Origin of the sequence: Pseudomonas sp. QS1027 (assembly GCF_002814235.1) — a bacterium.
GTDB lineage: Bacteria > Pseudomonadota > Gammaproteobacteria > Pseudomonadales > Pseudomonadaceae > Aquipseudomonas.
On sequence record NZ_PHSU01000031.1, the window covers coordinates 171,144 to 222,039 of the forward strand.

Consider the following 50,896-nt stretch of genomic DNA (forward strand, 5'->3'; position numbering starts at 1 on the left):
CCGGCCCGCGATAGACCCGGTCGAAGTCGTTCTTGTCCAAGTACGCCAGAAGGCCTTTGTCCCATGCCAGGACTTGCTCTCTGGGGAAGTGATTCCTGATCACCAGACAGCCCCGGCGCTTGATCCCCGCCAGTTGTGCCTCGGTCACCGCACCCGCGGCGATGGCCTCGAACTCGAGGACCGGCCACCCGGAACCGGTCAGCGCCTCCTGTTCCTTGATCGAGGCGATCTCGGCCACAATGAACGCGCTGACTTCGGCAAACAAGGACTCCACATCGCCTATCTGTGCGCGCAACGTCTTTTTCATTTTGACGACGCTGTCCTTGTAGTTTTCCGGGAGAGTCGCGCTTTCGAATGCTTGATACTGATTCATGAAACACCTGCGTCTTATTGTTCGTACAGGCATGAAAACATTGGGGGGTGCCTGGCGGCAGTCTCATTTCAAGCGTTGAGTAATACGATTCTGGCTTCTTTCCTCGTGCCTATGGAGCCATTCGATTAACGACCTGATGGGGCGCCACGGGCAGGCTTATTGGAAATGGTGCCCGTGCTGGCGTCGAAACTCCGAAGGGGTCATGCCCTTTTGCGCCTTGAACTGCCGGTTGAAGAGCGCTTGGGACGAGTACCCCACCTGCTCGGCAATCATCGAAACGGCCACATTGCCCTGCATCAACAACGCGCAGGCGTGTCCGACGCGCAGCCGGACGATGTAGTCCAGCACCGTACACCGCGTGTGCTTCCTGAACATGCGATGGAAAGCTGAAACACTGACGCAGGCCATCTCCGCCAACACTGAAAGACTCAGCGCGCTCGCGTAGTGGCCGTGAATGTAATCGAGGGCCCGATGGATACGAGCATCTTCGGTGACGGGATTGAAGGCCTGAGTGCTGCTGGCGGGGGCAATTGTCTCGGCATTCACATCCCGGGCAAGCCGGTTCAGCACCGTCAGCAGTGAGACCAGGCGTTGCGAAGCGTCCTGATCCACCATCGCCTCGATGATCGGGCGCAATTCGCCAGAAGCCGCGTCACTGAAACGCAGGGCATTCTGAGCGGCGGCCAACAAGGCGCGAATCGCCGCCATCTCCGGACACAGCGTGACCAGAGCCTGCGCCCAAGCCTCGGAAAACCAGATGACCAAGGCAATATGCGGTTCCGCCGGATCAATACGCTCGGCGGAAGACCAGCTATGCGGGACGTTAGGACCGATCAGGACCAGATCGCCATCGTCGTACAGCGCGACATCATTGCTGATATAGCGGTGACCTCGGCTGTTCAGCGTGAGGGTCAGTTCGTACTCCGGATGGTGATGCCACTCAAACGGTATCGCCTGCGCAAGGCGCCTGTTCAGCAAGGTCCAGGAAGTATCCGCTGCGCTGGGCACCTTCTCGAAGCTGGGTTTCATGAACCGATACTGCCTTGCAGGGAAGTGAGCACGCCACAATCGTACCATCGAGCGTCATGAGTCACACTTCCCGCAGGCGTTGCGGCTTACGACGACCTGACAGGTGCCTGAACGAGGGCGGGGTATTCATCGACACTGTCGGGCCAAGGCGTCAACACCTGGAAGCCGTCGTCGGTGACTGCCACCATATGCTCCCACTGGGCCGAGAGGGTTTGATCCTTGGTCACCACGGTCCAGCCATCGCTCAAGGTTTTCACATGGCGTTTGCCGGCATTGAGCATGGGTTCGATGGTGAAAATCATCCCGGCTTTGAGTGCCAGGCCCTGACCCGGATAGCCGTAATGCAGGACCTGTGGCTCGTCGTGGTAGATCTTGCCGATACCATGGCCGCAGTACTCGCGGACCACGCTGAAGCCGTCGCGCTCGGCAACGCTCTGAATCGCGTGACCAATGTCCCCCAGCGTCGCGCCGGGACGAACCACGCGAATACCGGCGCACATGGCCTCATACGTGGTCTTGACCAGACGTCGAGCCTGCGGGCTCGGCTCGCCGACGAAGTACATGCGGCTGGTGTCGCCGTACCAGCCATCCTTGACCACGGCGATGTCGATATTGACGATATCGCCATCCTTCAGCGCCTTGGCCGAAGGAATGCCATGGCAGACCACCTCGTTGACGGAGGCGCACACGGTTTTCGGGAAGCCGTGATAACCGACATTACCGGGAATGGCCTTCTGCACATTGACGATGTAGTCGTGGCAAAGCTGATCCAGCTCGTCAGTGGTGACCCCGGCCTTGACGTGGGGCGTGATCATGGCCAGCACCTCGGCGGCCAGTTTGCCCGCCGTGCCGGACAGGGCTATTTCCGCCTGGGTATTGATCTTGACGTTGGTTTTCATTGCTGGGCTCCTGGTGCCGCGTGAACCTGAGAGCCCCGGGAAAGATCCGCAAGCGCGCACAGCTGTTTCAAATCGAGGCCACCTGCCAGTTCGGCACGAATCAACAGGCGGCTGATATCGCGGTGATCCAGATCGGGATACAACTCGGCAAGCATGCCGATGCGCATCCAATGCTCGGCCTGGGCATTGATCGAACGACTCAAGGCGTCGCTGGCGACGCGCAGATGCTCATGCATACCCTCTGAAATTTTTACAATGCCCATCGACTCGTCCAATATGAAATATATATGAATCGTATACTAGTCGATAACGGCGCAAGATCGCAATTTCATTGCACTAGACGCGGACAAGGCAGCCGGACAACTTGAACGGCAGTTCACTCCTACAGGCACACCCACCGGGGTTGCCGGCGGGGAAACCCAAGCGACCTAGAAGCGTGCCTCATCAAGATCGGCGATCAGCAGCGGGCCCGTCGGATGCCAACCCAGGCGTGCTTGTGTCTGGGCGCTGGAAGCCGGCATATCCAGGCCGACGAATATCTGCAGCCAGCCAAAATGCCCCGCCGCTTCCTGAGCGGTGATCGAAACGACCGGCAACTTTAGCCCTCGACCAATGGCTTCGGCTATTTCGCGGCTGCTGATCCCTTCTTCACCGACGGCGTGATAACGCGCGCCCGGCTCGCCTTTCTCCAAGGCCAGGCGGTACAGACGTGCGGCATCGAAGAGATGGCCCGCCGGCCAACGGTTACGGCCTTCACCCACATACGCCGAGACGCCCTTTTCACGAGCGACGGCCACAAGCGGTGTGATAAGGCCCTGTTTGAGTGGGTTGTGGACTTGGGGTAATCGCACCACCGACACGTTGACGCCGGCTTCCAACAAGACATTTCCCGCCAGTTCGGACGCGACGCGTGGATTGGGATGGTTGGTATTGCAAACATCTTCGGTCGCCAGCACCCCGTCTGCGGAGCTGCCCAACCCGGTCCCGGAGGTAATGATCAGCGGGCGGTCGGAACCGACGAGCGCAGAGCCGAGGGCCTCGATCGCACGCCTGTCCTTCTCGCAGTTGGCGACAAACCTCGAGAAATCATGGTCGAAAGCCGTATGGATAACACCGTCGGCCTTCGCCGCACCGGCGCGTAGGCTCTCGGGGTCCTCCAAATGGCCGCGATGCACTTCAGCCCCTGCGTCAAGCAGAGCTTGTGCGCCCGCATCCGAACGGGCCATGCCAATCACCTCGTGCCCGGCCTTGAGCAGTTCAGGAACAATGGCCGAACCGATAAAACCGGTCGCGCCTGTCAGAAATATTCGCATAGCAGAGTCTCCTGGATGGTTTCCCATTCACTATCGGAGCATTCTCTATCCCGTTAAAGTAGTGACGTTATCCTATTAAGATGACTAACAGGACTTCTCATGTCAGCCAATACGGGCAGCTCTCTCGGGGATTTTCTAAGAAGCCGCCGGGCGCGTCTCGATCCTGCAAGCCTGGGGTATTCCGGACGCAGGCGCACACCCGGCCTGCGCCGGGAAGAAGTGGCCCAGCGGGCCAATATCAGCCCGACCTGGTACACGTGGCTGGAACAAGGACGTGGCGGCGCGCCGTCAGCCACGGTGTTGAATCGACTGGCCAGCGCCTTGATGCTCACGGAATCCGAGCGCGAGCACCTGTTCATGCTGGCGCTGGGACGGCCGCCCGAAGTCCGCTACAGGCCTGTTGAGGGCATCAATCCCCGGCTTCAGCGCCTGCTCGATTCGCTTCATGCCTGCCCGGCCATCATCAAGAGTGCCACCTGGGACATCATTGCCTGGAACCGGGCCGCCGCTGTCGTGCTGACGGACTACAGCACGCTGCCGGTTGGACAACGCAATATCCTGCGGTTCCTGTTCTGTGATCCGGCGGTCCGCGCCAAACAGCATGATTGGGAGAGTGTGGCGCGTTTTGTGGTCGGTGCGTTCAGAGCGGATGTGGCCCGCGCCGGGTTGGCATCCGAAGTCAGCGAACTGGTGGACGAGCTTTGCACCGTCAGCGCGGAATTCGCAGCGTTATGGCGCCATCATGAAGTGCACGGTTACGCGGAGGGGGAAAGTGTAAAGCGCTTGCTGCACCCTGAACTGGGGCACATCGAACTGGAGCACTCGGCGTTTTCCATCGATGGTCGACCGGATCTGGGGATGATCGTCTATACCCCGATCGATGACAGCATGGCCGAAAAAATCAAGGCCCTGGTCGAGCGTGTCTAACGATTACCCATAACCTCCCGAATCACTTCGGCGAGAATACGAATGCCTTCATGAATCTCCTGCGGCGTGAGGCCTGCATACCCCAAAATGAGCCCTGCGGGGCGCTCATACGCTGCCGACGCGGAAACGGCAAAGAGCGGCGAAAGCGGATAGACGCCGACCCCACGTTCGAGCGAGGCCGCCTGCAACCTGAGCTCATCCTGAGCGCAAAGTGCCGGCATCAGCAACACCCCATGTAGTCCCGCAGCCATGCCGACCAGTTGCCCGTGACCCGCCAGATGCTGTTCAACGGCCTCCAGCAGCGCTCTTCGGCGCCGTTCATTCTCCCGGCGCAGGCGGCGAACGTGGCGCTCGTAAGTACCACTTTCGATCAACGAGGCGAGCACGTTCTGCTCCCAGCGCGCAGAGTGACGATCCGTCAGCCGTTTGGCCTCCCGGAAAACCTGAACCAGCTCGCGCGGAAGTACCAGGTACCCCAGCCGGAGCTGCGGTGAGAGTGCCTTGGAGAAGGTTCCGACATAAATGACGCGGGCATCCGTGTCCATGGATTGCAACGCATCGATGGGACGCTGGCCGTAACGGAACTCACCGCCGTAATCATCTTCGATAATCCAGGCGCGCTGTCGACTCGCCCACCTCAGCAGTTCCAGGCGACGTGCGATGGAAATCACCGCCCCCATGGGGAATTGGTGCGACGGCGTCACATAGGCCAAGCGCACCCGATCATCTTCGGGCAGGTCGCTGGTATCCAGTCCAGAACCGTCGACAGGCGTGGGCAACGCTGTCGCACCCGTGGCCTCGAAGCAATATCTGGCCATGCGGTAGCCCGGCTCTTCGAAGACGAATGTATCGCCTGGGTTCAGCAGAAGCCGGGCGCACAGGTCAAGTCCTTGCTGCGAGCCATGCACAACGAGAATCTGCTGCGCATCGCAATCCAGACCTCGTGCGCGTCGCAGATACCCTTGCAACGCGCTGCGCAAGCGCTCCTCCCCTTCGGGCTGGCCGTAATAGAGGTTTGGCTGACGCTTGAGCAGTTCGGCGCGGTAGGCGCGTTGCCAACCCAGGGCTGGAAAATCGCTCGAGGCGAGCGAGCCATACTTGAAATCGATACGGGCCGCCGGAGAAGTCACGCTGTACGGCTTCATGGCGGCAACACGCTGCCCGTACAGGGAAAGCGCAGGCGGCCAATCCCGCGCCGGGTCCGCCTTGATGTGCCCGGTCATGGTTCCCGTCACGCGCCCTACCCTGGCGGTTTTTCCCGTCGCGGTCACGACAAAGCCCTCGGCGGCCAGTTGCTCATAGGCCGCTGTCACCGTGGTTCGCGACACACCGAGTTCGGCCGCCAGTGCTCGCGTCGATACCAGCTTCGCACCTTCTGCAAGCGTGCCATCTTCTATCTGCTTACGCAGCCTGGCGTAGATACGACGCTCCGTACCGCGGGCGGAGGTATTGGAACGCGTTGAAAACTGGTCCATGGAAAAACCTCAAAACTGGCACTTTTTATTGTGCAGGTCATGATCGAGATTATGGGTTCTCATCCGTCTGAAATGAAATCCCCCATGTACATTCCCGAACACTTTGCAGAGCACCGTCCCGAACAGCTGCACAGAATCATCCGTGAGAATCCGCTGGGGATCCTCGTGACACCGGATGAAACCGGTATGGATGCCGACCATATTCCCTTTGAGTTCGACACCGGCCACGGTGCCCACGGACTGCTGAGCGCCCATGTGGCCCGCGCAAACCCAGTGTGGCAGCGCTGCCCCGATGGCACTCCTGTGATGGTCATCTTCCGAGGCGCAGACGCCTACATTTCGCCCAATTGGTATGTGTCCAAGCACGAGACGCACCGCCAGGTCCCGACATGGAACTACGAGGTGGTGCATGTGCACGGCATCATGCGTGTGATGCAGGAAGAAAAGCTCCTGCGGCGCACCCTGGCACAGTTGACGCGCCATCACGAAGCCAGTGAGAGCAGACCCTGGAGGATGGGTGACGCGCCGCGGGAATATCTGGATGAGATGGTGTCAAGAATCGTCGGTATCGAGATCGAACCGCAACGCATCGAATGCAAGCGCAAGCTCAACCAGAACAAGGAAACACGCGACCGTATCTCTGCAATCTCGCAACTGCACGAGCGAGGTCACGAGGCCCTTGTGTCGGCCATGCAAGAGACCGACGGACTATGACGTCCCCCGTTTTCGCCCCGTATACCTATCAAAGCGTTTTCCAGGCCAATCAGAACCAGGAGGCAGCACCTTGGCATTCGAACTGACGGCCACCACGATCTTGGTCACGTTTGCCGGCGTCTTTCTGATCTGTTTCATGAAAGGCGCATTCGGCGGTGGCTTTGCCATTGTCGGTATCCCGATCCTGTCACTGGTGATGGACCCGATCACCGCCGGTGGCCTGCTCGCGCCGTTGTTCATCGCCATGGATCTGTTCGGCCTGCGCTACTGGAAGCCATCCACCTGGTCAAAACCAGACTTGAATCTGCTGCTCCCCAGCCTTGTCATCGGAGTCAGCGCCGGCTATCTGCTCTTTCGATTGATGGACCACCGCGCGATTGCCATCGTAATGGCGGCGGTCACACTGGTTTTTGTCGGCCTCTGGTTCAAAGCCGGTGGAGAAGTCGGGGTACGCCCGCGCTCATCGCCCAAGGCGGTGGCCGCGGGCATTACATCGGGCATCACGACCATGGTCGCGCATTCAGGCGGGCCACCGCTGGCGATATACCTGCTGCCGCTCGGCTTGAGCAAGCAGGTCTATGCCGGAACGACCAGTATGTTCTTCACCGTCGGCAATCTGCTCAAGGCCGTGCCCTGGCTGCTCCTGGCCAGGCCGACAGGCAACGTGCTGAGCCTGGCGCTCATCTGCCTGCTCGCGGTTCCTAGCGGCGTCTGGCTTGGCTGGCGATTGCACGCAAGACTGGACCAGCGCCAGATGTACCGCGCCTGCTACGGCCTGCTCGTCGTCACGGCCATGAAGCTCCTGTGGGACGGCGTCTGCGGTTATATCGCCTGAGGACATGAAATAGAAATGCTGCCCCGGTCGACAGATAGCCGTCGACCTGGGCCGCCCGGTCAGCGGATCAGCCAATCACCCGCGCATACACCGGCCTGTCGACATTCCCACCGGTCAGGATGATCCCCACCCTCTTCCCTTCCATGGCCTCACGTTCCTGCATCAGCGCCGCCAGTGCCGCCGCCCCTGCCCCTTCGGCCAGGTTGTGGGTATCGCTGTAATACACGCGCATCGCCTCGGCCACCTGCTCGTCCGTCACCGATACGATCCTGGCCGCGCCTGCCGCATAAACCGCAAACGCCTCGGGGATCGGCTTGCGCACGGCCATACCGTCGGCCAGGGTATTCGCCGAGGCGGTTTCCAGTATTTTCCCGGCCTCGAAGGATAACTTCGCGGCAGCAGCTTCGGTCGACACCACGCCCACCACCTGGGTCTTCAGGTCCAGTGCATCGCGGGCGGCGATAATCGCGCAAATCCCCGAGCCACAGCCAATGGGCACATAGACGGTGTCCAGGTCCGACACCGCCGTGAACAACTCCAGCGCGTACGTGGCAACCCCCTTGATCAACTCAGGATGGTACGGCGGCACCAGATAGAAGCCGTGGGCATCAGCCAGGCGCGCCGCCTCTTCTCGGGCCTCATCGAAATCCTGACCAAACTCGACGACCTCTCCACCAAAGGCGCGCATGGCGTTGTTCTTCTCCACGGAGTTGCCCCGCGGCACCACGATCAGCGCCCTCAAACCCAGCGACCGGGCCGCCAGGGCAATGCTCTGGCCGTGGTTACCGCGGGTGGCGGTGACAACGCCTCGGGTCTCCGGGTGGGTACGCTTGAGCCAGTGCATGAAGGTAATGCCACCGCGCACCTTGAAAGCCCCGGTGGGGGTGTGGTTTTCGTGCTTGACCCAAACCGTGCAGCCCAACCGTTCGGCCAGCAAGGGCCAGGCGTATTGGGCGGTGGCAGGCATCACCTGATACACCTGGCGGGCAGCGTTTTCGATGTCGTCGCGGGTCAGTCCGTGCATGGCTAGGCTCTCTGAGGTTTTGCCCAGTCTAGGCAGGGGCACACACCACCGGCTTTCAGAAAATTGACCTGACCTTCAGGCTGGCCCTTCAGTAAGATGGCGCTCATGAATCGCCGAAACAGCTTGCCGTCACCGCCCCCACGCGAACCGGTCCGTCGTGCCGAGGCCGGGTCGTGGGCGATCGAATTGCTGCCGGCGGCCGGCTACGAAACCCGCTATGTAGCGACCCAGGCCGCCATTGGTTTTGCCTTCGACAGCCAGCGAGGCCGGCACGCGATTGGCAGCGACCGGATCCGCCCATTCGTAGCCACGCCCAACGGCCTGGCGTTCATACCGCCGGGGTGTGATGTGTTTTCCGAGTCGCCCGAGGGCGGCGAATACCTACGGCTGCTTCGCACCGACGGCACGCCGCTGGCGGGGGACCATGTGTTCAACAATCGCATCGATCAGCAGGCAATTGCCCTCGCCCAGCGAATGCGTGGCGCGTTGTTGCGAGCCTCGGTGGAGGACGATTGGGAAGCCTGGGCACTGGCATTGGTTCAACGGGTGGCGGGAGACGATCTGTTGTCGGAGCCTGTGCGGGGTTCGATGACCAGCCAGCGGCTGCGCCTGCTCGATGAGTTCATTGACGCCGGGCTCGACGGACCGCTGGGTGTGCAGGCGATGGCAGCGCTACTGGGCTTATCCGAAGGCTACTTCATCCGGGCATTCAAGGACGCCACGGGCAAGAGCCCCCACAGCTACCTGATCGACCGCCGCCTCGTCCGCGCCCGGCACCTGCTGCGCAACCCGGCGGAGCGCCTGGCGGATATCGCCCAGGCCTGCGGTTTTGCCTCCCAGGCGCATATGGCCACGGCTTTCAGGCAGCGCCTGGGGGTCAGTCCGCGCGACATGCGCGGGTGATGGGGTCAGTCGATTACCCACGTGCCGGAAGGGACTGGTACAGTTGCTGGACCGCCTCCTGTCCGTAGCGCCGTTCCAGCTTTCTGATAATGAAATGCCCGCGCGCCATGTCCTGGAAATGGTTGATGAATGCCAGGTTGATCAGCGCGCCGCCCACGGCGCCGATCGCCGGTATGGCTTGTGCGGCGGCTTTCTCCCCTACGTGGATACTGAAGCGTTCGGCAATGGTGGCGATCAGCTTGAGTATCGAGCCATCCGACAGGGACTTCGCCAACGCGGCCCGCACGGTGTAATAACCGGTTTCCGAATCATCATCTTTCGCTGATCGACCGCCCAGTGCAAAGACCGCCAGGCAGGCTTGTTTCGCCTCATCGGTGTCAATGCGCTCGTCATGACTCCTGGCGATATCGGCAATGGAGCGCAGCATGATTGATGTTGAGAGCGGCAACTCGACACTGAGCCCGGCAAAACCGAAAAAGCCGCCGACGCCGCCGCTGACGGCGATGCCGGTCTTGTGCCAGAGATTGGAAGGCCCTTCGCCCGGCATATCCTTCATGGTAAACACCGCGGCATCGAGCGCCTTCACCAATGCTGATTGAGTGATGCCCGCAATTCTTTTGGTGATGCTTTTAGGTAACTGCGCCAGCGCGACCTCGATGGGCATGCCGATAATGTTCGTCAGCTTGGCCACGAAGCCAGGGTTCTCCAGCAGATTCTTTGCACATTGCAGCTCATTTCTATCGTCTTCCGAGAAGCTCATCAATCCGTACTCGATACTGGGTTGGCAGGACAGCTAAAGGACAAAGGGCTCCAGCGCATCCCCGTGGCAACGTGAGTACCAAGGTGCAGCCACTGCATGGAAATGGCAAGTCATGATGCCATTTGCTGTTCTTCCTCTCGAATCTCGGCACTCATGTCATCACAGCAGCTGGACCAGTCCGTCAACCATTTCGGCATATCCGCCGGCTGCTCGGTCAGTCCCATCTCGCGGACGAACTCACCGGGAGCCACCGTCCCCCGGGCAGAGCGAAACAGACCGCGCATCACCACGGTACCGACCACCCGGCCCTTGCTCACGAAGCGGTGCTCCATAAAACTCCACTTGTGGTCCCAGCCGAGGATCCTGCTGTGAATTTCGAAGGTTTCGAACAACCGCAACTCGCGGCGGAATTTGCCCCAGGTATCCCCCACGATCGGCACTGCCCGGTGACGCAAGGCGGCACGGTAGGCGCCACTGCGCAAGACGAAGTCCATGCGCCCGACATCAGCCATATTGAAATACCGACCGTTGGTGACATGCCGGTTGAGATCGAGATCCGACGGCCAGACCCGCATGGAAATAACGGTAGTGGCCAAGCCGTCAACGGGCTTGCGCCAAGGGCGACGGAACAACATGAGCAGAAGTCTGAACCACAGATTCATGAATACACCGATGGGAGGGAAAGAGCGGCGTACTTTACGGGGAGCCCGTTGGGTTACAGTAGGTGCATAAATGACTTATTTCATGCGAAAAGCGCAACTTGACCTTTATGCACATCACCTTGCTCCTGGTTGATCAATGCTCCGCCGCAAGCGCCACCCTGGCCCTTGAAGTGCTGAGTGCCGCCAACTTGTTCGCTGACACCGCCAGCCCACCGTTCGAGGTGGTCTGTGCTTCGCTGAAGGGAGCTGATGTCCTGGCATGGGGCGGGCAGAGACTGCGGGTCGAGCACTCCATCGAGGCAATAGCCCATACCGATCTGGTGCTGATCCCGGGTTTTCTTTTCACCCTGAAAGACGCCCTGCCAACCTTCGCCGGTCATGGGCCATGGCTACGACAACAGCACGCTCAAGGAGCGGTGCTGGCCTCCATGTGCACGGCCGCCTTCATGCTGGCCGAAACAGGTCTGTTGGACGGTGTCCGAGCAACGACCCATTGGGCCTTTGCCGACCTGTTTCGCCGACGTTACGCCGAGGCGCACCTGGATGAATCGCAGATGCTTTGCGAGGACAACCGCCTGATCACCAGCGGCGGCGCGAGTGCCGCCATGGACCTTCTGCTGTTTCTGGTGCGCCGTTTCGCGTCAGTCGATCTGGCCCGAAAGTGCAGCAGGTATTTGCTGGTCGACAAGGTACGAACCCAGCAGTCGACCTATGCCACCTGGACACCGCCAAAGCTTCACGGGGATGAAGAGATACTGCGCGTTCAGAACTGGCTGGAGGCGAATTTCCAGCAACCGGTGCTGATTGATGATGTCGCTCAACAATTCGCGTTTGGTGCCAGGAATTTCAAGAGACGCTTCAAGGACGCCACGGGCTACCAGCCCCTGCTCTATCTACAGACACTGCGGCTGGAACGGGCAAAGCAGTTGCTCGAGTCGACTCGAATGAGCGTGGGCAGTATTACCAACGCCGTGGGTTACGAAGACAGCAACTCCTTCCGCAGGCTCTTTCAACAGCGAGTCGGCCTGCTGCCCGCTGCTTACCGGAAGCAATTTCAGTCCTCTACGAATTGACTGACTCTCCTAGGGTCTACTCCCGGATGGCGTGAGCCGGGCCGTCAGATAGGCCAGGAGTGCCTGGACTTTTGGCAGGTTCTCGCGGCTTTTCAACCACACCAGGTTCATCGCCAGGCCATCGGTAGCCCACTCGGGGAGCACTTCGACCAGGGCGCCCGAATCAAGATGGCGCTGCGCGAGCCAGGTCGGCAACTGGGCGATGCCAAGCCCCGCCAGAACGGCCATCACCTCCCCTTCGCCATCACCTACGGCGATATGCGGATGCATGATCCTGCGCTCCATGTCGCCGGCCAGCTGCCCTTTGAAATACCAGGGGCCGACCATGCCGTCGTTCTGACCATAACCCACGCATTGGTGCTGTTCCAGATCACGCTCTGACGAGGGCGCGCCGTATTGCTCGAGGTATTCAGGGGACGCACAGAAAATCAGCCGCTGCGTGCCGAAGAAGCGATGCCCCACACTCGAAGACCAGGCGTCAGAGCCACCAATGCGCACCACGATATCGATGCCTTCATGCACGGGATCAACGAAACGATCCGAGAATGAAACGTGAGGCGACAATCGGGGATATTGCTTCACGAACGCCAGGATCAGGGGCAATACGTGCAGCCGGCCATAGGAAGCCGGCAAATCAATCCGAACCTTGCCATGGGGCTCGGACTGCTCCGAGGCCAGTACCAACTCGACCTCCTCAAGATCCGATAACACGGTGGTACAGGTCCGGTAGAAGGTCTGGCCGGCCTCGGTGAGGGACAAACGTCGTGTCGTGCGGTTGAACAGGCGCGTGCCGAGCCGGGCCTCCAGCCGCGCGATGCTTTTGCTCACCGCCGAACTGCTGAGATTAAGGCGCTCGGCGGCGGCCGTGAAACTACCCACATCCGCCACGCTGACGAACACATCAATGCCCTTGAGCCGTTCGGAGGAAAACATCGGCACTCTCATTGATGAACTGAATTCCAATCATTTCAGAAAAAATGACCAGAATGAACCTTATTTTCTCCAATAGGCTTATGCGACACCTCATTGGAACAGCCCCTCATGTCTTCGTTACCGGTGGCCGACGCCACTTCAATTGCACATCGCGAATCACGCACAAGCCTGCAGATCCTGATCATGGCCGTTGCGGCGTTCATCATCGTCACCACCGAGTTTCTGATCGTCGGGCTGCTTCCGGCACTGGCGCGCGACCTGGACATATCGATCACCCTGGCCGGGCAAGTGGTGACCCTGTTCGCCTTTACCGTGATGCTCTTCGGTCCCGTTCTGACGGCCAAACTGGCCCACGTAGAGCGCAAAAAACTGTTCACCCTCATCCTGCTCGTGTTCGCCGCCTCCAATGCCTTGGCCGCGGTGTCGACCAATATCTGGATCCTGGCCATTGCCCGCTTTATCCCGGCCCTTGGCCTGCCGGTTTTCTGGGGCACCGCCAGTGAAACCGCCGGTCAACTGGCCGGCCCGGGCAATGCGGGCAAGGCCGTCTCCAAGGTCTACCTGGGCATTTCCGCAGCGCTGGTGTTCGGTGTTCCCCTGGGCACGGTGGCGGCCGATACCCTGGGCTGGCGTGGCAGCTTCTGGGTCCTGGCCGCTATCTCGCTGCTGATTGGCCTGCTGATGCATCGGATGATGCCGACACTGCCGGCCGCCCCGCGCGCCGACGCTGGCGAGAGTTCACTCACCCTCCTGCGCCAACCGCGCTTTCTGGCGCACGTGCTGCTGTCCATCCTGACCTTCACCGCGATGTTCACCGCCTATACCTACCTGGCCGATATCCTCGAACGCCTCGCCGCCGTGCCGGCCAGCCAGGTGGGCTGGTGGCTGATGGGGTTCGGTGCCGTCGGCATGATCGGCAACCACCTGGGTGGCAGCATGGTCGACCGTCGGCCTTTGGGCGCCATGGTGCTATTTCTCGTGATCCTCGGCGCCGGCATGCTCATGGCATTGCCCTTCGCCGCGCAGCACTTTTGGCTCAGCGGCGCCCTGATTGCCTGGGGTATCGCCTACACCGCGTTATTTCCCATCTGCCAGGTACGGGTCATGCAGGCGGGGGCCAAAGCCCAGGCACTGGCCGCCTCGATGAACATCTCGGCGGCCAATGCCGGTATCGGTCTTGGGGCGATTTTCGGCGGTCTCGGAATCCGTCACTACGGCCTCGATTCACTGGGACTCATCGCGACATCCATCGCCGCGCTGGCCGTCATCGTCGCCTTGTTGATGATGCGCAGCCAATCATCACCGCCACTGGACAACGGATCTAGGGCGCAGCTCGAAAACTGCTGAAACGCGGTGCAAAGGCTTCAAGCTCCACCTTTGCCGCATTCGTCACGAATGAAATCGTGTGGTAATAGCCCACCAGCGCAATGATCTCGAGGACTTGCGCGCAGGTGTAGTGCTCCGCCACCTCAGCCCATAAACCGTCAGAGAGGGTTGATGTGTCGTGTAGCTCATCCACCACCCGGACCAACAGCCCATCGTGCAGCGGCAATTCATTCACCTCCTGCCCACTCCCCTGCGTCGCCGCGATGAGGCTGGCGTTCAATTTTGCCTTTTCCGAAAACAGCGCGACATGCACACCCCATTCATATTCCGAACCGCAGCGTGCACAGGTACGCAAAATAATGATTTCGCGGTCACGCAGGCTGATGGAGCCCTTGTCGAGCAAGCCACCGGCAAACAGGCGTTGCAGCACACGGGGACTGTTCGCCATCGTGCGAAACAGTTTCAGCGGCTCCATTCCTGGTGGCATGACGCGCTCGAAGTTCTGCGCAATCGATGTTTCATAAGGTCCTTCAACGGGGGCCATTCTAGGTTTAGACATGTTGATCTCCTCCAGACACTGAGTGGTACACTGCGATGACTGCTACGTTAACCGTAGCACATCGCTACATTTAACGTAGCAAAAAAAAAGGAGTACACATGGCCCTTCCGAAACCCGGCACGCCGGTTCGCGGCTCGCGTACAGGACGCCCAATCATGGCGTTGCTGGATTTGATGGGGCGACGCTGGGTCATGCGCATCATCTGGGAGCTGCGTGAAACGCCGTTGACGTTTCGTGAGCTACGCGAGCGCTGCGACGCCATGTCGCCGACGGTGCTCAACCAGCGTCTGCAAGAGCTTCGAGAAGTCGACATCATTGAGCTGGCGTCATCAGGCGGCTACACCTTGAGCCCGTCGGGAGAAGAGTTGCTGGAGGCCATGATGCCCGTGATGCAATGGGCCAAGGGATGGCACAAAAAGCTTATGTTGAAAGAATCAGAAACCCATAACCAAGACAGTTCAAGCAAGGGGATGCGAGCCGGTGAAGACATTCAAAGTTCGTAAGCTGGAAAACACGGATATTGAAGCATTGCTGAGATTCGAAACCCATAACCGTGAATGGTTCGAATCCCAGATTGATGCGCGCGCCCCTTCCTTCTACTCACTGCCGGGGGTTGCCGATCATATTGAGCGCTATTTGTCCGATTTTGCTATCGGTGCCTGGCATCCCTTTGTTATCGAGGAAGCCAATGAAGGAATAGTGGGTCGAGCCAACTTGAAAAACATCAACTCACCGAAGGGTTGCGCAGAAGTAGGTTATCGGATTGATCAGCGCTTTTGCGGGCAGGGTCTCGCCACACTGGCATTGCAGCATCTCATCCAGGAGGCACAGAACCACTGGAACCTTACGCAACTGCTGGCCATTGTATACAAGAATAATATCGGCTCACAAAAAGTACTGAGCCGGTGCGGATTCCTGGTTGAACAGGAACTCTGGATGGACAAGACGAAGGATGAATGTCGATTCATCCTTTCACTCTAGAGACTGGCCGCCTAAAACAAAAAAGCACCTGAGGTGCTTTTTTGTTAACGCTATTTCAGCGGGATAAAGCCGTCACCTTGGCCCGCGCCGCGTGCAGCTTCTTGTAGCTGTCAATCAGGCGCAAGTGCCTGTCGAGCCCCTCCAGCTTCATGCTCGTAGGTGTCAAGCCGAAGAAACGCACGCTGCCGTCCACCGACCCGATCACGGCGTCCATCCGCGGGTTGCCAAACATCCGACGGAAATTGACCTCGTAATCGGCCAACGCCAGCTCATTGTCCATCTGCACTTCCAGCACCACATTCAAGGCCTGGTAAAACAAACCGCGCTCGACCGTGTTGTCGTTGAACTGCAGGAAGGTTTCCACCAGCTCTTTCGCCTCGTCAAATTGCTTCAAGGCGAGATAGATCAGCAGCTTCAACTCCAGGATGGTCAACTGACCCCAGGCCGTATTGTCGTCAAACTCGATGCCGATCAAGGTGGTGATATCGGTGTAATCGTCCAGCTCGCTTTCTTCCAGACGCTTGACCAGGGCTTTGAGGTCAGCATCGTCGAGGCTGTGCAGATTCAGGATATCGGCGCGGAAGAACAGCGCCTTGTTGGTGTTATCCCAGATCAGATCGTCCACCGGATAAATTTCCGAGTAATCCGGGACCAGAATGCGGCAGGCCGTTGCACCGATATGCTCATACACGGCCATGTAGACCTCTTTGCCCAAGTCTTCGAGAATGCCGAACAAGGTCGCGGCTTCCTCGGCATTGGAGTTTTCACCCTGGCCGGAGAAATCCCATTCAACAAACTCGAAATCCGACTTGGCACTGAAGAAGCGCCACGACACCACACCGCTGGAGTCGATAAAGTGCTCGACAAAGTTGTTCGGTTCCATCACCGCGTGACTTTCAAAGGTCGGCTGGGGCAGATCGTTCAGGCCTTCAAAACTGCGACCCTGCAACAGCTCGGTAAGACTGCGCTCCAGCGCCACCTCAAAGCTTGGGTGCGCCCCGAACGAGGCAAATACACCGCCAGTACGTGGGTTCATCAGGGTGACGCACATCACCGGGAATTCCCCACCCAGGGACGCATCCTTCACCAGCACCGGAAAGCCCTGCTCTTCCAGGCCCTGGATACCGGCCAGGATACCAGGGTATTTCGCCAGGACTTCCTGTGGTACGTCAGGCAGTGCGATTTCACCTTCGAGAATTTCGCGCTTTACCGCGCGCTCGAAGATTTCCGACAGGCATTGCACCTGCGCTTCGGCCAGCGTATTACCGGCACTCATGCCATTGCTGAGGAACAGGTTTTCGATCAGGTTGGACGGGAAATACACCACCTCGCCATCCGACTGACGCACATACGGCAACGAGCAGATACCACGCTCTTCATTACCGGAGTTGGTATCGATCAGATGGGAGCCACGCAACTCGCCATCCGGGTTGTAGATCGCCAGGCAATGCTCGTCGAGAAGTTCAGCCGGCAGCTCATCTTTGCGGCCAGGCTTGAACCAGCGCTCGTTCGGATAATGCACAAACGCCGCATTGGCGATCTCTTCGCCCCAGAACTGATCGTTGTAGAAGAAGTTGCAATTCAGTCGCTCGATAAACTCGCCCAACGCCGACGCCAACGCGCCTTCCTTGGTCGAGCCCTTGCCATTGGTAAAACACATTGGCGAGTGCGCATCGCGGATATGCAGCGACCACACATTGGGAACGATATTGCGCCACGAAGCGATTTCAATCTTCATGCCCAGGCCGGCCAGAATGCCCGACATATTGGCGATGGTCTGTTCCAGCGGCAGGTCCTTGCCGGCAATGTAGGTGGCCGCGTCCAAAGCCGAACTCGGCATCAGCAACGCCTGGGCATCGGCATCCAGATTTTCCACTTCTTCAATGACAAACTCAGGCCCCGCCTGCACCACCTTCTTGACCGTACAACGGTCGATGGAACGCAAAATGCCCTGGCGGTCCTTGTCGGAGATATCCGCTGGCAACTCGACCTGAATCTTGAAAATCTGGTTGTAGCGATTTTCCGGGTCAACAATATTGTTCTGTGAAAGGCGGATATTGTCAGTGGGGATATTGCGGGTGTCGCAGTACAACTTCACAAAGTAAGCCGCACACAACGCCGACGAAGCCAGAAAGTAATCGAACGGTCCGGGGGCCGATCCATCGCCCTTATAGCGAATAGGTTGATCGGCCACCACCGTGAAGTCATCGAATTTGGCTTCAAGCCGGAGGTTGTCGAGAAAATTGACCTTGATTTCCATGCGGGAATTACCAAAATAACGAGACAAATAATTGGCCGCCATTATCCGGTTTTTCACTCGGAAGTCTTGTGCTTTTCAGTTGCGGCACTCAGCGACCGGACACACCTCCCAAGGCCTTCAACAGCACCGGATCATGCCCGTAGATATCTGGGGAATAGAGCAAGGTTGCGTCACTATCGACTTGCACCGTCCAGTAACCGAGCAGGATCGGCACCGGCGCGGCCAGTCTGTATTCGTGGGTGGTGCCGGTCGCCAGCAACTCATCGGTCCGTGCGCGCTCGACCGGAGTCAGTAACAGGTCCCGCAGGTGCATCGGCTGCTCGACCCGCACACAGCCCGAGCTGAAGGCCCGCGGGCCCTTGGCAAACAGGGGTTGGCTGGGCGTGTCATGCAGGTACACCGAAAAGGGGTTGGGGAAACGCAGGACGATCTTGCCCAGCGGGTTCCTCGGGCCGGCCCCCTGGCGCAGCATGATATTGCCGGGCCGCTCCCAGTCGATGGTATCCGCCGCCAGCGGGCGGCCTTCACTGTCCAGTATCTGCAGGTTCTGCTGGCTCAGGTACGTCGGGTCCTGGCGGATAGCCGGCAGCTTGTCCTCGCGCATGATGGTCGGCGGCACGGTCCACGTCGGGTTCAGGGTCAGCCGGGTGACCCGCGATTTCAACAGCGGTGTCTGTCGATCGGCACGCCCCACCTGAAGGCGCGTCTGCCACACCGGCGCGCCGTCGTGATAGACGCTCAACTGGGCCGCCGCGACGTTCACCAGAATCCCCTCGGGCTCCAGGTCCGGTGCCAGCCAGCGAAAGCGTTCGAGGTTGATGCGCAACTGCTCGCGCCGCAGCGCCGGGCTGATATTCAGCTCCGTCAGGGTGCCCGGCCCGATCACTCCATCGCCCTGTAGCGAATGGCTCAGCTGGAAGTGCTTGACCGCGCTGCTCAGCTCCTCGCCGTAGGCTTTTTCAGGACCGCTGGGCAGGCTCTCCAGATACCCCTCGGCGAGCATTCGCTGCGCCAGCGCGGGTATCCGCGCGTCCTCCATACCGGGACGCAGCAAGGGACCGCCGGCGATCGCTTGCCAATGAGCCAATGGCTGCAGGCGCTGCGCCGCGTAGACACGCCGCAGGCTGCGATACAACTCGATATTCGGCCGCGCCTGCTCGAACGCCTGGGCCATATCCTGCAGCCCCGCCGTGGCCAGCGCCAGGACCTCGGCGTCGACGTCCCGGGTCGACGGCTGTGCATGCCAGAGCGGCTCGAAGCGCGCCTGTTGCAAACGACCGTAACGCAGGTCCTGCAAGGCTTGCAGATACTGCCGGCTGATCTCGACATCGGTACACAGCGCGTTGCCGGTCCCCGTGTCCTGGGGCAACGGGTAATGCGCCGGATCCAGGCCATCATCGGCCAACAACGGCAGTTGCTCCTGCAAGGCCGACAGACGCCCACTGACGGACCAGACAGGCCCGTCATTCTGCGACTGGTAAAACGCCTGCAAGCGCTGCTGTGCCGACGCGTCCAATTGTGCGACCAGGCTCGGGCACTCGGTCGACAACTGCGTCAGGAACAACGGCAAAGGCGTGGGTGGATCGGTGAGCAGGTCTTCGGCTGTCGCGACCAATGGCGCCACGAGCAGGCAAATGCTCAAGTAATATGCGTGTTTTTTGAACAACGGCTTGACTCCAATCCACGGTCGTCGCATTGATAGTTCACAGCTGCAACAGAAGCGAAAAACCTTCAGGCAGCCTGTGACCACGCTGCCCGAAGACCGATGGGGCGCGCGAGCCTGGACTGACGGCCAAGGCACTCTTCAACATGCTGACTTCTTGCTCTCGACTCTGTCTTATCATTCTGACTCTGGCCGCCCCCTGCAGTTCTGCCCTGGCTGCCAAGGGCCATGAACCGACGCTGTATCGCAGACTCGCCCACGCGGCGCCGGAACTCAACCCCCGGGTCCTGAAAAACGCCCTGAACGCCATGCAATGCGCCATCAACAGCGGCCTCGAACAATCCGAGCGCCTGGCGGTGATCGACTACTCGCAACCCTCGACCAAACGACGCCTGTGGATCTTCGACCTGCGCAAGAAGACCCTGGTGCTGCGCGACCTGGTCGCCCACGGACAGAAGTCCGGGGAAAACTTCGCCACCCAGTTTTCCAATCAGGTCGGCAGTTATCAATCCAGCCTGGGCCTGTTCCGCACCCAGGAAAGCTATGAAGGCACCCATGGTTACTCACTGCGCATGGACGGCCTGGAGCCGGGTATCAATGACCGCGCCCGCGACCGTGACATCGTGATTCACGCGGCCGACTACGTAAGCCCGCTGTGGAGCAAGCGCGAAGGTCGTCTCGGTCGCAGCCAGGGCTGCCCCGCCGTCCGCCCGCAAGTCGCGCGGCAGGTGGTGGACAAACTCAAGGACGGTCAGTTCATGTTTGTCTGGTACCCCGACAAGCACTGGCTGAAATCCTCGGCCTACCTCAACTGCAAACCGACACAGATGGCCAGCACTGACTGAAACACCCCCGTGTTCATCAACCTGCAAGGGTACGTTGCTCGATCGCACGGATGACCGCCACCATATCCAACGCTCCCTGCCCCATGGCCAGGGTTTCACTGTAGAGCGCATGGCACGTATCGAGGACCGGCGAGGCGATGCCCGCGTTTCGCGCGGCCTCACTCACCAGCCGGCTGTTCTTCTGCACATCGGCAATCGAAGCCTGCACCGAAAAATCCTCCGCGACAAACTTGCCCAGCTTGACCCGGGAGACATCGCTGGCCATCGGCCCGGCATTCAGGACCGCGGCGAACTGCGCCAGATCGATACCGTGCTGCTGGGCGAAGTGCACCGACTCCGACAGACCGGTCACCAGGGTGATCAGGAACAGATTGACCGCCAGCTTCATCGTCAGCGCCGACGGCACCGCGCCACAGACAAAGCTGTCGCGGTACAGGGGCTTGACCAACTGGCGAATGCTCTCGACATCCTCGGGCTCGCCGGCAAGCATGACCACCAGTTGCCCGGCTTGCGCGGGCTTGCGCGACCCCGACACCGGGGCTTCAACGTAACGTCCGGCTGCCGCGTGGATATCGGCGGCAAGTGCCTTCGAGTACTCGGCTGAAGTGGTGCTCATATTGACGATCAGACGCTCGCCAACCCGGTCACCGAAGTGCTCCCCGCCTCGCCCCAGGACCTCATCGATTGCCGGGTCGTTGGCCAGCATCAGAATCACCGTGCGGCACTGCGCAAACACCTCGGCCGGGCTCCGTGCAATCCGTGCCCCCGCCTCGCGCAAGGCCTCATAACTGCCGTCGGAACGGCTCCAGCACAGTAACGGTGTGCCTGCACGAGCCAGGTTGAGCGCCATGGGGGTGCCCATGACACCCAACCCGATAAAGCCGATTTCCGCACTCATCCGCACGCCCCCTGATCAATCCTGTTAGGCCACACGCAAGCCGTGCAATCAGCCAGCCTACATCGGCTGCCCGTCACTGAGTACCACGGTGTTGCGTCCATTGCGCTTGGCGCTGTAGGTGGCGAAGTCGGCTCGACGCAACAGATCGCTGCCCTCTTCGCCCGGTCGCCAGCAGGCTACGCCAAAACTGGCGGTGATCGGACCACAATCCTCTATCGGCATGGCCGAGAGTGATCGGCGTAGCTTATCCGCCAATTGGATGGCCTGCGGGCCGTCAGTATGCGGGCAGAGAATCGCGAACTCTTCGCCCCCCACCCGGCAGAAGATATCGGTGATGCGCAGCCGGTCGCGAATCAGTTCACAGGATTGGCGCAGCACCTGGTCGCCGGTTTCATGCCCCCAACGATCATTGATCTGCTTGAAATGGTCCAGATCGATCATCACCAGCGACACATCCACCGCGTAACGCCGTGCCTGGGCAATCAGCCGCGTCAGGTTTTCCATAAAGTAGCGGCGGTTGTAGATGCCGGTCAGCTCGTCGGTGATCGACTGCTTGAGCAAGGCCTCCTCGCGCTCTTTCAACTCGCTGATGTCGGTACACGAGCCATACCAGACATAGGTGGAATCGGCCTGGCGCTCGACGTAGAAATCCCCGCGCACCCAACGCAGCGGCTGGTCGGCCTGCTGCACGCGGAAATCACAATGGGAGGTCCCACCGGCCTTCATCGACGCAGTGGTAGCCGCCATGATCTTGTCCAGATCGGGTGGGTAGACGCATTTGAACAACGGGCTGTCGGCATAGGACAGCCCGACCACATCACTGGCCTTGAGCCCGAACACCCGCTGGATGCCCTCGCTGCAATAGGTAAATGCACTGTCCTGGCCGAAGGATTTCATCTGGTACTGGTAGAGCATGCTAGGAATCCGCTGGGTCAGCAGTTTCAGGAACGCCTTGTTCTGTTTCAGCCGGCCGGCCTGACGCTGCTGGAGCAGGAAAGTCATGACCGCGAACACACCGATCAAGGCCTGCAGCGCGATAGTGCCCACCATCAACCCGCCACTGCGGTTGCCTGGCAGGACGACACTCAGCCCACAGAAAAGGCTGCTGATGAGCAGCAGCAACAGCGTGCCTGCCAGCAGATAGGTTTGGGGTGACCGCTCACGGGGTGCTTCGGACAGAATGCGCATGATATGCCTGGGCCACCGGGGTGGCGCGTGATGAGGTGCGGCGAGCCGAGATGCTGATGTAGATTCCCCCCGGGAGCCGACGACAGCACCCTTCAGAAGCGAATGGAAACCACCCTGTTTCTATGGGCTTAGATCGACCGGAGCAGGTCCCGAGTCACCACCTCGAAACCCTTTTATGACCTCAGCGTAGTGTGTATTGCGCCACCAGCTTGTCCAGAAACCCAAAGAGTTTCTGGTTCATTTGCCCATAGTCATTCGCACGAAGGGCTGCCGGCTGCTGGACGAAACGGCGGCCGATGGCCTCCGTGAGTTCGTTCTCGGACGCGGCGATAAGCCGCTCCACGACCTCGAGGGTGAATTCCATGTGGCATTGAAAGCCATACACGAGCGGGCTGTACTCGATGATCTGCCGAGGACAGCCTTCGCTATAGGCCAGGACCTTGGCGTTCTCGGTGAGGCCGGGCATGTCGTTGTGCCAATGCCCGACTTCCAGGACGTCGCCGAAATGGGCGATCTTGTCGTTGTCCTTCCCCGCCTCGGTAAGGGTGATCGGGTACTTGCCGATCTCTTTCTCGGGGCTGTGACCGAACCTTGCTCCCAGCGCCTCACCGAGCAGTTGGGCACCGAGACAGACACCCACCACGGCCTTTTGCGCCGCAACGGCTTTGGCGATCAACGCACATTCGGCGGTGGCGTCGAAGTGCGGGCATTCTTCTTTTGTGGTGGCCGGAGACTGGGGACCACCCAGTACCACCAGCAGGTCGAAGTCATCTGCGTCCGGGAAAGCAGGGTTCTCATAGACACGTGAGTAGCTTGCCTTGTAGCCACGTTCTTCAACCCAGGCTTCGTAGGCACCCGGCGACTCGAAGGCTTCGTGAACGACGAAATGAACTTTCATTGGAATTCCTCTGGTGGCAGTCCCTGTTTGGTACCCGCCCTTGAGGATGAAGTCCAGTCATCTTTCATCATGTGGGAGATGCCTTACTGATAGCATTTTGCCGCATACCAATAAGTCGACAGGAAGCGCGTGTTGAAAAGCAAAAATGGACTGCTGGTTACAGCATACGCGAGCCGGATAACACGCCTGATTATCGGCCTCCCCCTGCTAAGCACGGCGTTAGGAGTGCCCATTGCGCACTCTGCACAAGATCCGATGACGTCCGGCCCGAGCTTTTCATGTGGGGCCGCGAATAACGCCATCGAAAAGCTGATCTGTAGTGATCCGGGGCTATCCACACGAGATCGAACAATGGCCATGCTGTTTGCCGCGTCCCGTACGGACGCGTCAGGTCGGGGTCTGTCGCAGCAGCAAACCCTGCAACGACAATGGCTAAATACCCGCGATAAGCAATGTTCGAATGGCGATATGCATGCCTGCCTTGTCAGCACCTACGATGAGCGGCTGAACACACTGGCCATTGCGGCGCTTTTCCAGACACCGGATGCCGCACTGGCAGAGCTTACTCGACAGAACTCCAGATCCGCCCCGTTGTACGAAGCCATCTATCGCTACGCGACCATCGAGAATGACGCCGATCGTGCGGCAGCGGTGGAAAAATTGATTGCTCCGGCTTTCGAGGTGATTCATGGCAAACCATGGGCAACGCCTTTGTCCGATGTCAAAGACGCGCATGACGTGGTGTCATCGGACAAAAACTTCTCCACGTTTCTGAATGTCGCATCGGTCAGCGATTATGCGCTGACGATGCCTTGTTCGGCGTTTGTACGACGACCCGGATTGATCGACGCACTGGACTCGGTCTACGCCGGAGCCGTCGACGGTCGACTGATCCGCAGTGACTGCGAAGTTATGACCTCACACTTGCAGAAGGTGGATCAACTGACAAGATCGGCGGTTGCGGTACAACCCAACTGTCCAGGCACCATTCGCTTCAGCCTCGGACGTGACTTTGACAAAACACTGCGTCTCATTCGTTTGCACCGCACTGAAGCATGGGAGGCGCAAGCGCTCAATACCAGTTCCAGTGCTCAGAATGAAAACAACGGCGAGCCGGGAAAAGACGTCGACAGACCGAGCTTTATCGCTGGGCATCAGGTGTTAATTCGGGACGCGGGCCATGAGCTCGCGACCTACTATTCAAGCCACTTTGGTGTCCCGCCAGCCCTTGCAAAAGAACAAGCTCTTAGGGCGGTGAATGCAATCATCTCCGGGGCCTACAACCTTTGTGAGAGGGGTTAAGAACATGGAGCGGATCGAGCCAACGATGCTCACTTTCACCCTCCCTCCGGAACTCCCGGATACTCAGGGCGGCAAGCTCATAGGAACGTCCAGGGCCCGATTCGCCGTCAGACCTCAGCGAGGGCAACGCGGTGCCGTTGTGCGCTCCATGCTCAGGAAAGGAGAGCTTTGTGTCACCGATGAGGAAGTAATGCTCATCAAGTCGAGTCGCAAGCTGTTCCAGCGTGCCACCGAAACGAAACTGGTCATCCCGCGCAGCCAGATCTTTGATGCCAAAACCATCAGAAAGTATGTCTATTTCGACATTCATGGGCCAGCCGGCATCCAACACGTCTTCCTGATCGCGTCCAGCCGCAAGGCAGCACAAGAAATCCTCGAACAACTCCCCAGGCAAGCAACGCCTGCCCATGAGGCAGAGCAAGCAGCCCTGTCCAGCTACTCCGAACGGATTCTTACACTGGCTCCGATCACATGGATCACCTATGGGCTGATCGTGATCAACGTGCTGGTGTATCTGGCGATGTGCGCGGGCGGTGTTGGCGTCATGGCGCAGAACCTGCCATTGACCGTCAAATGGGGTACGAACTTCGGGCCTGAAACCCTGACGGGTGGGTGGTGGCGCCTGGTCACGTCCGTGTTTGTCCATTTCGGCCTGATTCACCTGATGCTCAACATGTTCACTCTGTACCAGATCGGCCGACTAGCCGAGCGTCTGTACGGAAGTGGGCGATTCCTGATGTTGTACCTCTTTGCCGGCGTAACCGGCAGCATTGCCAGTTTGCTATGGCATCCGATGATCAACAGCGCGGGTGCGTCGGGCGCGATTTTCGGGGTATTCGGTGGACTGTTGGTGTTCGTGCTGAAGTACCGCCATGAGTTGCCCAAGTCGATCGCCGTGCAGCAACGCGTCTCTATATTGGTACTCATCGGGTATAACCTGCTCTACGGTTTTACCCATCCGGGCATCGACAACGGCGCGCATCTCGGCGGATTGCTGGGCGGCGTATTACTCGGTTTGACGCTGGCCAGGCCACTTGATCCGACGGTTCGCACAAAAGTAGCGCTTGAAAGCACCTTGTTTTCCTGTGCACTGGTACTCGCCGTCCTGATCGCATCGGTTTACCCGTTGGCCCGCTCCAGCGAGGTTGTCCGTGAAGAGCTTCAATTCAAGACGCTGGTGCTCAGCCTGGGGCCGATCGAGCAACAAGCCATGAAAGAGATGGCCGCGCTCCTGCATCAACCTGCAGATACGCCAAGCAAAAGAGCGATAATAGCCAACACCATCTTGCAAGAAGTCATCCCGCAATGGGACAAGCTGTATAACGCCGCTAACGGCGCCCACCTACCCGCCAACTCGTTACAAATCACCCTAAGGTCAACCATGATTCGCTACTTCGACGACAAGCGGAAAATGTGTCGCCTGATCGCCATCATGGTCCAACACGGCCCACCGCCGAATACCGCGCTGCAGGCCCAGCTCAAGACGCTCGAGAGCGACTCGACGGAACAGATCGCCGTGCTTCAGCGAATGGCTACGGCGGTCAAACAACATGGGCTCCACTAACCCCCCCGCCCGGTCAATTACCCACCCACGGTTGCGGCCAATGCAATCCCGGCCTATGGTCCAAGCCATGCATTTATCTGCAACCAGCCGCCCCAGCCTGCTGTCCATCCAATACGAACTCTCCCGTAAAGAGGTGACACATGCCGAACAACTCCCGCCCCGCCGTGCTCGAACTGATCGGCAATACGCCGTTGGTACGTGTCAGCCGCTTCGATACCGGCCCGTGCACGTTGTTCCTCAAGCTTGAATGCCAGAACCCTGGCGGATCGATCAAGGATCGTATCGGCCTGGCGATGATCGATGCGGCCGAGCGCGATGGGCGCCTGCGTCCCGGCTCGACCATCGTCGAAGCCACTGCCGGCAACACCGGTCTCGGTTTGGCCCTGGTGGGCCGGGCCAAGGGCTATCGAGTGGTGCTAGTGGTGCCCGACAAGATGTCCACCGAAAAAGTCCTGCACCTCAAGGCCATGGGCGCCGAGGTGCATATCACCCGCTCCGATGTCGGCAAGGGCCATCCCGAGTATTACCAGGATGTCGCCGCACGGCTGGCGAAAGAGATTCCCGATGCGTTCTTCGCCGACCAGTTCAACAATCCGTCCAACCCGCTGGCTCATGAAACCAGTACCGCACCGGAAATCTGGGCACAGACCCAACACGATGTGGACGCCATCGTCGTCGGCGTCGGCTCCGCCGGCACCCTGACCGGCCTGACCCGTTTCTTCCAGCGCGTGCAGCCAAACCTGGCCATGGTCCTGGCCGATCCGCTCGGCTCGGTGATGGCCGAATACAGCCGCAGCGGCACCATCGGCACCGCGGGTTCCTGGGCCGTGGAAGGTATCGGCGAAGACTTCATCCCGTCGATTGCCGACCTCTCCAGCGTGCGCAAGGCGTATTCGATCAGCGACGAAGAAAGCTTCGACCATGCCCGCCAACTGCTGCGTGCCGAAGGCATTCTCGGCGGTTCCTCGACCGGTACCTTGCTGGCCGCGGCGTTGCGCTATTGCCGCGAGCAGACCGAGCCCAAGCGCGTCGTCACCTTCGTCTGCGACACCGGCACCCGCTACCTCTCCAAGGTCTACAACGACCAGTGGATGAACGATCAAGGCTTGCTGAAGTACAAGCACTACGGTGACCTGCGTGACCTGATCGCACGGCGCTTCGAGGATGGCCGGGTGATCAGCGTCGGCCCGGGCGACACCCTGCTCACCGCCTTCCAGCGCATGCGCCTGGCGGACGTGTCACAAATGCCGGTGCTGGTGGACGGTCAACAACTGGTGGGCGTGATCGACGAATCGGATATCCTGCTGGGCATGCATGACGACGCGGCGCACTTTCGTCTGAGCGTGGCCAGCGTCATGACCGACAAACTGCAAACCCTGGCCCCCACCGCCAGCCTGGCTGAACTGCAGGCCGAGCTGGCTCGCGGGCTGGTGGCGATTATCGCTGACGCCTCCGGCTTCCATGGCCTGATTACCCGCGTCGACCTGCTCAATCATTTACGGAGATCCCTTGCATGAGTCAGCACGACAAGTCCGCCGCACCCCGCGCCTTCGCCACCCGTGTCATCCATGCCGGGCAGTCGCCGGACCCGACCACCGGCGCGCTGATGCCGCCGATCTATGCCAACTCCACCTATCTGCAAGAAAGCCCCGGCGTACACAAGGGCTTCGACTACGGCCGCTCGCACAACCCGACGCGCTTTGCCCTGGAACGCTGCGTGGCGGATCTGGAAGGTGGCACCCAGGCCTTCGCCTTTGCCTCCGGGCTCGCGGCGATCTCCACTGTGCTCGAGCTGCTCGACGCCGGCGCCCATGTGGTCTCCGGCAATGACCTGTACGGCGGCACCTTTCGCCTGTTCGACAAGGTCCGTCAACGCAGCGCCGGGCATCGCTTCAGCTACGTCGACCTGACCGACCTCAACGCCTTCGAAGCGGCGCTGCAGGACAATACGCGGATGGTCTGGGTCGAGACGCCGAGCAATCCCCTGCTGAGCCTCACCGACCTTGCGGCCATCGCCCGTATTTGTCGCGACCGCGGCATCATCTGCGTCGCCGACAACACCTTTGCCAGCCCGTGGATCCAGCGTCCGCTGGAGCTGGGCTTCGACATCGTGGTGCACTCGACGACCAAATACCTGAACGGCCACTCCGACGTGATCGGCGGCATCGCGGTGGTTGGACAAAACCCCGAACTCGCCGAGCGCCTGGGCTTCCTGCAAAACTCGGTGGGTGCCATTGCCGGCCCCTTTGACGCCTTCCTCACCCTGCGCGGCGTGAAGACCCTGTCGCTGCGCATGGAACGCCATTGCAGCAACGCCCTGGACCTGGCGACCTGGCTGGAGCAACAGCCACAAGTGGCGCGCGTCTACTATCCGGGCCTGCCGTCACACCCACAGCACGAACTGGCGCGCCGGCAAATGCGCGGCTTCGGCGGGATGATTTCGGTTGACCTGAAAAGCGACCTGGCCGGTGCCAAGCGCTTCCTGGAAAGCGTGCAGATCTTCGCCCTGGCCGAGAGCCTGGGCGGTGTCGAAAGCCTGATCGAGCACCCGGCGATCATGACCCACGCCAGCATTCCTGCGCAAACCCGCGCACAACTCGGTATCGGCGATGGGCTGGTGCGTTTGTCGGTGGGTGTCGAGGATGTCGAAGACCTGCGGGCGGACCTGGCGCAGGCATTGGCGCGGATCTAGACCCCGCAACGAAGGCCACCTTCAACGAAAGTTGGTGGCCTGCCCCCTTTATTTTAAACTGCGTTTTCCATCGGGCTTATCGAGTTGCCCGGAACCCGTATGATGCCCACACCCACCCCGCCCCCCTCCGCAGTCGGCGATAACAACATGATCGAAGTAACCGAAGTTTCCATTGCCCAGCTGCGTGCTGCGCTCGAATCCGGCCAGACCACGGCGGTTGAGCTGGTCCAGGCCTACCTTGCCAGAATCGAGGCCTACGATGGCCCCGAGACAGCCACCGCCCTCAACGCTGTGGTCGTCCGCAATCCCGAAGCCCTCAAGGAAGCACAGGCCTCCGATGCTCGCCGGGCCAAGGGCGAGACGCTGGGACCACTTGATGGTATTCCCTATACGGCCAAGGACAGTTACCTGGTCAAGGGACTCACAGCGGCCTCCGGCAGTCCGGCCTTCGCCAAGCTGATCGCCCATCGCGATGCGTTCACCATCGAGCGGCTGCGCGCCGGCGGCGCCATCTGCCTGGGCAAGACCAATATGCCGCCCATGGCCAACGGTGGCATGCAGCGCGGGGTCTACGGCCGGGCGGAAAGCCCGTACAACGCCGACTACCTCACCGCACCTTTCGCCTCGGGCTCGTCGAACGGCGCCGGGACTGCAACCACCGCCAGCTTCGCGGCCTTTGGTCTTGCGGAAGAAACCTGGTCGAGCGGACGCGGACCGGCCTCGAACAACGGCCTCTGTGCCTATACCCCTTCCCGGGGCGTGATCTCGGTACGCGGCAACTGGCCGCTGACCCCGACCATGGATGTGGTCGTACCCTATGCCAGGACCATGGCCGACCTTCTCGAGGTGCTCGACGTGGTGGTCGCGGAAGACCCCGATACCCGTGGCGATCTGTGGCGGATGCAACCCTGGGTGCCGATTCCGAGCGTGGCCTCGGTGCGTCCCGCGTCCTATGGCGCACTGGCCGCCGGTACCGACGCACTCGCCGGCAAACGCTTCGGCGTACCGCGCATGTTCATCAACGCCGATCCAGCAGCAGGCACCAGCGAAGCGCCTGGAATCGGTGGCCCAACGGGACAACGCATCAACACCCGCGCCTCCGTGATCGATCTCTGGGAGGCCGCACGCAAGGCCCTCGAAGCGGCAGGCGCTGAGGTGGTCGAAGTCGATTTCCCGCTGGTCTCGAACTGCGAAGGTGACCGTCCGGGTACGCCGACGGTGTTCACTCGGGGCCTGGTGTCCAAGGAGTTCCTGCACCATGAGTTGTGGGATCTGTCGGCCTGGGCCTTCGATGACTTCCTGCGGGCCAACGGCGATCCCGCGTTGAACCGTCTGGTGGATGTCGACGGACCGAAGATTTTCCCCCACGACCCGGGCACCCTGCCCAACCGCGAAGGCGACCTGGCCGCCGGCATGGACGAGTATGTGCGGATGGCCGAGCGCGGCATTACCCCCTGGAACGAGATCAGCACCGTGCCTGACGGACTGCGTGGGCTTGAACAGACCCGTCGCATCGATCTCGAAGAGTGGATGGATCGCCTGGGGCTCGATGCGGTGCTCTTCCCGACAGTGGCCGACGTCGGTCCGGCGGATGCCGATGTCAATCCAAAGTCGGCGGATATCGCCTGGAGCAACGGCATCTGGGTCGCCAACGGCAACCTCGCCATCCGCCATCTGGGCGTACCCACGGTCACCGTGCCGATGGGCGTCATGGCGGATATCGGCATGCCGGTCGGCCTGACCTTCGCCGGCCGTGCTTATGACGACTCGGCGCTGCTTCACCTGGCTTCGGCGTTTGAGTCGACTGGGACCAAACGCTTGATTCCACCACGCACGCCGGCGTTGGTGGTTGGCAAACAGTAACCCGGGTGGGATTGGGGCCGTGCGGGCTCCAATCCCCTTTCAACCCTGGAGCGATTTTTTCAGGTAGTAACGCTGGTGTCCGGGAGGGCAATCCTCCAGTACACCCATGACCTGATAGCCCTGTTTCTGATAAAAGTCGGGGGCCTGGAAGCTGTAGGTGTAGAGGAACACACCCTTGCATCCCCGGGATCGCGCTTCATCCTCTGCCCTCTTCAACAACTGACCGCCCAACCCCCGGCTGCGCAGGGCATGGTTCAACCAAAGGTAGTCAATGTAGAGCCAGCCCATCCCGGAATGGCCGAACATCCCCCCTATCACCTGGCCTTCACTGTCGCGGGCATAGAGCTGGAAATCCTCATAGGCATAAGCGCCGATCTGCTCCGCATTGAAGCGCTCCAGGCCTTTGCGCACCACGGCCATGGCCTCGGCATCAGCTCCCAGGCTGAAGGAGTAAGGGGTATCGGTCATAAACGCTCCTGTTCGAGATCAGATGAAATCAATGCGCGAGAATATGCGCGGTAAAGAATTCCAATACTCTTTCGTCAAGCTGCTTGTGAAAGGCAACCCGGTCAAATCCCTTGGCATCGACGCAAAGCTGCGGCGCATCCTGCGTCAATGCCGCAGAACACGGAGCCAAAAAGGCAAAATGCGCAGCGCCGGAAACAAGGTGGAACTCCGGCTTTTGGGGCAGCATGTTGGCAAGTGCAGGCGTGGTTTCCGGCAACACGCCATCGCCGCCAAACTCTGAAGCCCAAAGCTGCATCGGCGCTTTCACATTCGTCAGGTTGCCCGGGGCTGGAAACTCGTTGAGCGGATCTGCCAACACAAAGACTTTGATCCGTGGGTCATGGGTCAACGGCTGCGTGGGGACATCCTTGTTACGCAGTTGTTGGCAAATGGGCAGTGCCGGATCGGGGCAAGGCACATTGGCGTTGAGGAAATCCGGATTGCCACCGGCCAGTACAAGGCCTGTGTAGCCACCCCGTGAAAACCCGAAAAAGCCGATCCGCTGCGGGTCGATCCTGGCGGCGTCCGGTGCGGCACCCAGCATGTAATCGATAAGGCGCTTTATATCGGTCGGCCGTTCGACGAACGAAGAAAGCTCGGCGCCGTGGCTCATATCGGAAAAGGTGTCACCCGGATGATTGATGGCCGCCACGATGAAACCGGCGTCGGCCAGTGTCTCGGCAAGGTCATGGTGGCCAAGAAAAGAGCCGCCGTGGCCGTGGGAAATCACCACCAAGGGGAGCGTCTCACCCACTACCGGACAGTCACGCCGCCCCTTCAAAACAAAAGGTCCCATCAGGACGTCCTGTGCGCTATCAGCGCAGGGTGTCCAGATAATCGCCTTCAAGGCCGGGCCGCTGGCATCGGTGGGTATCTGAACGATCTTTATGCCGGCTGCCTGCGTCATCGTCGCGGACAGGCAGAGCAATACAGCCAAGGTTAGTTGACTCAAGTAGTTTCCAGAAACGGACATTTTGTTTTTCCACTCCATAGATGCCGGCAGGCCAAGGACTATGCAGGCCTACCCCACCTCTGGACAAGCCCCCAAAGACTGGCAATGCTTTCCCGTGCGGCAGCTGGCGCACCGGTGTAAGGCGCTAAAACAGGCTGGCCCGAGTGCATCGCGACGGAGGGAAGCTGGGCCAGAATCGCTGAGGAAGCTCACCGTGCAGTACCATGGACTCAAGACAGCGCGGTACACCCAGAAAAATCAGGGAACAACGATGATAGTTTTGATTACCGGTGCCACCGGAGGTTATGGCCGCGCGCTTTGTCAGCAGGCCAAGGATGCCGGGCATTTTGTTATAGCGATTGGCCGGTCTATCGAAAAGCTCCGCAAACTGGAGGAACTGGATCTGACAGATCTGCACTACGAAATAGATTTTCTGGATGAGGATATCGAAGAGAAAATAAGCAACCTCGAGCACGCCCTGATAAAAAGCAACGTCCGCACTATCGACCTGCTTATCAACAATGCAGGTATCGGCAGTAAAGGTTCTTCACTGTTCAGCGAAACGGCTCAAAACATCAAAGACTCAGTCAGCATCAACTGCGTCGCCCCCTTTCTGTTATCCGCACTTCTGCTAAATAAATTCGCCCTCAAGACCCTTGTCAATATTTCGTCGCGCAGAGGTTCCGTGGAGCAAAACGCCGACCAAAGCGTTTCAAAAAAAGGCTGTTCTTATTCTTATAGAATCTCGAAATCAGCGTTGAACATGCTGTCTCTTTGCATAGCAGATGAATTTGGAGATCGTGTCGCTTGCTATGCCGTTCATCCTGGAAGGTTGAAAACGGGGATTGGGGTCGCAGAAGCCACACTGGAACCCAGCTGCTCGGCAAAGCGGTTATTTGATCTTGTGGCAAGCGCACCGCCGTCCAACCAATTCTACTCTCTCGAAAATGAGCAAGTCGCCACACTGCCTTGGTAGGCGGAGCCTGTTTATACCGTGACGGCCGGCGCGACGTAGTATGAATTTACACTGGCCGGCCATGATGGACGAACCGATAGATCGGAACTCACAAGGAACGGGGTCGTGGATGAACTGAAGGTTTTTGATACCGAACATTGGCTCATCAGCCATCGCCGTGACGCACGCTACCCGGGCTACCTGATGGTGTCGTCCAAGGAGCAGGCTGCAGAGGTGAGCGAGATCAGTGAGGCTGCACTGTCGACATTGGGCCTGGTGCTTCGCGATACAGAACGACTGCTCACCAAGGCTTACGCCCCCTGCAAGGTCGTATTCTACAAACTGGGTTTCTCCCGGGGCTTTGCCGTGCATTTTCATGTAGCGCCGGTGACGGAGCAGCTAGTACGTGAAATTCACGAGCACCCCGCCTATTCAAATGAACCGGACGGCAACGATGCAATTCTGTTCTTGAGCCGCGAATACTGCGAAAGGCCACTGACGGAGCAGGAGCTTGAAGTGCAGGCCGAGATAGTCACTTGGCTAAGGTCATTGTGTCATTGAAAAATGACCGGCCAGAGTCGGCCAGATCCCCCGGCTACACCCCAAGACGCCTTCCAACCATTCGCAACAAGTGCTCCGCCACATCGCTCACACCCTTGTTCTGGGCCACAACCTGAGCGCCCTCAAGCAGAAATGTCAGCTCCCGGGCAACGTCCTGTGCATCGGCTAGCTGCGCCTCGCGGCACAGAGTTGCCAACCGCTCGAATTGACGTTGCTTGTGCGCCTCGATCAACTGCCTCGCCGGGTGCTGCGGGTCCGCCAGCTCGGCCAGGCTATTGGTAAACGGGCAACCGCGATAACCCGACTGGGCCAGATCCCGCGCAATGAATTGCGCAAAACCCAGCAACTGCCGAACCGGCTCCCCCGGCCACTGCGCCGCGAGATCGTCGAGCACCGCGCTGTAATGCTCAGTGAGCAAACGCAGCCACTCCAGCACCAGCACATCCTTGGTCTCGAAATGCCGGTACAAGGTCATCTTGGTCGAGCCCGCCTGAGCGGCGATGGCGTCCACCGTCACCCGGGCAATGCCCTGTTCGGCGAACAGTGCCTGCGCGGCGTCGATGATCCGTTCACGCGGTGGCAATTGCGCAATGCGTTCAGGGCGGATGGGCTTTTCCACGGGGCAAGGGTCTCCAGGCGATTTCATATTCCGCTTGACATCGATACTACACAGTATCGCATGATACTAACAAGTATCGTACGATACCCATAAGTATCGAATTGGAGATCGCCATGAACGCTTTCGAATACGCCGAACAGGATGCTGTCGGCCTCGCACAGTTGATCAACGACCGTCAGGTCAGCCCTACCGAAGTGCACAACGCCGCGATGTCGGCCATCCGTGCCGTCAATCCCCATATCAACGCGGTGATCGAGACCTGGGACGATGAGCCGCCAGCCCTGCCGGGGCCGTTTCAAGGTGTGCCGATGCTGGTCAAGGACCTGGGCCTGACCGCACGCAATCGCCGTAATGAACTGGGTAGTCGCCTGGCGGAAGACTGTGTCGCCGAGGCCGATTCCGAGTTGATGGCACGGTTTCGGCACGCCGGTCTGCTGCCCCTGGGACGCACCACCACACCGGAACTGGCCGCCAGCACCACCACCGAGAACCGTGTCAACGGTCCAACCCGTAACCCCTGGGACCTGAACCACAGCGCTGGTGGTTCCAGTGGCGGTTCGGCGGCCGCGGTTGCCGCCGGCGCGGTGCCCGTCGCCCATGCCACGGATGGCGGTGGCTCCATTCGCGTGCCGGCCGCCTCGTGCGGCCTGTTTGGCCTCAAGCCCAGTCGCGGGCGCCTGCCCATGGGCCCGGCGGTGGACGAAGTCTGGGCGGGTTTGGCGGTGCACGGAGTGCTGAGTCGCACCGTACGCGATACGGCGGCCTTGCTGGATTGCTTGCACGGGCCAGCCGTTGGCGACCCCTTCCACATTGCACCACCGACCGGTCCCTATGCGTCCTTGCTCAACCGCGAGCCGGGTCGCCTGCGCATTGCCGTGCAACATCAAGCCTTGAACGGCCAATCGATCGCACCGGCGGTGGGTACCGCCTTGAACCAGGTGTGCCAGGTTCTGGAAAGCCTCGGCCATGAGGTCATCCCCGTGTCGGCCGATATCGGCCTGAGCTGGGAAGCCTTCGTCGAGCTCAACGCACGCTTCTGGTCCAGCAACACCGCCGCCTGGATCGACGCGATTGCTGGCGCAACAGGCCGCCCCATCGACGCCAGCACCCTGGAGCCCGCCACCCTGGCGCTGTACCGCATGGGGCAAGAGTTGAGCGCGACGCAACTGCTGGGCGCCATGTATGAACGCAACCTGGTGACCCGGCACATGGGCCGACTGTTCAACGAATACGATGTGCTGCTGACACCGACCTTGCCGGAGGCCGCCCCTCTGATTGGTCACTACAACGCAGGCCAGGAGTCACTCGACGGTCGCGGATGGATGGCCCGGGTGTTCAACCACTCGCCCTTCACCGCCGTGTTCAACGTCAGCGGCTGCCCCGCCATGTCCGTGCCACTGGCCCAGGACTCGGCGAGCGGCCTGCCTATCGGCCTGCAATTCGGGGCCGGTTACGGTCGCGAAGATCTGCTGCTGCAACTGGCCGCCCAACTGGAGCGCGAACTGCCTTGGCGAGACCGGCGGCCGACTGTATGGGCGGGTAAGGAAGCTTGAAGCCAAGCGCAGTCTTGTGGCGAGCGGGCTTGCCCGCGAAGCTTTTAGCGCTCTCACGGGCCTCTTCGCGAGCAAGCCCTGCTCCTACAGGGACCGTGTTCGGCCTTAACTGACTGCCGCGTATTTAGCGGTCAAGCTCACAGGGCTGCCTGCAACCACTCACTGAACCTTCGCGTCAGCGAGTTTTTTCACTGTCGCGATGGATCAGGCAGACCCAACTGGCCCCAGGAACACTTTGCTCGCTCAGGGGCTGCAACAACCCATTGGAGCGCGCATGGGCGGCCAACAGCTGACTCACCGAGGCAATCCCATTGCCCGTGCAGGCGGCATCAAGCAGCAGCTCCGGATCGGAAAAATTCAATCCATTGCCGCGCTGGCCGACATCCTCCCCGCCCTGCACCACCCAGTGACTCCAATCCATTTCCCGCTCGCCATGCAAGGTGGTGCGCTGCTCGGCGGGCACATCGAGCAGATCAAAGGTCATCCAACTCAATATCGACGTGATCGCGGCGGGAGGTGGCGGCATTCATTACGTGACCCATCAGCAGCCGTGGAGGCCATGAGGCTCATAATTCATTTGAAATAATGGCCATTTGCCGGTATCTCTATGCGCCTTTTTTAAGTAAGGCAGCTGAATTTCTTGAACAGGGCTGAAAGTAAAATCGGGCAGATCCCGCCGAAGAAACGGGACGGGTTTGCCGTAGGCCACTTCTGCGTCTGGCTGGTGTTCGGCACTCTTTTCTATCTGGGTCACGAGCTGGACCGGATTTTCGGACTTTATCTTTTCCTGGTTCCCCTGCTGCTCATCCCTGCTCTGATCGCTTCGGGTGCTTTTGTCATAGGCCTCGTGGCCAATCTATGGGCCCGTCGATGGAGAAGGCTGATGTCTGTCGTCGCGGCGCCTGTGGTGACGATCGGGCTACTGGCGGCATCGACCTACTATCAAATCAGTCCCGAATGGATTCATTTTCAGCTGACCCGTAGTCATTACATGGAACTGGTGCGCAACCTGCCCGGACCGTCGCCGAAGTATCAGGAATGGGACTGGGGTGAAACCGGTGGAGCCGGCAGCGCGAATATTTTCCACAGTCTTGTTTACGATGAAACGGACAACCCGCTTAATCGGCCCGAACAATCGGTACACAATGAAGCGACGTCTTCAGTTCGACCGTGTGGGGATCATTTCTTTTTAGTCACGGATACTTTTCAATGAGGTGCCCTGGAGTGCTTGACTGCACCCCAAGCCCATCCGAAGCCCAGCCTATCCGTTAAAGAGCGGACGTGTGCGCTGCGGTCGCTGTATGGCGCGCCTTTATCCAATCTGTGTCTAACATTCTGCTCCTGGCCGCCCTAGCATCGACCGCTCCGCTCAGGTGCAGACGATGAAAGAGATCCCCGGCAACATCGACTTTTCAGGCTTGACGGTTCGTCGGCTAGAGCCAGATGACCTCGAGATCATTTGTGCGCATCGCGAAACGATGTTCCTTGAAGCGGGCGGAGACCCGTCGGAATTGCGGGTGATGACCGAGCACTTCCGGCCCTGGTTGCAGCAGCGCTTATCCGATGGGCGCTACTACGGTTTTGCGCTGACGGACAACGCCCAGCCCGTGGCGGCGATAGGCCTGATGACTATCGACTGGCCACCTCATCCGTCCCACCCGACTTCCGACCAGCGCGGCTATGTGCTCAACGTTTTCGTCGACCCGACTTACCGGCGACGGGGCCTGGCAGCCTCCCTGATGAGGCTGGCTGAAACCGAGTTTGCCCAACGAGGTGTAAGTTTCGCCGTGCTGCACGCGACGAAGGCCGGCAAGCCGGTGTATGAACTCCTGGGTTGGGCAGCAACGTCTGAAATGGCAAAAACCATTCCGTAGGGGAAACCTCAGCCGAGCATGGGTTTGCGCATGAAGACACGGGCAAACCCGTTTTCCGTGGCTCGATGCGTTTCCTGATAACCCAGCGCCTTGTAGAGCGCGATGTTCTCGGTCATCAGTTGATGGGTGTAAAGCAGGATGGCGTCGCAACCGGTCTCGCGTGCGAAATCTTCAGAGAACGCCATCAGCGCCTTGCCGATACCTTGTCCTTTGTAGCGGGGCAACACGGCGATATTTTCCAGAAGCAGCGCCGAGTCCTGCGGGCTCAATACCAGCACCCCCATGACCTCTTCAGCCTTTGCCATCACGAAAACGCTGAGTTCAGCCACAACCGCCTTGTAGTCCTCAAGCATGGGGCCGGGCTTCCTGCCGATTCGCGGGATGTAAGACGAATAGGCTTCGGCCACCAGGGCCGTTATCTGCTCGACGTCTTCTTGGGTGGCCCGGCGAATACTCGTTTGTACATCCATTGCATGACCACTCGAAGATAGGTATGGGGAGCGGAAACTGGCCAGCGTCAATTCCCGGCTGAAGCAGCCTTCAATCATCGCGCGAGAAAAGGCTCGATCAGCGTCGCGAACCAGTCGATGAACATCCCGAGCCGGCGCGAGCGCTGTCGCCGATCAGGATACAACACCGAAACCATCATGGGTGCTGCACGGTACGCGGGCATGACTTCAACCAGAACCCCGGCCCCCAGCAGATGCCGGACATCGAACAACGGCACCTGAATCAGTCCCAGCCCGGCACAGCAACTGGCGATATAGTTTTCAGCGTTGTTCACAACAACCTGGCTGGGCAGTGCCCGGGACTGTTCGACACCGTCGAGGACGTATTCCCAAGGTAATTCCTGGCCACCAAGGGTGGGCGCGTAGCCGACACACAGATGACCGTCCTCCAGATCATCGGGATGCTCCGGAACACCCCATTCGGCCAGATATCCCGGGCTTGCGCAGTTGACCAGCAGCACCTGCCCCAAGGGTTTTACCACCAGGCTGCTGCTCTCTGGCGTGCCGAAACGAATCACGCAATCGACCCCCTCCTCTATCGGATTGATGGCCCGATCAGTGGAGCCCAGACAGAGCTGAAGCCCTGGATAGCAACGCAGCAAGTCGGGCAATGCCGGGATGATCAGACGTCGAGCGATGCGACTGGGCGCATCGACATTCAGCCGCCCCACGACGTGCTGTTGATGGGTCTGGAACAGTTGGTCGATGTCATCGATGTCCAGCAACACCTGGCGTGCACGCTCCAGCAACTGGCTGCCATCCGCGGTCAGGCTGACCTTGCGCGTGGTGCGATGCAGCAAGCGCGTACCGACATCCGCCTCCAGTTTCTGCACGGCCGCGGACACGGTCGCCCGCGGCAATTTCAACACCCGCGCGGCCTGGATGAAACTGCCAAGCTCGGCCACCTGGAGGAAGACCCGGTACTGCTCAATTCTGTCCATAGGCCCGTCAATGCTTGAGGGTTGCGTTGGCGTGGCGGGCTCGATAGCGCCTGACCACCCGTCCTTCGATAGCGCACACCCCCAGCATCACCGCAGTGGTCAGCCAGCTCATCATCAACAGGTCGGTGGTATGGGCGACAGGCACCAGCGCCAGCAGCAACAATAGCCCGCCGAGATGGGATTTGGGCACCACCCGATATACCACACGCTTGTACAGGATGCTGCCGAACAGATAGATCATCGGGCCGGCCACCAGGGTAATGGCATCGACCATCGACAGGTGCCTGTCGGGATGCAGCATCACCAGATCGTTGCCCACGGCCGTGGTGATGATGCCCGCCACCAGAATGGCGTGAATATAGTGAAAGTAGGCGCCGATGCGGCCCGGATCGTCGGCTTGGGTGATACGCAACGTGGCGTCCTTGCCGGCGGTCCCGAAGTACAACCACCACATCGCCAGGGTACCCAGGAACGTCGCTCCCAACCCCAGCAGAATGGGCATGCCCCAAGGCTCGGTCTCGCCCAGGACCGCGCCGCTGGCCAGCAGGGTTTCACCCAGGGCGACAATCACAAACAACTGGCAGCGCTCGGCCAGATGGCCGCCTTCGATGGTCCAGTCACTAGTCCGCGAACGTCCCAGACCGGGGAAGGCGAAACCGAACATGGGCGAGATGTACTCGCACAACACGGCGATCAGCCAGAGGCCAATGCGTAGCGGCCCGTCCACACAGGCGCCGGCCACCCAGAACACTGCGGCCACCACCACCCAGCCGAGCATGCGCCTGAAATTGGGCGCCAGGGGATGCTCGCGGGGCAGTTGCAGCACGATAAAGCCCGTGCGCCCGACCTGTATCGAGACATAGGCCAGGGCAAAAACCAGTCCGCGCCCGCCAAAAGCTTCGGGGATGCTGGCGGCCATCAACAGGGCCGGAATCATCAGGGCAAAGATCAGCCCCCGCATCAACGGCGTCTCGGGATCGAACCAGTTGGTGACCCAGCCGGTGTACTGCCAGCCCAGCCACACGGCGAACCACAGGACCAGGGTCTCCATCACCCCGCCCCAGGTCAGATGATTGAGCAGGCCGTGACTGAGTTGCGTCACGGCGAACACATACACCAGATCGAACATGAGTTCTTCGAAGGTCACCCGCGCATGATGACCGTCGCGATGGCGAAGCAAAGGATGAGGCGCGTGCTGGTTTACGCTCATGTCCAACCCCGTGGCCTGGTAGTGTCGGGAAAAGTGTCAACGCGCCCTGCCGGGGTTGCAATGTTTTTTATCGGCTTACTTGGTGGTGTAGCCGCCGTTGATCAGGATCGTCTGGCCGGTGATCCACCAACCGTCGCTGACCAGATTGCGAATGAACGGCACCACATCCGCGATATCGGTCAGCCCCGTATGGGAGAACGCTGACAGGGCCGCCGCGGTTTTATGGTAGTTGACCGCGTCCTGGCCTTCAGCCGGATAAAAAAACGGGGTGTCCATGGGGCCCGGGCCTACCGCCGTCACCGAGATACCGCGTGCGCCCAACTCCTTCGCCGCGGCCCGGGTGAAGTGCTCGACGGGAGCCTTGCCACCGGCATAAGCCGCATAGAAAGGCGTGAACGCCCCCAGCAACGAGGTGACGATGGAGCAGATCTTGCCGTTGTCGTTGAGCTGTTTGCCCGCCTCCTTGATAAAGAAGAACGCCGACTTGGCATTGACCGCCATCATCTCGTCGTACTCGGCCTCACTGATATCGGACATCGGCTTTTTCAAGACTTTGCCGACGGTGTTGACCGCGATGTCTGGCCGGCCGACTGCTGCCACCGCATCCTTGAAGAGCTTTTCCACCGCACCGGCCGTGGTCAGATCGGCCTGCAACGCCACGGCCTCGGCGCCCAACGCCTTGATCGCCGCCACAGTGGCCTCGGCGTCCGACTGGCTGGCGGCGCTGTTGTAATGCACCACTACCGCCTTCGCACCTTGTTGCGCCAGGTCCCGAGCGATAAGACCACCCAGATTCTTGGCGCCACCGGCGACAAGCACCACTTTACCCTTGATGGAATGGTCTGGCATGGCATAGCTCCTGGCTGATGAAAGTACGCCACAGTCTAGAGAGCCATTGCATAAAGATAAGCCAGTGAAGGTTGGATGGACTGTCCAGGTATGACGACCAATCATCAGGGACGAACGGAGGACATTTAAGAACATGTCGTCCTGGCCTGAAAAAGTGATGACTCATCAGCCACTTCTATCGCAACTCATAACAGATAGTTATTTTCGGAAAGAATCGGCCAATTCTCGTCGGATTGCCCTACAAACCGCTCTATCTCAAGCCATACAGCCTATAGCATCAAAACTGAAACATTGGTAATTTGCGCCGCACGTGATAACTCCCAGAGTTCTAATAATGAAAAAAGTCATGCTCAAGACCACACTCAGCCTTGCGGTCACCCTGGCCTCCACCCAACTTTTCGCCAGTGGTCTTGCCATCAACGAACAAAGCATCAGCGGGATGGGGACCGGTTATGCGGGCCGTTCGTCTTCTGCCGAAGATGCCAGCACCCTTTACGGCAACCCTGCCGGTATGTCCCTGCTCGGTCGCGACCAAGTGACCGCCGGTGTCTCGGTCCTTGATGCCAAGACCGATATCAAGAACACCAGCGGCGGTCGCCCAGGCGGCACCAACGACGGCGACATGGTCCCGTTCACTTCCGTACCCAATGCCTTCTTCGTCAAACAGCTGGGCAACGGCTGGGCAGTGGGCCTGGGTGCCTACGCGCCTTTCGGCCTGATCACCGATTATGAAAGCGGCTTTGCCGGCAGCAATTACGGCCAGAAGAGCGAAGTCAAGGTTGTCACCCTGCAACCGACGGTCAGCTACGCCATCAACGACGTGGTTTCCATCGGCTTCGGTCCGACCTTCAACCGCATCAGCGGCGAGCTGAGCTCCACGCTGCCGATCGGTAACGGCTTTGTCGACGTCAAGGGCGACGACACGGCGGTGGGCTACAACGTCGGCGTGATTGTCCAGCCGACCGACACCACCCGCCTGGGCCTGACCTACCACTCCAAGGTCAGCTACTCGCTGGATGGCCACACCAGCGTCACCGGCCTCACCGGTTTCGGTATTCCCGACGCCCGCTACAAGACGTCCCTGGATATCAGCACGCCAGAGAACGTGGACTTCTCGATCACCCAGAAACTGGATGATCAGTGGACTGTCTATGGCGGTGCCACCTGGACCCGCTGGAGCCGTCTGCAAAACATCACCGTCAACAACCAGGGCGTGACCGGCCCGCTCGCCAGCCAGCTGACCAGCAGCACCGAACCCGAGAACTGGCATGACACCTGGGCCTCGGCCATCGGCGTGTCCTACCGCGTCAACAAGGAATGGGTCCTGCGCAGCGGCTTGTCGGTCGACCAGGCGCCGACCAACAACACCGATCGTTCCGTGCGTATCCCGACAGGTGATCGCCGCGTCGTCAGCTTCGGTGCCGGCTACAGCCCAACCGACGACCTGACCATCGACCTCGCCGTCTCCTACCTCAAGGAAGAAGACGTCAACGTCAACCTGAACAACCCGCAAAAAGGCACCTACAGCGCCCAGTACGAAAACAGCGCATGGGGCTACGGCCTGGGCTTTACGTACAAGTTCTGATTCACAAGGCCAGAGAAACTGCCGGGCCCGAGAGACACCAACACCCTGCGAAGGTCATGCTTTCGCAGGGTGTTTTGTTTTCTCTAGCCAATCAAGGAGCTGATACCATTCAAGCATTGACAAGCCGGGTAGGAAAATATGAATCGTCAAAAAAAGCTGAAGCAGTTATTCAAGGCCAACGCCAAGAAGGCCAGTGCCAAATTGGCACCCAAGAGCAAAAACACATACATCAGCAAAGCTGACCGATTGAAGCTGGCGGCTGAAGCCAGTCAGGACCCGATCATTTCCCCAGAAAGCTGATCGATAACGAGCATCCCGGAATGCTCGGCAATCGCTCCAATCTGTCGTCGACTAAAATCCACGGACCATTCCCCAACCGTGGAGACTCAAGATGACCCGCAAAAACACGATTTGTCTCTGGTACGACGGCACCGCCCTGGAGGCCGCGACGTTTTACGCCGAGACCTTTCCGGACAGCGTGGTAAGCGCCGTCCACCGTGCGCCTGGCGACTACCCTTCGGGCAAACAGGGCGATGTCCTGACGGTCGAGTTCAGCGTGATGGGCATCCCTTGTCTCGGGCTGAACGGCGGCCCGGTGTTCAAACATAGCGAGGCATTTTCGTTCCAGGTGGCGACTGACAACCAAGCTGAAACGGACCGTTTGTGGAACGCGATTGTCGGCAACGGCGGCGAGGAAAGTGCCTGCGGCTGGTGCAAGGACAAGTGGGGGCTGTCGTGGCAGATCACCCCACGTGTATTGACGACGGCGATCTCCAGCCCTGATCGAGCGGCGGCCAAGCGTGCGTTCGAGGCCATGATGGGCATGAGAAAGATCGATATCGCGACCATCGAAGCGGCGCTCAAGGGCTAACCCGCCCAATCCGTTTGCTGGCTTATCAAGACAGGATCATAGAGAAGAATCACGTCAATCAGGAATCAGTTTCTCCATAACATTGAACGTGATCATGTGTGGACGTGACCGCTATCGCCGGTGCTAGTATCGCCCCGTAACCGAGGGACTCTCGATGGATACAGCCCACCTTAAATTGTTTGTCGAAACCGCTCGCCAAGGCAGTTTCGCGGCGGCGGCCCGAAGCCTGGACATTGATCCCGCGGCCGTCACGCGAGCCGTCAGCACGCTGGAGAAAACGCTCGGCTTGCGTCTCCTGGAACGTACAACACGCCGGCTTGTGCTCACCGATGCCGGCAAGATTTACTATGAGCACGCCCGCAAGCTCTTGCAGGATCTACAACGTGCCGCCGATGAAGCGAGGGACCTCGCGGGTAGTCCGGCGGGAGTTGTCCGGGTCACGACATCCGTGACCTTTGGCCACAAGATCCTGTTGCCACTGTTGCCCGCTCTCCGGGAAGCCTATCCCTCCATTGAGGTCGATGTGATCCTGTCTGATTCACTGATGGATCTGGTCAGTGATCGGGTGGATGTCGCACTGCGTTTGCGACAGAGTACGGACACCTCGATGGTCGGTATTCAACTGGCAAAAATTCGCTATCACATCTGCGCCAGCCCCCACTACCTGAAGAGTCAGGGCCGTCCTCGTTCACCGGGAGAGCTGGTCGCTCATAACTGCATACGTTGTTCGGTTCACGGCCATCTTTCGCCTTGGAAACTGCGTGATGCAACAGGCGTTGTGGAGGAAATCGAGGTGGATGGCTGGTTGGTGGTTTCCAACTCGCTGGCCCTGCATCAGGCCGCGCTGGATCATATGGGGCCGGTCCTGCTCGCGGACTGGCTGGTGAAGGAGGATCTGGCGGCGGGCCGTTTGATCGATCTGTTTCCTGACTACGAAGCTACGCCAACGGACTTCGACAACACCCTGTGGCTGCTCTACACCAACCGGGCCTATGTGCCCAGAAGAGTCCGGGTGTTCATCGACTTCATCAAACAACGCATGCGTGACGCTGCCACGACTGGAGCGGGTGCGTATTGAGGCAGCTGCTTCAAGCCAGTCGCCTTGGGCGGATTCCATCGTTTTCTGCAAGGGTCCCTTGAGGCTTCGCATCTTTGGTCCCTATTGCTCCGTCAGTATCTTGAGTGCTCCAAACAACAAGGAACTGATTCATGAGCACTCGTAGAATATCTGATGCTTCAAGGCTCCCACGTCCCCCTCAGGCAGAGGCTTTCTCGCAAACCCGAAAAAACCGAAGTGCAAGCTGGCTATTGGCGTATCCGGGATATGCCGCATTGGCGGCCACTCTGCTGGTGGGCAGTCTCAGTGTAAGCGCTTCGGCGGCGCCGACTTTTAAACTGTCGAGCCCCGATCTCAAATCGGGCGTCTTTGACAAAGCCTATACGCTGAATGGGTTTGGTTGCACGGGTTCGAACGTGTCGCCTGCGATCCAATGGTCGGGCCTGCCGGCAGGAACCAAATCCATTGCCTTGCAAGTCCAGGACAAGGACGCACCGACCGGCAGCGGATTCTGGCACTGGACGGTATACAACATTCCTGCCACCGAGCAGGGACTGGCGCGCGGGGCAGGTAATGCAGGCGGTCAATTGCCCGCTCCGGCGTTCAGTGGCGCAAATGACTTCCTGGACACCGGTGCAACCGGTGGAAATGGCAACTATGGCGGCCCTTGCCCGCCCTTGACGGATAAGCCTCATACCTACACGTTCACAGCCTATGCGCTGGCTGTCGACGATATTGAAGCGGCCGCTGGAATTCCGCGTACGGGTACGGCGGCGCTCCACTCATTTGTCCTGAATAAAGGGCTGGGTGACAAAGTCTTGGGAAAAGCCAGCTTCAGTGCCCAATACGGACGCTGAAAGCGTGCACCCCGGCTTTGAAATATAGAGGGCTGCTGTCCATTAAATGCTGATCATCCGGCGAGGCATCACTATGCCCGTTTCTACTCGGGCGTACTGATGCCTCGGTGATGTTTTACGTGGGTTATTTATGAAAAAACTCCGAATCCTTTGCTTGCATGGATACCATGGCAATGCGCAGGTGATGCGCAGCCAAGTGCTGCCGCTCACCAGTGGCCTGGACCATCTGGCGCACTTTATTTATGTGGATGCACCGGCTCTTGCCGAGGGCGATTTCGGTTGGTGGCATGCCATCGAGCAATCGACGCAGAACAAAGTAGCAGGCGTAGACTCATCCTCCATCCGATACAGCGGATGGGCGAAAACCTACAAGTGGATTATTGCCACCTTTGAAAACGCGGGTCCGTTTGACGGCGTTTTCGGTTTTAGTCAGGGGGCCGCGTTGACGGCCCTGCTGGTAGGGCTTCGGGCACCAGATGGGAATGTAAGCACGAAGTATCCGCTGGCGTTTGATTTCGCAATGATGGCGGGGGCCTTTTTAGCGAATGACCCGGCCCTTAAAGCACTTTATGAAGCTGAGGCGAGTTATGAGTTGCCCTCCGCTCACATCATCGGCCGCTCTGATTTGATAGTGCCTAGTCGCTATTCGTATGACGTAGCGGCCCTTTTTAAACGGCCCTTGGTCATTGAGCATGGCGGTGGGCATATCGTGGACGGTTCGGAAAAAACCCGAGAACAGGTCGCGTTCTTTCTGGAGCAACAACTGGATCTGGGACGCAAAGGATTTAAGTGACTGTAGTCATATGGGTTGGGATGCAGGCATTTGGGTATGTCGGTGACCCGACCTATGCTGAACGCTCCACCTCACCTGGAGTTCGTCATGACCGTCCGCCGCATCGTCGCCAACCTGACCAGCCAGCACCCCGCCGAAGTCGCGACCTTTTATAGCGAGCTGTTCGATATCGCCCCGGTGATGGACCACGGCTGGATCATCACCCTGGCCTCCGACAGCCAGGCCCTCGCCCAACTGAGCATTGCCAGCGAAGGCGGCTCCGGCGCGCCGGTACCGCAGCTGTCCATCGAAGTGGACAACCTCGACGAGGTGTTGGAGCGCGCGCAACGTGCGGGCTACGAGATCCCCTACCCGCTGACCCTGGAACCCTGGGGCGTGCGACGCTTCTTCGTGCGTGATCCATTGGGTACGCTGATCAATGTGCTACAACACACTGGCTGAAGCGCAATATTGCTGTCGAAAACGTCAAGCGTGGCAAGAGGTCCGCTTGATTAACTCTTTCGCAAAGGACTTTCACTTATGAGCGACACCAACGTCTATCAACAAGTGCAATTGCAAGTCAGCAATGTCGCGCCCGGCCAACAAATCGTGGTGGTGTTGGCTGAGAAGAATGCGCCGGTTGCCTGGAGCACAGGCCCTGTTTCTGCAGGCCCCAGCGGCATTTTCATTCGAACCAGCACAGGTGCTACCCTGTCGCTGAGCAACTTTTCCATCAGCGCCGACCAGGTGCAGGTCAATACGTCGCACGGCGCCAGTCAGGCCTCATTGTCCTTCAGCATCGGGCTGTATCTGGTAGCGCAAGCGGGCATACAAGCATTCAGCCTGCGTTCGCGTTCCGATCCAGGCGTTATGGTGCAGGTAAGCATCGGCGGTAGCCCCCTGCAAGCACTCAATGGCTCCTTCACTACCTTCCCCTGGTGACCGTAGGCCCCTCCGACGCTACCAACGGTTCAACGCCCTACAGTGCGGCTCGAGTCCCTGTTTGTCCCTGGGCTCCAGCCGGCTTGCCGGCGTCTTATAACGAGCGTTTCTTCAGAGCATCCGACGCAGCACCGAACTGCCTCGAAGCTGGTGTCGCACCACAGCGGCCAGGTGCAAAACCACCAGCGCGGCCAGCATGGCGCAGAGCAGATGATGCAGTTGTTGAACGTCGGCCAGGGCTGGCACGGAGTGAAGCAACTGCGGCAGCGGCATGATCCCAAGCAACAGCACGGGATGATTCATCATCACCACGCCGGTCAGCAGTACGCCACTTACGCAGAGATAGATCAGGGTGTGGGTCAGCTTGGCGATGCTTTTCTGCAGGTCTCGGGTGCCTGTCGACTGTTCGGCCGAGGCGCTCAAATACAGCCACAGGCGCCAGGCAAAGAGCGGAATGAACACCGTGGTTATTTGCGGATTGAAGCTTTCCACCCACTGGCGAACGGGGTGATGGACGGGAAGCAAGGTCACACCGAAGCCGCTCAACGTGGCCCAGAGGATGACCAGCGCGGAGATCCAGTGCAGGTAGATGCGGGTGGTCGTGTAGGGCTTGGGGGGTGATTGCAAGACGGGGTGGTCCATAAAATCGTGGGGCGCCCATGAGTAAGAAGGATTTACATTTAGATTTGCGACGCCACGGTACTATCCCGCTATTCGCACTGCAAGGGTTTGGGCGCCCTACCCTGCGCGTTTGCGGGGTTTGGATGCTCTGGGTCAATGAAATCCCTTCGCCACAATCGGTAATACTCCTGGCCTTGTCGCTGTGCGGGCTGGGCACTAGTCTTCGAATGTCGCTGCTCATTCAGCGACCGGGCCTGGAAACCCGGCAAGAAATCAGGCGCTCGACGCCTCCATGGATTACGATTGCAGGCGTTTTTTTGTGCCCGCTTATCTGTGTCATGGCGGCTGTGCGCGGGAGACCTTCGGGTCTGCCGGGGTCCTGATTTCCCGGTTTCCAGCCTGCGTACAGCTGCCACCCTTCGCCTGGAAACGAACTGTTGCGGCTCCTCAATATCAGGAGTTATGCCATGGATGTTTGTATCTTCTCGTTGTTGCGCACCGATGATTGTTCCGCCTCTGCCACTTCTGGAGGTGTCCAATGAGCGACCATCCTCCCATCAAGACCCTCGGAGTCATTACTTTTGCGTCCTGTGGCGCGGGTGATCAGGAGTTGTTCCGAGTCAACCCGGATATCCCGATCAAGGACGCCATGGAGCACGCCTCCAATCTGTTTTACTGCGCCAAGCACTTGGCCTTGGACGCTGCTATGGAGAAAGATGGGGAGCGCTATGCGTGGGCGTCCCACTATCTTTGCGAAATGGGCAAGGCGGTAGTCGACGATCTGAACCAGAGGATGTTGTCTTGCCAAAAGGCATAAGTCGGGACTGGGTAGTTACTGGCCGGTCGTAATGGCCGGCCACATACAACTGTTGTTTGAACAAAGTGCCGGCGATAGATACCAACCAAGCTCAACGCACAGGATAGGCGACCATCTCCAACGGCTTGGACTTGGATTCGACCGTATAACGACCTATCTTTACCGAGGCCGAATCGCCGTTGGCCGGCCAGATGGCCCCGGCCTCAGTCTGAACCTCTTGCGTCGACAATTCTGGCGCGAGGGTTCGCAGCAACGCATAGGTCATGCAACGCATCAGCCGGAGCTGCTCCTTGGGTTGCATGAATTGCTCCCCAGTCGTCCATTGTGCTTTTACAACCCTTCCGTCTTCGTCCTTGGAAAACTTCATATCAACAGCGCCGTCCTGCACAAACATGGATTGCTGTGTCTGAGTGCCCGGTATTGAGTACGTCCCGGCACGAACATCCCTGCACGTGAAGTCCTCTTTAGCCCGTTCCTCCATGGCCTGTGACATTTCCCGGGGCGTTAACTCGAAAGACGGTGGCCTGACAAAGCCGCAGGTATAAACAAATTCGACCTTGTCGGGCCAACCCAGCCCGGCGTCATGCACCCGGCGAACGACCGCATCAAGGTAGCGTGGAGGATTGATGGAACTGCACGTCAGGATCGCCCGGACTGTCTTGGTGACGGTGCCGTTGTGGTCGCTACTGACAATGTAAGAGAAACTCGCCTGTTCGCCGAAGTCCTTTTTCAAGCCTTGGAGAATCTGTTCGTTTTGCTCGTCTGTGAGCATCGATGCCTGGGCCAGACGGAGACCATGGTAGAACCTTCCAAGCTTCGACCAATCGACATTGAGCCAGAGAGCAGCAGCCGACAACAGCAAAAGGATAATCAGTAAGGTACGCGTCCTGCGAGCCATAACGGGAAACTCTGAAGAGGTGCGGCCTGTATTGGCCAATGGGTTTCGGGTGTGAACGGAGGGTCCATAGCAGGGGCCGCATGCTACTAACTAGCCACCGCCGTATTCAAGGCAAATCTATTGATTGTGCTGGTTTGGGTAGGGCAGCAATCCGATCTATGTTGAACGTCTATGCCCCGCCTTGAATCCGTCATGACCATCTTTCGTATAGTCGCCCACCTGCCCCCACCGAGGTCGCAGCCCTTCAAAATGCCTCCTCGCCACAATCGGTAATAATCCTGACCTTGTCGCGGTGAGACCGAACACTAGTCTTCGGTAGTCGCCGCCTATTCGGCGACCGGGCTTGGAAACCCGAAGACATAGCGCACAGGCGCCCATCGGTTACAATTGCGGGCGTTTTTTCGTCCGCTTTTTTCAATGGCGGCTGTGCGCGGGAGGATTTCGGTCCTGCCGGGTCCTATGTCCCCGGTTTCCAACCTGCGTACAGCTGCCACCCCCTCGCTTGGAACGAACGTGGCGGCTCTCACTTAGACGTAGGAGCGTTACACATGCACGTACTTGCTTCGCTCGACCTTCGCACCTCGGACATCTGTGCAATTGCGGGAGGTATCCAATGAGCCACCTTCCCCCTATCAAGACTCTCGGTGTTATTACCTTTGCATCCTGCGGCACGGGTGATCAGGAGTTGTTCCGAGTTAACCCGGATATCCCGATCAAGGACGCCATGGAGCACGCCTCCAATCTGTTTTACTGCGCCAAGCACTTGGCCTTGGATGCGGCTATGGAGAAAGATGGGGAGCGTTATGCCTGGGCGTCCCACTACCTTTGCGAAATGGGTAAGGCGGTGGTCGACGATCTGAACCAGAGAATGTTGTCTGGCCAAAAAAACTAGGCTGAATAGCTCCTGGCCGGCCGCAATTGCCGGCTCACACACTATCCCTCCAGCAGCAATAATCACTCCAAAATGTATTCGTCCGGCCAAGTCAT

Annotated in this window: 54 protein-coding genes and 1 pseudogene (1 of these 55 running past the window's edge); 29 read left to right on the forward strand and 26 right to left on the reverse strand. The window is 59.4% G+C overall.

What is annotated here, in order from left to right:
* From CWE01_RS26105 to CWE01_RS26125, 5 genes are all read right to left on the reverse strand, one after another.
* On the reverse strand, positions 1 to 373 hold the start of the coding sequence (locus tag CWE01_RS26105; protein WP_100943424.1) for a DUF1479 domain-containing protein. 896 nt of this gene lie to the left of the window's left edge; only the first 373 of its 1,269 coding nucleotides appear in the window; the start codon lies at positions 371 to 373; its stop codon lies off the left edge, out of view.
* Between the two features lie 156 nt (positions 374 to 529).
* A complete protein-coding gene (locus CWE01_RS26110) occupies positions 530 to 1,402 on the reverse strand; it encodes an AraC family transcriptional regulator (protein ID WP_100943425.1) in 873 nt (290 codons plus the stop codon).
* An 86-nt stretch (positions 1,403 to 1,488) separates the two neighbouring features.
* Complete coding sequence (gene map, locus CWE01_RS26115; protein WP_100943426.1) at positions 1,489 to 2,301, reverse strand: type I methionyl aminopeptidase; 813 nt, start codon at positions 2,299 to 2,301, stop codon at positions 1,489 to 1,491.
* The gene (locus CWE01_RS26120; RefSeq protein WP_100943427.1) at positions 2,298 to 2,564 is read right to left on the reverse strand and encodes a ParD-like family protein; all 267 of its coding nucleotides are present in this window, start codon (positions 2,562 to 2,564) and stop codon (positions 2,298 to 2,300) included. The genes map and CWE01_RS26120 overlap by 4 nt, the downstream gene beginning before the upstream one ends.
* 165 nt (positions 2,565 to 2,729) lie before the next feature.
* Positions 2,730 to 3,614 carry an SDR family oxidoreductase gene (locus CWE01_RS26125; protein ID WP_100943428.1) on the reverse strand — a complete coding sequence of 295 codons (885 nt, stop codon included), beginning with the start codon at positions 3,612 to 3,614 and terminating at the stop codon, positions 2,730 to 2,732.
* Between the two features lie 99 nt (positions 3,615 to 3,713).
* On the opposite strand from CWE01_RS26125, the gene CWE01_RS26130 reads away from it, so the two are divergent.
* Positions 3,714 to 4,541: a helix-turn-helix transcriptional regulator gene (locus tag CWE01_RS26130; RefSeq protein ID WP_100943429.1), complete on the forward strand. Its 828-nt coding sequence runs from the start codon at positions 3,714 to 3,716 to the stop codon at positions 4,539 to 4,541.
* On the opposite strand, the gene CWE01_RS26135 is transcribed toward CWE01_RS26130, so the two are convergent.
* Positions 4,538 to 6,016: a PLP-dependent aminotransferase family protein gene (locus CWE01_RS26135; protein WP_100943430.1), complete on the reverse strand. Its 1,479-nt coding sequence runs from the start codon at positions 6,014 to 6,016 to the stop codon at positions 4,538 to 4,540. The genes CWE01_RS26130 and CWE01_RS26135 overlap by 4 nt on opposite strands.
* Before the next feature lie 84 nt (positions 6,017 to 6,100).
* Here CWE01_RS26135 and CWE01_RS26140 point away from each other — a divergent pair, with 84 nt between their 5' ends.
* Both CWE01_RS26140 and CWE01_RS26145 read left to right on the forward strand, forming a co-directional pair.
* A complete protein-coding gene (locus CWE01_RS26140) occupies positions 6,101 to 6,730 on the forward strand; it encodes an FMN-binding negative transcriptional regulator (RefSeq protein WP_100943431.1) in 630 nt (209 codons plus the stop codon).
* Positions 6,731 to 6,800: 70 nt separating this feature from the next.
* On the forward strand, positions 6,801 to 7,565 hold the full coding sequence (locus CWE01_RS26145; RefSeq protein ID WP_100943432.1) for a sulfite exporter TauE/SafE family protein: 765 nt from the start codon (positions 6,801 to 6,803) through the stop codon (positions 7,563 to 7,565).
* Between the two features lie 67 nt (positions 7,566 to 7,632).
* Here the strand turns inward: CWE01_RS26145 and CWE01_RS26150 are convergent, their stop codons facing one another.
* On the reverse strand, positions 7,633 to 8,589 hold the full coding sequence (locus CWE01_RS26150; protein WP_100943433.1) for a threonine dehydratase: 957 nt from the start codon (positions 8,587 to 8,589) through the stop codon (positions 7,633 to 7,635).
* Between the two features lie 96 nt (positions 8,590 to 8,685).
* Between CWE01_RS26150 and CWE01_RS26155 the strand changes: the two genes are divergently transcribed.
* A complete protein-coding gene (locus tag CWE01_RS26155; protein WP_100943434.1) occupies positions 8,686 to 9,492 on the forward strand; it encodes a helix-turn-helix transcriptional regulator in 807 nt (268 codons plus the stop codon).
* Positions 9,493 to 9,505: 13 nt separating this feature from the next.
* Here the strand turns inward: CWE01_RS26155 and CWE01_RS26160 are convergent, their stop codons facing one another.
* Together CWE01_RS26160 and CWE01_RS26165 are read right to left on the reverse strand one after the other, a co-directional pair.
* On the reverse strand, positions 9,506 to 10,252 hold the full coding sequence (locus CWE01_RS26160; protein WP_100943435.1) for an EcsC family protein: 747 nt from the start codon (positions 10,250 to 10,252) through the stop codon (positions 9,506 to 9,508).
* A 110-nt stretch (positions 10,253 to 10,362) separates the two neighbouring features.
* Positions 10,363 to 10,914, reverse strand: a complete 552-nt coding sequence (locus CWE01_RS26165) for an acyl-CoA thioesterase (protein WP_100943436.1) — start codon at positions 10,912 to 10,914, stop codon at positions 10,363 to 10,365.
* A 107-nt stretch (positions 10,915 to 11,021) separates the two neighbouring features.
* Between CWE01_RS26165 and CWE01_RS26170 the strand changes: the two genes are divergently transcribed.
* Positions 11,022 to 11,987, forward strand: a complete 966-nt coding sequence (locus CWE01_RS26170; protein ID WP_100943437.1) for a GlxA family transcriptional regulator — start codon at positions 11,022 to 11,024, stop codon at positions 11,985 to 11,987.
* 9 nt (positions 11,988 to 11,996) lie between these two features.
* Here CWE01_RS26170 and CWE01_RS26175 read toward each other — a convergent pair whose 3' ends face one another.
* Entirely contained in the window at positions 11,997 to 12,920 is a 924-nt protein-coding gene (locus CWE01_RS26175; RefSeq protein ID WP_100943438.1) for a LysR family transcriptional regulator, read from the reverse strand.
* A gap of 108 nt (positions 12,921 to 13,028) precedes the next feature.
* Here CWE01_RS26175 and CWE01_RS26180 point away from each other — a divergent pair, with 108 nt between their 5' ends.
* Positions 13,029 to 14,267, forward strand: a complete 1,239-nt coding sequence (locus tag CWE01_RS26180; RefSeq protein WP_100943439.1) for an MFS transporter — start codon at positions 13,029 to 13,031, stop codon at positions 14,265 to 14,267.
* Here the strand turns inward: CWE01_RS26180 and CWE01_RS26185 are convergent.
* Positions 14,242 to 14,805: a carboxymuconolactone decarboxylase family protein gene (locus tag CWE01_RS26185; protein ID WP_100943440.1), complete on the reverse strand. Its 564-nt coding sequence runs from the start codon at positions 14,803 to 14,805 to the stop codon at positions 14,242 to 14,244. The two genes, CWE01_RS26180 and CWE01_RS26185, sit on opposite strands and share 26 nt — an antisense overlap.
* Positions 14,806 to 14,903: 98 nt before the next feature.
* On the opposite strand from CWE01_RS26185, the gene CWE01_RS26190 reads away from it, so the two are divergent.
* On the forward strand, positions 14,904 to 15,308 hold the full coding sequence (locus tag CWE01_RS26190; protein WP_100943441.1) for a helix-turn-helix domain-containing protein: 405 nt from the start codon (positions 14,904 to 14,906) through the stop codon (positions 15,306 to 15,308).
* Positions 15,286 to 15,786, forward strand: coding sequence for a GNAT family N-acetyltransferase (locus CWE01_RS26195; protein ID WP_100943442.1), 501 nt, complete (start codon positions 15,286 to 15,288; stop codon positions 15,784 to 15,786). The genes CWE01_RS26190 and CWE01_RS26195 overlap by 23 nt, the downstream gene beginning before the upstream one ends.
* 55 nt (positions 15,787 to 15,841) lie before the next feature.
* Here CWE01_RS26195 and CWE01_RS26200 read toward each other — a convergent pair whose 3' ends face one another.
* Positions 15,842 to 18,046 (reverse strand): OsmC domain/YcaO domain-containing protein, encoded by a 2,205-nt coding sequence (locus CWE01_RS26200; RefSeq protein WP_100943488.1) that lies wholly within the window; start codon positions 18,044 to 18,046, stop codon positions 15,842 to 15,844.
* Positions 18,047 to 18,134: 88 nt separating this feature from the next.
* On the reverse strand, positions 18,135 to 19,712 hold the full coding sequence (locus CWE01_RS26205) for a murein L,D-transpeptidase (protein ID WP_100943443.1): 1,578 nt from the start codon (positions 19,710 to 19,712) through the stop codon (positions 18,135 to 18,137).
* A 143-nt stretch (positions 19,713 to 19,855) separates the two neighbouring features.
* Here CWE01_RS26205 and CWE01_RS26210 point away from each other — a divergent pair, with 143 nt between their 5' ends.
* Positions 19,856 to 20,554: a murein L,D-transpeptidase catalytic domain family protein gene (locus CWE01_RS26210; protein ID WP_100943444.1), complete on the forward strand. Its 699-nt coding sequence runs from the start codon at positions 19,856 to 19,858 to the stop codon at positions 20,552 to 20,554.
* A 16-nt stretch (positions 20,555 to 20,570) separates the two neighbouring features.
* Here CWE01_RS26210 and CWE01_RS26215 read toward each other — a convergent pair whose 3' ends face one another.
* The 3 genes from CWE01_RS26215 to CWE01_RS26225 all read right to left on the reverse strand — a co-directional run bounded on the left by CWE01_RS26215 (position 20,571) and on the right by CWE01_RS26225 (position 23,538).
* Positions 20,571 to 21,452 carry an NAD(P)-dependent oxidoreductase gene (locus CWE01_RS26215; protein WP_100943445.1) on the reverse strand — a complete coding sequence of 294 codons (882 nt, stop codon included), beginning with the start codon at positions 21,450 to 21,452 and terminating at the stop codon, positions 20,571 to 20,573.
* Positions 21,453 to 21,509: 57 nt separating this feature from the next.
* The gene (locus CWE01_RS26220; protein WP_100943446.1) at positions 21,510 to 22,640 is read right to left on the reverse strand and encodes a sensor domain-containing diguanylate cyclase; all 1,131 of its coding nucleotides are present in this window, start codon (positions 22,638 to 22,640) and stop codon (positions 21,510 to 21,512) included.
* Between the two features lie 181 nt (positions 22,641 to 22,821).
* Positions 22,822 to 23,538 carry a GMP synthase gene (locus CWE01_RS26225; RefSeq protein ID WP_100943447.1) on the reverse strand — a complete coding sequence of 239 codons (717 nt, stop codon included), beginning with the start codon at positions 23,536 to 23,538 and terminating at the stop codon, positions 22,822 to 22,824.
* Between the two features lie 132 nt (positions 23,539 to 23,670).
* Here CWE01_RS26225 and CWE01_RS26230 point away from each other — a divergent pair, with 132 nt between their 5' ends.
* The 5 genes from CWE01_RS26230 to CWE01_RS26250 all read left to right on the forward strand — a co-directional run bounded on the left by CWE01_RS26230 (position 23,671) and on the right by CWE01_RS26250 (position 30,959).
* Complete coding sequence (locus CWE01_RS26230; RefSeq protein ID WP_157815277.1) at positions 23,671 to 24,840, forward strand: lysozyme inhibitor LprI family protein; 1,170 nt, start codon at positions 23,671 to 23,673, stop codon at positions 24,838 to 24,840.
* Between the two features lie 190 nt (positions 24,841 to 25,030).
* Positions 25,031 to 26,404, forward strand: coding sequence for a rhomboid family intramembrane serine protease (locus tag CWE01_RS26235; protein WP_157815278.1), 1,374 nt, complete (start codon positions 25,031 to 25,033; stop codon positions 26,402 to 26,404).
* Between the two features lie 140 nt (positions 26,405 to 26,544).
* Entirely contained in the window at positions 26,545 to 27,921 is a 1,377-nt protein-coding gene (locus tag CWE01_RS26240; RefSeq protein WP_100943450.1) for a cystathionine beta-synthase, read from the forward strand.
* The gene (locus CWE01_RS26245) at positions 27,918 to 29,096 is read left to right on the forward strand and encodes a cystathionine gamma-synthase (protein WP_100943451.1); all 1,179 of its coding nucleotides are present in this window, start codon (positions 27,918 to 27,920) and stop codon (positions 29,094 to 29,096) included. The genes CWE01_RS26240 and CWE01_RS26245 overlap by 4 nt, the downstream gene beginning before the upstream one ends.
* Positions 29,097 to 29,243: 147 nt before the next feature.
* A complete protein-coding gene (locus CWE01_RS26250) occupies positions 29,244 to 30,959 on the forward strand; it encodes an amidase (protein ID WP_100943489.1) in 1,716 nt (571 codons plus the stop codon).
* A 39-nt stretch (positions 30,960 to 30,998) separates the two neighbouring features.
* Here CWE01_RS26250 and CWE01_RS26255 read toward each other — a convergent pair whose 3' ends face one another.
* Together CWE01_RS26255 and CWE01_RS26260 are read right to left on the reverse strand one after the other, a co-directional pair.
* The gene (locus CWE01_RS26255) at positions 30,999 to 31,427 is read right to left on the reverse strand and encodes a GNAT family N-acetyltransferase (protein ID WP_100943452.1); all 429 of its coding nucleotides are present in this window, start codon (positions 31,425 to 31,427) and stop codon (positions 30,999 to 31,001) included.
* 28 nt (positions 31,428 to 31,455) lie between these two features.
* Complete coding sequence (locus tag CWE01_RS26260) at positions 31,456 to 32,418, reverse strand: serine aminopeptidase domain-containing protein (protein ID WP_218274299.1); 963 nt, start codon at positions 32,416 to 32,418, stop codon at positions 31,456 to 31,458.
* A 271-nt stretch (positions 32,419 to 32,689) separates the two neighbouring features.
* Here CWE01_RS26260 and CWE01_RS26265 point away from each other — a divergent pair, with 271 nt between their 5' ends.
* Entirely contained in the window at positions 32,690 to 33,394 is a 705-nt protein-coding gene (locus CWE01_RS26265; RefSeq protein WP_157815279.1) for an SDR family NAD(P)-dependent oxidoreductase, read from the forward strand.
* 105 nt (positions 33,395 to 33,499) lie between these two features.
* Complete coding sequence (locus CWE01_RS26270; protein ID WP_100943455.1) at positions 33,500 to 33,934, forward strand: HIT family protein; 435 nt, start codon at positions 33,500 to 33,502, stop codon at positions 33,932 to 33,934.
* Positions 33,935 to 33,968: 34 nt separating this feature from the next.
* On the opposite strand, the gene CWE01_RS26275 is transcribed toward CWE01_RS26270, so the two are convergent.
* Positions 33,969 to 34,553: a TetR/AcrR family transcriptional regulator gene (locus CWE01_RS26275; RefSeq protein ID WP_100943456.1), complete on the reverse strand. Its 585-nt coding sequence runs from the start codon at positions 34,551 to 34,553 to the stop codon at positions 33,969 to 33,971.
* A 113-nt stretch (positions 34,554 to 34,666) separates the two neighbouring features.
* On the opposite strand from CWE01_RS26275, the gene CWE01_RS26280 reads away from it, so the two are divergent.
* A complete protein-coding gene (locus CWE01_RS26280) occupies positions 34,667 to 36,106 on the forward strand; it encodes an amidase (protein WP_100943457.1) in 1,440 nt (479 codons plus the stop codon).
* A 137-nt stretch (positions 36,107 to 36,243) separates the two neighbouring features.
* On the opposite strand, the pseudogene CWE01_RS26285 reads toward CWE01_RS26280, so the two are convergent.
* Positions 36,244 to 36,578, reverse strand: a pseudogene (locus CWE01_RS26285) (LysR substrate-binding domain-containing protein); the annotation flags it as partial.
* Between the two features lie 168 nt (positions 36,579 to 36,746).
* On the opposite strand from CWE01_RS26285, the gene CWE01_RS26290 reads away from it, so the two are divergent.
* Both CWE01_RS26290 and CWE01_RS26295 read left to right on the forward strand, forming a co-directional pair.
* Entirely contained in the window at positions 36,747 to 37,319 is a 573-nt protein-coding gene (locus CWE01_RS26290) for a hypothetical protein (protein ID WP_100943458.1), read from the forward strand.
* 169 nt (positions 37,320 to 37,488) lie between these two features.
* Positions 37,489 to 37,980, forward strand: coding sequence for a GNAT family N-acetyltransferase (locus CWE01_RS26295; protein WP_100943459.1), 492 nt, complete (start codon positions 37,489 to 37,491; stop codon positions 37,978 to 37,980).
* Positions 37,981 to 37,988: 8 nt separating this feature from the next.
* Here the strand turns inward: CWE01_RS26295 and CWE01_RS26300 are convergent, their stop codons facing one another.
* From CWE01_RS26300 to CWE01_RS26315, 4 genes are all read right to left on the reverse strand, one after another.
* A complete protein-coding gene (locus tag CWE01_RS26300; RefSeq protein WP_100943460.1) occupies positions 37,989 to 38,450 on the reverse strand; it encodes a GNAT family N-acetyltransferase in 462 nt (153 codons plus the stop codon).
* 74 nt (positions 38,451 to 38,524) lie between these two features.
* Positions 38,525 to 39,430 carry a LysR family transcriptional regulator gene (locus CWE01_RS26305; protein ID WP_100943461.1) on the reverse strand — a complete coding sequence of 302 codons (906 nt, stop codon included), beginning with the start codon at positions 39,428 to 39,430 and terminating at the stop codon, positions 38,525 to 38,527.
* A 7-nt stretch (positions 39,431 to 39,437) separates the two neighbouring features.
* Positions 39,438 to 40,640, reverse strand: coding sequence for a low temperature requirement protein A (locus CWE01_RS26310; RefSeq protein WP_100943462.1), 1,203 nt, complete (start codon positions 40,638 to 40,640; stop codon positions 39,438 to 39,440).
* Between the two features lie 75 nt (positions 40,641 to 40,715).
* A complete protein-coding gene (locus CWE01_RS26315; protein ID WP_100943463.1) occupies positions 40,716 to 41,489 on the reverse strand; it encodes an SDR family oxidoreductase in 774 nt (257 codons plus the stop codon).
* A 334-nt stretch (positions 41,490 to 41,823) separates the two neighbouring features.
* Between CWE01_RS26315 and CWE01_RS26320 the strand changes: the two genes are divergently transcribed.
* The 8 genes from CWE01_RS26320 (at position 41,824) to CWE01_RS26355 (ending at position 47,573) form a co-directional block, all read left to right on the forward strand.
* Positions 41,824 to 43,074, forward strand: coding sequence for an OmpP1/FadL family transporter (locus CWE01_RS26320; RefSeq protein ID WP_100943464.1), 1,251 nt, complete (start codon positions 41,824 to 41,826; stop codon positions 43,072 to 43,074).
* Between the two features lie 138 nt (positions 43,075 to 43,212).
* Positions 43,213 to 43,374, forward strand: a complete 162-nt coding sequence (locus CWE01_RS26325) for a DUF2986 domain-containing protein (RefSeq protein WP_100943465.1) — start codon at positions 43,213 to 43,215, stop codon at positions 43,372 to 43,374.
* A 91-nt stretch (positions 43,375 to 43,465) separates the two neighbouring features.
* Positions 43,466 to 43,945 (forward strand): VOC family protein, encoded by a 480-nt coding sequence (locus CWE01_RS26330; RefSeq protein WP_100943466.1) that lies wholly within the window; start codon positions 43,466 to 43,468, stop codon positions 43,943 to 43,945.
* Between the two features lie 154 nt (positions 43,946 to 44,099).
* Complete coding sequence (locus CWE01_RS26335) at positions 44,100 to 45,023, forward strand: LysR family transcriptional regulator (RefSeq protein ID WP_100943467.1); 924 nt, start codon at positions 44,100 to 44,102, stop codon at positions 45,021 to 45,023.
* Positions 45,024 to 45,154: 131 nt separating this feature from the next.
* Positions 45,155 to 45,859, forward strand: a complete 705-nt coding sequence (locus CWE01_RS26340) for a YbhB/YbcL family Raf kinase inhibitor-like protein (RefSeq protein ID WP_100943468.1) — start codon at positions 45,155 to 45,157, stop codon at positions 45,857 to 45,859.
* Positions 45,860 to 45,989: 130 nt separating this feature from the next.
* Positions 45,990 to 46,652 (forward strand): hypothetical protein, encoded by a 663-nt coding sequence (locus CWE01_RS26345; RefSeq protein ID WP_100943469.1) that lies wholly within the window; start codon positions 45,990 to 45,992, stop codon positions 46,650 to 46,652.
* 87 nt (positions 46,653 to 46,739) lie between these two features.
* On the forward strand, positions 46,740 to 47,093 hold the full coding sequence (locus tag CWE01_RS26350; protein ID WP_100943470.1) for a VOC family protein: 354 nt from the start codon (positions 46,740 to 46,742) through the stop codon (positions 47,091 to 47,093).
* A 78-nt stretch (positions 47,094 to 47,171) separates the two neighbouring features.
* Entirely contained in the window at positions 47,172 to 47,573 is a 402-nt protein-coding gene (locus CWE01_RS26355; RefSeq protein WP_100943471.1) for a hypothetical protein, read from the forward strand.
* Between the two features lie 111 nt (positions 47,574 to 47,684).
* Here CWE01_RS26355 and CWE01_RS26360 read toward each other — a convergent pair whose 3' ends face one another.
* On the reverse strand, positions 47,685 to 48,200 hold the full coding sequence (locus CWE01_RS26360) for a cytochrome b/b6 domain-containing protein (protein ID WP_256579416.1): 516 nt from the start codon (positions 48,198 to 48,200) through the stop codon (positions 47,685 to 47,687).
* Between the two features lie 532 nt (positions 48,201 to 48,732).
* Here CWE01_RS26360 and CWE01_RS26365 point away from each other — a divergent pair.
* A complete protein-coding gene (locus CWE01_RS26365) occupies positions 48,733 to 49,011 on the forward strand; it encodes a DUF3077 domain-containing protein (protein ID WP_100943473.1) in 279 nt (92 codons plus the stop codon).
* Between the two features lie 91 nt (positions 49,012 to 49,102).
* On the opposite strand, the gene CWE01_RS26370 is transcribed toward CWE01_RS26365, so the two are convergent.
* On the reverse strand, positions 49,103 to 49,948 hold the full coding sequence (locus tag CWE01_RS26370) for a hypothetical protein (protein ID WP_157815280.1): 846 nt from the start codon (positions 49,946 to 49,948) through the stop codon (positions 49,103 to 49,105).
* A 574-nt stretch (positions 49,949 to 50,522) separates the two neighbouring features.
* On the opposite strand from CWE01_RS26370, the gene CWE01_RS26375 reads away from it, so the two are divergent.
* Positions 50,523 to 50,801, forward strand: a complete 279-nt coding sequence (locus tag CWE01_RS26375) for a DUF3077 domain-containing protein (protein ID WP_100943475.1) — start codon at positions 50,523 to 50,525, stop codon at positions 50,799 to 50,801.
* Positions 50,802 to 50,896 lie beyond the last annotated feature (95 nt).

Bases quoted from the DNA above. Each gene is read 5' to 3' on its own strand.
- CWE01_RS26110 (WP_100943425.1), bottom strand. From the start codon at position 1,402: ATGAAACCCAGCTTCGAGAAGGTGCCCAGCGCAGCGGATACTTCCTGG.
- map (WP_100943426.1), bottom strand. From the start codon at position 2,301: ATGAAAACCAACGTCAAGATCAATACCCAGGCGGAAATAGCCCTGTCC.
- CWE01_RS26120 (WP_100943427.1), bottom strand. From the start codon at position 2,564: ATGGGCATTGTAAAAATTTCAGAGGGTATGCATGAGCATCTGCGCGTC.
- CWE01_RS26125 (WP_100943428.1), bottom strand. From the start codon at position 3,614: ATGCGAATATTTCTGACAGGCGCGACCGGTTTTATCGGTTCGGCCATT.
- CWE01_RS26130 (WP_100943429.1), top strand. From the start codon at position 3,714: ATGTCAGCCAATACGGGCAGCTCTCTCGGGGATTTTCTAAGAAGCCGC.
- CWE01_RS26135 (WP_100943430.1), bottom strand. From the start codon at position 6,016: ATGGACCAGTTTTCAACGCGTTCCAATACCTCCGCCCGCGGTACGGAG.
- CWE01_RS26140 (WP_100943431.1), top strand. From the start codon at position 6,101: ATGTACATTCCCGAACACTTTGCAGAGCACCGTCCCGAACAGCTGCAC.
- CWE01_RS26150 (WP_100943433.1), bottom strand. From the start codon at position 8,589: ATGCACGGACTGACCCGCGACGACATCGAAAACGCTGCCCGCCAGGTG.
- CWE01_RS26155 (WP_100943434.1), top strand. From the start codon at position 8,686: ATGGCGCTCATGAATCGCCGAAACAGCTTGCCGTCACCGCCCCCACGC.
- CWE01_RS26160 (WP_100943435.1), bottom strand. From the start codon at position 10,252: ATGAGCTTCTCGGAAGACGATAGAAATGAGCTGCAATGTGCAAAGAAT.
- CWE01_RS26165 (WP_100943436.1), bottom strand. From the start codon at position 10,914: ATGAATCTGTGGTTCAGACTTCTGCTCATGTTGTTCCGTCGCCCTTGG.
- CWE01_RS26170 (WP_100943437.1), top strand. From the start codon at position 11,022: ATGCACATCACCTTGCTCCTGGTTGATCAATGCTCCGCCGCAAGCGCC.
- CWE01_RS26175 (WP_100943438.1), bottom strand. From the start codon at position 12,920: ATGTTTTCCTCCGAACGGCTCAAGGGCATTGATGTGTTCGTCAGCGTG.
- CWE01_RS26180 (WP_100943439.1), top strand. From the start codon at position 13,029: ATGTCTTCGTTACCGGTGGCCGACGCCACTTCAATTGCACATCGCGAA.
- CWE01_RS26185 (WP_100943440.1), bottom strand. From the start codon at position 14,805: ATGTCTAAACCTAGAATGGCCCCCGTTGAAGGACCTTATGAAACATCG.
- CWE01_RS26190 (WP_100943441.1), top strand. From the start codon at position 14,904: ATGGCCCTTCCGAAACCCGGCACGCCGGTTCGCGGCTCGCGTACAGGA.
- CWE01_RS26200 (WP_100943488.1), bottom strand. From the start codon at position 18,046: ATGGAAATCAAGGTCAATTTTCTCGACAACCTCCGGCTTGAAGCCAAA.
- CWE01_RS26210 (WP_100943444.1), top strand. From the start codon at position 19,856: ATGCTGACTTCTTGCTCTCGACTCTGTCTTATCATTCTGACTCTGGCC.
- CWE01_RS26215 (WP_100943445.1), bottom strand. From the start codon at position 21,452: ATGAGTGCGGAAATCGGCTTTATCGGGTTGGGTGTCATGGGCACCCCC.
- CWE01_RS26220 (WP_100943446.1), bottom strand. From the start codon at position 22,640: ATGCGCATTCTGTCCGAAGCACCCCGTGAGCGGTCACCCCAAACCTAT.
- CWE01_RS26225 (WP_100943447.1), bottom strand. From the start codon at position 23,538: ATGAAAGTTCATTTCGTCGTTCACGAAGCCTTCGAGTCGCCGGGTGCC.
- CWE01_RS26235 (WP_157815278.1), top strand. From the start codon at position 25,031: ATGCTCATCAAGTCGAGTCGCAAGCTGTTCCAGCGTGCCACCGAAACG.
- CWE01_RS26240 (WP_100943450.1), top strand. From the start codon at position 26,545: ATGCCGAACAACTCCCGCCCCGCCGTGCTCGAACTGATCGGCAATACG.
- CWE01_RS26245 (WP_100943451.1), top strand. From the start codon at position 27,918: ATGAGTCAGCACGACAAGTCCGCCGCACCCCGCGCCTTCGCCACCCGT.
- CWE01_RS26250 (WP_100943489.1), top strand. From the start codon at position 29,244: ATGATCGAAGTAACCGAAGTTTCCATTGCCCAGCTGCGTGCTGCGCTC.
- CWE01_RS26255 (WP_100943452.1), bottom strand. From the start codon at position 31,427: ATGACCGATACCCCTTACTCCTTCAGCCTGGGAGCTGATGCCGAGGCC.
- CWE01_RS26265 (WP_157815279.1), top strand. From the start codon at position 32,690: ATGATAGTTTTGATTACCGGTGCCACCGGAGGTTATGGCCGCGCGCTT.
- CWE01_RS26280 (WP_100943457.1), top strand. From the start codon at position 34,667: ATGAACGCTTTCGAATACGCCGAACAGGATGCTGTCGGCCTCGCACAG.
- CWE01_RS26295 (WP_100943459.1), top strand. From the start codon at position 37,489: ATGAAAGAGATCCCCGGCAACATCGACTTTTCAGGCTTGACGGTTCGT.
- CWE01_RS26300 (WP_100943460.1), bottom strand. From the start codon at position 38,450: ATGGATGTACAAACGAGTATTCGCCGGGCCACCCAAGAAGACGTCGAG.
- CWE01_RS26305 (WP_100943461.1), bottom strand. From the start codon at position 39,430: ATGGACAGAATTGAGCAGTACCGGGTCTTCCTCCAGGTGGCCGAGCTT.
- CWE01_RS26310 (WP_100943462.1), bottom strand. From the start codon at position 40,640: ATGAGCGTAAACCAGCACGCGCCTCATCCTTTGCTTCGCCATCGCGAC.
- CWE01_RS26315 (WP_100943463.1), bottom strand. From the start codon at position 41,489: ATGCCAGACCATTCCATCAAGGGTAAAGTGGTGCTTGTCGCCGGTGGC.
- CWE01_RS26320 (WP_100943464.1), top strand. From the start codon at position 41,824: ATGAAAAAAGTCATGCTCAAGACCACACTCAGCCTTGCGGTCACCCTG.
- CWE01_RS26325 (WP_100943465.1), top strand. From the start codon at position 43,213: ATGAATCGTCAAAAAAAGCTGAAGCAGTTATTCAAGGCCAACGCCAAG.
- CWE01_RS26330 (WP_100943466.1), top strand. From the start codon at position 43,466: ATGACCCGCAAAAACACGATTTGTCTCTGGTACGACGGCACCGCCCTG.
- CWE01_RS26335 (WP_100943467.1), top strand. From the start codon at position 44,100: ATGGATACAGCCCACCTTAAATTGTTTGTCGAAACCGCTCGCCAAGGC.
- CWE01_RS26340 (WP_100943468.1), top strand. From the start codon at position 45,155: ATGAGCACTCGTAGAATATCTGATGCTTCAAGGCTCCCACGTCCCCCT.
- CWE01_RS26345 (WP_100943469.1), top strand. From the start codon at position 45,990: ATGAAAAAACTCCGAATCCTTTGCTTGCATGGATACCATGGCAATGCG.
- CWE01_RS26350 (WP_100943470.1), top strand. From the start codon at position 46,740: ATGACCGTCCGCCGCATCGTCGCCAACCTGACCAGCCAGCACCCCGCC.
- CWE01_RS26355 (WP_100943471.1), top strand. From the start codon at position 47,172: ATGAGCGACACCAACGTCTATCAACAAGTGCAATTGCAAGTCAGCAAT.
- CWE01_RS26365 (WP_100943473.1), top strand. From the start codon at position 48,733: ATGAGCGACCATCCTCCCATCAAGACCCTCGGAGTCATTACTTTTGCG.
- CWE01_RS26375 (WP_100943475.1), top strand. From the start codon at position 50,523: ATGAGCCACCTTCCCCCTATCAAGACTCTCGGTGTTATTACCTTTGCA.